Source organism: Pseudomonas sp. 09C 129 (assembly GCF_002843625.1).
Classification (GTDB): domain Bacteria; phylum Pseudomonadota; class Gammaproteobacteria; order Pseudomonadales; family Pseudomonadaceae; genus Aquipseudomonas; species Aquipseudomonas chlororaphis.
The window spans coordinates 1,249,758-1,306,643 of record NZ_CP025261.1 but is presented as its reverse complement, the minus strand read 5'-3'; the positions used below and the strand labels follow the sequence as shown (position 1 = coordinate 1,306,643).

50 protein-coding genes (2 of these 50 running past the window's edge) are annotated in these 56,886 nt (G+C 65.2%); 29 read left to right on the top strand and 21 right to left on the bottom strand.

What is annotated here, in order from left to right:
• The 3 genes in view from CXQ81_RS06025 to CXQ81_RS06015 are tightly spaced (at most 15 nt apart) and all read left to right on the top strand, a layout consistent with a single transcriptional unit that may run on beyond the window.
• On the top strand, positions 1–1,234 hold the 3' portion of the coding sequence (locus tag CXQ81_RS06025; RefSeq protein WP_101336753.1) for an ABC transporter ATP-binding protein. Its footprint begins 332 nt before the window's first position; 1,234 of the gene's 1,566 nt are visible here — the last part of the coding sequence; its start codon lies beyond the left edge, outside the window; it ends in the stop codon at positions 1,232–1,234.
• A 15-nt stretch (positions 1,235–1,249) separates the two neighbouring features.
• Positions 1,250–2,356 carry an ABC transporter permease gene (locus tag CXQ81_RS06020; RefSeq protein ID WP_101336752.1) on the top strand — a complete coding sequence of 369 codons (1,107 nt, stop codon included), beginning with the start codon at positions 1,250–1,252 and terminating at the stop codon, positions 2,354–2,356.
• A complete protein-coding gene (locus CXQ81_RS06015; protein ID WP_007930689.1) occupies positions 2,356–3,282 on the top strand; it encodes an ABC transporter permease in 927 nt (308 codons plus the stop codon). The genes CXQ81_RS06020 and CXQ81_RS06015 overlap by 1 nt, the downstream gene beginning before the upstream one ends.
• A gap of 40 nt (positions 3,283–3,322) precedes the next feature.
• On the opposite strand, the gene CXQ81_RS06010 is transcribed toward CXQ81_RS06015, so the two are convergent.
• Positions 3,323–3,754 carry a hypothetical protein gene (locus CXQ81_RS06010; RefSeq protein WP_101336751.1) on the bottom strand — a complete coding sequence of 144 codons (432 nt, stop codon included), beginning with the start codon at positions 3,752–3,754 and terminating at the stop codon, positions 3,323–3,325.
• Between the two features lie 83 nt (positions 3,755–3,837).
• On the opposite strand from CXQ81_RS06010, the gene CXQ81_RS06005 reads away from it, so the two are divergent.
• From CXQ81_RS06005 to CXQ81_RS05995, 3 genes are all read left to right on the top strand, one after another.
• The gene (locus tag CXQ81_RS06005; protein WP_053259523.1) at positions 3,838–4,188 is read left to right on the top strand and encodes a MerR family transcriptional regulator; all 351 of its coding nucleotides are present in this window, start codon (positions 3,838–3,840) and stop codon (positions 4,186–4,188) included.
• Between the two features lie 25 nt (positions 4,189–4,213).
• Positions 4,214–4,897: an SDR family oxidoreductase gene (locus CXQ81_RS06000; RefSeq protein ID WP_101336750.1), complete on the top strand. Its 684-nt coding sequence runs from the start codon at positions 4,214–4,216 to the stop codon at positions 4,895–4,897.
• A gap of 285 nt (positions 4,898–5,182) precedes the next feature.
• The gene (locus CXQ81_RS05995) at positions 5,183–6,541 is read left to right on the top strand and encodes an 8-oxoguanine deaminase (protein WP_101336749.1); all 1,359 of its coding nucleotides are present in this window, start codon (positions 5,183–5,185) and stop codon (positions 6,539–6,541) included.
• 68 nt (positions 6,542–6,609) lie between these two features.
• On the opposite strand, the gene CXQ81_RS05990 is transcribed toward CXQ81_RS05995, so the two are convergent.
• On the bottom strand, positions 6,610–7,701 hold the full coding sequence (locus CXQ81_RS05990; protein ID WP_007930681.1) for a calcium:proton antiporter: 1,092 nt from the start codon (positions 7,699–7,701) through the stop codon (positions 6,610–6,612).
• A 327-nt stretch (positions 7,702–8,028) separates the two neighbouring features.
• Between CXQ81_RS05990 and CXQ81_RS05985 the strand changes: the two genes are divergently transcribed.
• From CXQ81_RS05985 to CXQ81_RS05975, 3 genes are all read left to right on the top strand, one after another.
• A complete protein-coding gene (locus CXQ81_RS05985; RefSeq protein ID WP_101336748.1) occupies positions 8,029–9,111 on the top strand; it encodes a BMP family ABC transporter substrate-binding protein in 1,083 nt (360 codons plus the stop codon).
• A gap of 150 nt (positions 9,112–9,261) precedes the next feature.
• Positions 9,262–10,227, top strand: coding sequence for a 2-oxoglutarate and iron-dependent oxygenase domain-containing protein (locus CXQ81_RS05980; RefSeq protein ID WP_101336747.1), 966 nt, complete (start codon positions 9,262–9,264; stop codon positions 10,225–10,227).
• 213 nt (positions 10,228–10,440) lie between these two features.
• Complete coding sequence (locus CXQ81_RS05975) at positions 10,441–11,394, top strand: adenosine deaminase (RefSeq protein ID WP_007923280.1); 954 nt, start codon at positions 10,441–10,443, stop codon at positions 11,392–11,394.
• 196 nt (positions 11,395–11,590) lie between these two features.
• Here CXQ81_RS05975 and CXQ81_RS05970 read toward each other — a convergent pair whose 3' ends face one another.
• On the bottom strand, positions 11,591–12,967 hold the full coding sequence (locus CXQ81_RS05970; RefSeq protein WP_092422453.1) for an MFS transporter: 1,377 nt from the start codon (positions 12,965–12,967) through the stop codon (positions 11,591–11,593).
• 109 nt (positions 12,968–13,076) lie between these two features.
• Positions 13,077–14,006, bottom strand: coding sequence for a LysR substrate-binding domain-containing protein (locus tag CXQ81_RS05965; RefSeq protein ID WP_101339384.1), 930 nt, complete (start codon positions 14,004–14,006; stop codon positions 13,077–13,079).
• 134 nt (positions 14,007–14,140) lie between these two features.
• Here CXQ81_RS05965 and CXQ81_RS05960 point away from each other — a divergent pair, with 134 nt between their 5' ends.
• The 3 genes from CXQ81_RS05960 (at position 14,141) to CXQ81_RS05950 (ending at position 15,801) form a co-directional block, all read left to right on the top strand.
• A complete protein-coding gene (locus CXQ81_RS05960; protein WP_101336746.1) occupies positions 14,141–14,431 on the top strand; it encodes a putative quinol monooxygenase in 291 nt (96 codons plus the stop codon).
• Positions 14,432–14,463: 32 nt separating this feature from the next.
• On the top strand, positions 14,464–15,477 hold the full coding sequence (locus tag CXQ81_RS05955; RefSeq protein ID WP_009042016.1) for a zinc-binding alcohol dehydrogenase family protein: 1,014 nt from the start codon (positions 14,464–14,466) through the stop codon (positions 15,475–15,477).
• 144 nt (positions 15,478–15,621) lie between these two features.
• The gene (locus tag CXQ81_RS05950) at positions 15,622–15,801 is read left to right on the top strand and encodes a hypothetical protein (protein WP_007923286.1); all 180 of its coding nucleotides are present in this window, start codon (positions 15,622–15,624) and stop codon (positions 15,799–15,801) included.
• On the opposite strand, the gene CXQ81_RS05945 is transcribed toward CXQ81_RS05950, so the two are convergent.
• Entirely contained in the window at positions 15,802–16,998 is a 1,197-nt protein-coding gene (locus CXQ81_RS05945; protein ID WP_009042015.1) for a multidrug effflux MFS transporter, read from the bottom strand.
• A gap of 107 nt (positions 16,999–17,105) precedes the next feature.
• Positions 17,106–17,303, bottom strand: a complete 198-nt coding sequence (locus CXQ81_RS05940; RefSeq protein ID WP_007923288.1) for a heavy-metal-associated domain-containing protein — start codon at positions 17,301–17,303, stop codon at positions 17,106–17,108.
• A gap of 148 nt (positions 17,304–17,451) precedes the next feature.
• Between CXQ81_RS05940 and CXQ81_RS05935 the strand changes: the two genes are divergently transcribed.
• From CXQ81_RS05935 to cueR, 3 genes are all read left to right on the top strand, one after another.
• A complete protein-coding gene (locus tag CXQ81_RS05935) occupies positions 17,452–17,835 on the top strand; it encodes a hypothetical protein (protein WP_007923289.1) in 384 nt (127 codons plus the stop codon).
• Between the two features lie 164 nt (positions 17,836–17,999).
• On the top strand, positions 18,000–20,396 hold the full coding sequence (locus tag CXQ81_RS05930) for a heavy metal translocating P-type ATPase (protein ID WP_101336745.1): 2,397 nt from the start codon (positions 18,000–18,002) through the stop codon (positions 20,394–20,396).
• Positions 20,393–20,800, top strand: coding sequence for a Cu(I)-responsive transcriptional regulator (cueR, locus tag CXQ81_RS05925; protein WP_101336744.1), 408 nt, complete (start codon positions 20,393–20,395; stop codon positions 20,798–20,800). Before CXQ81_RS05930 ends, cueR begins: the two co-directional genes overlap by 4 nt.
• A 159-nt stretch (positions 20,801–20,959) precedes the next feature.
• Here the strand turns inward: cueR and CXQ81_RS05920 are convergent, their stop codons facing one another.
• Positions 20,960–21,856, bottom strand: a complete 897-nt coding sequence (locus CXQ81_RS05920) for a PA4780 family RIO1-like protein kinase (RefSeq protein ID WP_101336743.1) — start codon at positions 21,854–21,856, stop codon at positions 20,960–20,962.
• Positions 21,857–22,149: 293 nt separating this feature from the next.
• Positions 22,150–23,427 carry an acetyl-CoA C-acetyltransferase gene (locus CXQ81_RS05915; RefSeq protein ID WP_101336742.1) on the bottom strand — a complete coding sequence of 426 codons (1,278 nt, stop codon included), beginning with the start codon at positions 23,425–23,427 and terminating at the stop codon, positions 22,150–22,152.
• A 174-nt stretch (positions 23,428–23,601) separates the two neighbouring features.
• Here CXQ81_RS05915 and CXQ81_RS05910 point away from each other — a divergent pair, with 174 nt between their 5' ends.
• Complete coding sequence (locus tag CXQ81_RS05910) at positions 23,602–24,954, top strand: 3-oxoacyl-ACP reductase (RefSeq protein ID WP_101336741.1); 1,353 nt, start codon at positions 23,602–23,604, stop codon at positions 24,952–24,954.
• Between the two features lie 2 nt (positions 24,955–24,956).
• A complete protein-coding gene (locus CXQ81_RS05905) occupies positions 24,957–25,811 on the top strand; it encodes a MaoC/PaaZ C-terminal domain-containing protein (RefSeq protein WP_101336740.1) in 855 nt (284 codons plus the stop codon).
• Between the two features lie 7 nt (positions 25,812–25,818).
• On the opposite strand, the gene CXQ81_RS05900 is transcribed toward CXQ81_RS05905, so the two are convergent.
• On the bottom strand, positions 25,819–26,268 hold the full coding sequence (locus tag CXQ81_RS05900) for a DMT family transporter (RefSeq protein WP_007928728.1): 450 nt from the start codon (positions 26,266–26,268) through the stop codon (positions 25,819–25,821).
• Positions 26,269–26,643: 375 nt separating this feature from the next.
• Between CXQ81_RS05900 and CXQ81_RS05895 the strand changes: the two genes are divergently transcribed.
• Together CXQ81_RS05895 and CXQ81_RS05890 are read left to right on the top strand one after the other, a co-directional pair.
• The gene (locus CXQ81_RS05895) at positions 26,644–28,290 is read left to right on the top strand and encodes a collagen-like triple helix repeat-containing protein (RefSeq protein ID WP_101336739.1); all 1,647 of its coding nucleotides are present in this window, start codon (positions 26,644–26,646) and stop codon (positions 28,288–28,290) included.
• Positions 28,291–28,488: 198 nt separating this feature from the next.
• Positions 28,489–30,159, top strand: coding sequence for a ShlB/FhaC/HecB family hemolysin secretion/activation protein (locus CXQ81_RS05890; protein ID WP_101336738.1), 1,671 nt, complete (start codon positions 28,489–28,491; stop codon positions 30,157–30,159).
• 63 nt (positions 30,160–30,222) lie between these two features.
• Here the strand turns inward: CXQ81_RS05890 and CXQ81_RS05885 are convergent, their stop codons facing one another.
• From CXQ81_RS05885 to CXQ81_RS05875, 3 genes are all read right to left on the bottom strand, one after another.
• The gene (locus CXQ81_RS05885; protein WP_101336737.1) at positions 30,223–32,628 is read right to left on the bottom strand and encodes an autotransporter outer membrane beta-barrel domain-containing protein; all 2,406 of its coding nucleotides are present in this window, start codon (positions 32,626–32,628) and stop codon (positions 30,223–30,225) included.
• Positions 32,629–32,819: 191 nt separating this feature from the next.
• Complete coding sequence (locus CXQ81_RS05880) at positions 32,820–33,233, bottom strand: response regulator (RefSeq protein WP_007928714.1); 414 nt, start codon at positions 33,231–33,233, stop codon at positions 32,820–32,822.
• 68 nt (positions 33,234–33,301) lie between these two features.
• On the bottom strand, positions 33,302–33,535 hold the full coding sequence (locus CXQ81_RS05875) for a Flp family type IVb pilin (protein WP_101336736.1): 234 nt from the start codon (positions 33,533–33,535) through the stop codon (positions 33,302–33,304).
• 322 nt (positions 33,536–33,857) lie between these two features.
• On the opposite strand from CXQ81_RS05875, the gene cpaB reads away from it, so the two are divergent.
• The 6 genes from cpaB to CXQ81_RS05850 are packed head-to-tail and all read left to right on the top strand — an operon-like array spanning position 33,858 to position 39,228.
• Positions 33,858–34,796, top strand: coding sequence for a Flp pilus assembly protein CpaB (gene cpaB / locus CXQ81_RS05870; RefSeq protein WP_101336735.1), 939 nt, complete (start codon positions 33,858–33,860; stop codon positions 34,794–34,796).
• 20 nt (positions 34,797–34,816) lie between these two features.
• A complete protein-coding gene (locus tag CXQ81_RS31180; RefSeq protein ID WP_178081045.1) occupies positions 34,817–34,975 on the top strand; it encodes a hypothetical protein in 159 nt (52 codons plus the stop codon).
• Positions 34,972–36,162 carry a pilus assembly protein gene (locus CXQ81_RS05865; RefSeq protein ID WP_101336734.1) on the top strand — a complete coding sequence of 397 codons (1,191 nt, stop codon included), beginning with the start codon at positions 34,972–34,974 and terminating at the stop codon, positions 36,160–36,162. The genes CXQ81_RS31180 and CXQ81_RS05865 overlap by 4 nt, the downstream gene beginning before the upstream one ends.
• Positions 36,159–37,433 carry a CpaF family protein gene (locus CXQ81_RS05860; RefSeq protein ID WP_101336733.1) on the top strand — a complete coding sequence of 425 codons (1,275 nt, stop codon included), beginning with the start codon at positions 36,159–36,161 and terminating at the stop codon, positions 37,431–37,433. Before CXQ81_RS05865 ends, CXQ81_RS05860 begins: the two co-directional genes overlap by 4 nt.
• An 18-nt stretch (positions 37,434–37,451) precedes the next feature.
• A complete protein-coding gene (locus CXQ81_RS05855) occupies positions 37,452–38,336 on the top strand; it encodes a type II secretion system F family protein (protein WP_101336732.1) in 885 nt (294 codons plus the stop codon).
• Between the two features lies 1 nt (position 38,337).
• Positions 38,338–39,228 carry a type II secretion system F family protein gene (locus tag CXQ81_RS05850; protein WP_101336731.1) on the top strand — a complete coding sequence of 297 codons (891 nt, stop codon included), beginning with the start codon at positions 38,338–38,340 and terminating at the stop codon, positions 39,226–39,228.
• A gap of 69 nt (positions 39,229–39,297) precedes the next feature.
• Here CXQ81_RS05850 and CXQ81_RS05845 read toward each other — a convergent pair whose 3' ends face one another.
• Positions 39,298–40,089, bottom strand: a complete 792-nt coding sequence (locus CXQ81_RS05845; protein WP_101339383.1) for a response regulator transcription factor — start codon at positions 40,087–40,089, stop codon at positions 39,298–39,300.
• 121 nt (positions 40,090–40,210) lie between these two features.
• On the bottom strand, positions 40,211–40,681 hold the full coding sequence (locus CXQ81_RS05840) for a prepilin peptidase (protein WP_101336730.1): 471 nt from the start codon (positions 40,679–40,681) through the stop codon (positions 40,211–40,213).
• Between the two features lie 75 nt (positions 40,682–40,756).
• Here CXQ81_RS05840 and CXQ81_RS05835 point away from each other — a divergent pair, with 75 nt between their 5' ends.
• The gene (locus CXQ81_RS05835; RefSeq protein ID WP_007928690.1) at positions 40,757–41,203 is read left to right on the top strand and encodes a TadE/TadG family type IV pilus assembly protein; all 447 of its coding nucleotides are present in this window, start codon (positions 40,757–40,759) and stop codon (positions 41,201–41,203) included.
• Positions 41,200–43,968: an ATP-binding protein gene (locus CXQ81_RS05830; protein ID WP_101336729.1), complete on the top strand. Its 2,769-nt coding sequence runs from the start codon at positions 41,200–41,202 to the stop codon at positions 43,966–43,968. The genes CXQ81_RS05835 and CXQ81_RS05830 overlap by 4 nt, the downstream gene beginning before the upstream one ends.
• Here CXQ81_RS05830 and CXQ81_RS05825 read toward each other — a convergent pair.
• From CXQ81_RS05825 to pbpC, 6 genes are all read right to left on the bottom strand, one after another.
• Complete coding sequence (locus tag CXQ81_RS05825; protein WP_101336728.1) at positions 43,953–45,893, bottom strand: TadG family pilus assembly protein; 1,941 nt, start codon at positions 45,891–45,893, stop codon at positions 43,953–43,955. The genes CXQ81_RS05830 and CXQ81_RS05825 overlap by 16 nt on opposite strands.
• Before the next feature lie 157 nt (positions 45,894–46,050).
• Positions 46,051–46,608 (bottom strand): DUF4136 domain-containing protein, encoded by a 558-nt coding sequence (locus CXQ81_RS05820; protein WP_007928685.1) that lies wholly within the window; start codon positions 46,606–46,608, stop codon positions 46,051–46,053.
• Between the two features lie 41 nt (positions 46,609–46,649).
• Positions 46,650–47,261, bottom strand: coding sequence for a DUF4136 domain-containing protein (locus CXQ81_RS05815; protein ID WP_101336727.1), 612 nt, complete (start codon positions 47,259–47,261; stop codon positions 46,650–46,652).
• Positions 47,262–47,273: 12 nt separating this feature from the next.
• A complete protein-coding gene (locus CXQ81_RS05810) occupies positions 47,274–48,023 on the bottom strand; it encodes a methyltransferase (RefSeq protein ID WP_007928683.1) in 750 nt (249 codons plus the stop codon).
• Positions 48,023–48,325, bottom strand: a complete 303-nt coding sequence (locus CXQ81_RS05805) for a MazG-like family protein (RefSeq protein WP_016703781.1) — start codon at positions 48,323–48,325, stop codon at positions 48,023–48,025. Before CXQ81_RS05805 ends, CXQ81_RS05810 begins: the two co-directional genes overlap by 1 nt.
• A gap of 66 nt (positions 48,326–48,391) precedes the next feature.
• A complete protein-coding gene (gene pbpC / locus CXQ81_RS05800) occupies positions 48,392–50,704 on the bottom strand; it encodes a peptidoglycan glycosyltransferase PbpC (protein ID WP_256593480.1) in 2,313 nt (770 codons plus the stop codon).
• Positions 50,705–50,921: 217 nt separating this feature from the next.
• Here pbpC and CXQ81_RS05795 point away from each other — a divergent pair, with 217 nt between their 5' ends.
• The gene (locus CXQ81_RS05795; protein ID WP_007921634.1) at positions 50,922–51,215 is read left to right on the top strand and encodes a hypothetical protein; all 294 of its coding nucleotides are present in this window, start codon (positions 50,922–50,924) and stop codon (positions 51,213–51,215) included.
• A gap of 80 nt (positions 51,216–51,295) precedes the next feature.
• Here CXQ81_RS05795 and CXQ81_RS05790 read toward each other — a convergent pair whose 3' ends face one another.
• A complete protein-coding gene (locus tag CXQ81_RS05790; protein WP_101336726.1) occupies positions 51,296–56,200 on the bottom strand; it encodes an alpha-2-macroglobulin in 4,905 nt (1,634 codons plus the stop codon).
• Positions 56,201–56,389: 189 nt separating this feature from the next.
• Between CXQ81_RS05790 and CXQ81_RS05785 the strand changes: the two genes are divergently transcribed.
• Positions 56,390–56,886: the start of an MATE family efflux transporter gene (locus CXQ81_RS05785; RefSeq protein ID WP_101336725.1), read on the top strand. Its footprint extends 850 nt past the window's final position; only the first 497 of its 1,347 coding nucleotides appear in the window; the start codon lies at positions 56,390–56,392; its stop codon lies beyond the right edge, outside the window.

Genomic DNA, 56,886 nt, shown 5'->3' with positions numbered 1-56,886 from the left:
GGCCATGGGCACCGCGGCCGGCACACCGAAGCAGCTGGAACCGAAGATCCGCCAGGTCTCGCAGCGCTACGGCATGGCCCTGGAGCCGGAACGCCTGGTGCACAGCCTGTCCATCGGCGAACGCCAGCGGGTGGAGATCATTCGCTGCCTGATGCAGGACATCCGCCTGCTGATCCTCGACGAGCCGACCTCGGTGCTGACGCCCCAGGAGGCCGACGAACTGTTCGTCACCCTGCGCCGCCTGGCCAGCGAGGGCTGCAGCATTCTGTTCATCAGCCACAAGCTCGGCGAAGTCCGCGCCCTGTGCCACAGCGCCACGGTGCTGCGCGGTGGACGGGTTGCCGGGCACTGCATACCCGCCGAGTGCTCGGACCAGGAACTGGCGCGGCTGATGGTCGGCGAAGCCGCGGGCCTGATCACCGATTACCCGAAGGCCAAGGGCGGCGAGGCCTTCCTGCAGGTACAGAAACTCTCCTGGCCCAATCCGGACCCGTTCGGCTGCTCGCTCCAGGACATCGACCTGGACGTGCGCAGCGGTGAAATCGTCGGCATCGCCGGGGTCGCCGGCAATGGCCAGGACGAACTGCTGGCCCTGCTCAGCGGCGAACAGCGTCTTGGCCGTGCCGCGGCTTCCACCCTGCGCTTCGCCGGCCAGTACGTTGCCCATTTGCATCCCGATGCCCGCCGCCGACTGGGCCTGGCGTTCGTCCCGGCCGAGCGCCTGGGCCACGGCGCCGTGCCGGAACTGAGCCTGGCGGACAACGCCCTGCTGACCGCCTTCCAGCAAGGGCTGGTGAGCAAAGGCCTGATTCAGCGCGACAAGGTGCTGGCCCTGGCCGAGGACATCATTCGCCGCTTCGCGGTGAAAACGCCGGACAGCCAGACCGCCGCCCGCAGCCTGTCCGGCGGCAATCTGCAGAAATTCATCCTCGGCCGGGAAGTCCTCCAGCGCCCCAGGCTGCTGATTGCCGCGCACCCGACCTGGGGCGTCGACGTCGGCGCCGCCGCGACTATCCACCGGGCCCTGGTGGCCCTGCGCGATGCGGGCGCGGCGATCCTGGTGATTTCCGAAGACCTCGATGAACTGTTCCAGATCAGCGATCGCCTGGCAGCCCTGTGCAGCGGTCGCCTGTCGGCGCTCAAGGCCACCGCGGACACCAGCCTGGTCGAAGTCGGCGGCTGGATGGCCGGTCAGTTCGATACCCCCGTCCACTTATCCGCTCAGCCAGCGTAACGGAGCTGTTTATTTATGCTGCTTTCTCTCGAACCCCGCGGCCAGCAATCGCGCCTGATGCTCTGGTGCTCGCCGCTGTTGGCCGCGGCCCTGACCCTGGGCTGTGGCTCGTTGCTGTTCGTCGCCCTGGGCCACGACCCGCTGGAAACCTTGCACACCTTGCTGATCGCCCCGATCAGCGACCTGTATGGCGTCTCCGAACTGCTGGTCAAGGCCCTGCCGATCCTGCTCTGTGCCCTCGGCCTGGCCGTGGCGTATCAGGCGCGGATCTGGAACATCGGCGCCGAAGGCCAACTTCTACTCGGCGCCCTGACCGGCAGCGCCCTGGCGGTGAACATCATCGACCTGCAAAGCCGCTGGGCGCTGGTGCTGATCCTGCTCACCGGCACCCTGGCCGGCGCCGCCTGGGCCGGCCTCACCGCCTGGTTGCGCACGCACTTCAACGCCAATGAAATCCTCACCAGCATCATGCTCAACTACATCGCCCTGAACCTGCTGCTGTACTGCGTGCACGGGCCGCTGAAAGACCCGGCCGGGTTCAACTTCCCCGAGTCGGCGATGTTCGGCGATGCCAGCCGCCTGCCGCTGCTCCTGGAAGACGGCCGGGTGCATGCCGGGGTGTATTTCGCCCTGCTGGCCCTGGTGGCGGTGTGGGTGCTGCTGCAAAAAAGCTTCGTCGGGTTCCAGATCAAGGTGCTGGGGCTGGACAAGCGCGCCGCCGGCTTCGTCGGTTTTCGCGAGAAGCGCCTGATCTGGCTGGCGCTGCTGATCAGCGGTGGGCTGGCCGGCCTGGCCGGGGTGTGCGAAGTCACCGGCCCCATCGGCCAGCTGGTGCCCCAGGTATCGCCTGGCTATGGCTATGCGGCGATCACCGTGGCCTTTCTCGGCCGCCTGCACCCGATCGGCATTCTGTTCTCCAGCCTGCTGATGGCGCTGCTGTACATCGGCGGCGAGAACGCGCAGATGAGCCTCAACCTGCCGCAAGCCATCACCCAGTTGTTCCAGGGCATGATGCTGTTCTTCCTGCTGGCCAGTGACGTGCTGATTCTCTATCGGCCGCGCCTGAACCTGCGCTGGGCACGTCGCGCCGCCAACCCTTGCGTGCAGGCAGGAGCGCTGTGATGGATATCGATCTGTTGAGCAATATTTTCTACGCCATGATCCGCTGCGGTACGCCGCTGCTGCTGGTGGCCCTGGGCGAACTGATCTGCGAGAAGAGCGGCGTCCTCAACCTCGGCCAGGAAGGCATGATGCTGTTTGGCGCGGTGATCGGTTTTATCGTCGCCCTGAACAGCGGCAACCTGTGGCTCGGCGTACTGCTGGCGATGCTCGCCGGCATGCTGCTGTCATCGCTGTTCGCCCTGGTGGCACTGGTGTTCAACGCCAATCAGGTGGCCACCGGCCTGGCCCTGACCATCTTTGGGGTCGGGCTGTCGAGCTTCGTCGGCGCCAGTTGGGTCGGCAAACCGCTGGCCGGATTCGAGCCCATGGCGATTCCGCTGCTGAGCGAAATCCCCTTGATCGGGCGCATGCTGTTTGCCCAGGACCTGCTGGTCTACCTGTCCTTCGCCCTGTTCGCCCTGGTGGCCTGGGTGATCCTGAAAAGCCGGGTCGGCCTGATCATCCAGGCGGTCGGCGAAAACCCCGACGCGGCCAGCGCCATGGGCCTGCCGGTGCTGCGGGTACGCACCCTGGCGGTACTGTTCGGCGGCGCCATGGCTGGCCTGGCCGGGGCTTACCTGTCCCTGGCCTATACACCGATGTGGGCGGAAAACATGAGCGCCGGGCGCGGCTGGATCGCCCTGGCGCTGGTGGTGTTCGCCAGCTGGCGGGTGTGGCGCCTGCTGCTCGGCGCCTACCTGTTCGGCCTCGCCAGCATCCTGCACCTGGTGGCGCAAGGCCTGGGCCTGGCGGTCCCCTCGAACCTGCTGGCGATGCTGCCGTATGCCGCGACCATCCTGGTGCTGGTGCTGCTGTCCCGGGATGCGCTGCGCACCCGCCTGTATGCGCCGGTGTCGCTGGGGCAGCCGTGGCAGGCGGGGCGATAGGTAGCGTTCGGGCGGGCGTTATCGCGGGCAAGCCTCGCTCCTACGGAATCCCTGGCAAGGGCTCGAGGCGTCTGTCCTGCTCGCGAACCGGCCACAACTGCGCCACCGCCCAGGCCAGCTCGAAAAGCAGGATCACGCCGATCAAGGCCGTGCCACCCTGGGCCAGGGCGTAGATCTGCCAGGTGGCGAACAGCAGCCGGCCGGCGGCGTCGTAGCGTCCGAAGGCCCGCTGCGGATCGCGGATGCGCAGCACCGACCACACGCAGACGATCGAGCCCATCAGGTTGACCATCAGCATGTGCATGGGCTCGAACGGCGGCAGTGCGCCGGGCAGGTCGAGGGCCTGGCTCCACTGCTGCATCAGGCCGTGCAGGGCGAGAAAGCTCCAGGGGGTGACAAAGGCGGCGGTGACGATCAGGTCGTACCAACCGCTGGCCCGCACCAATTGACGGTATTGCGCTGTGCTCCACATAAAGGATCGCTCCGGATATTCAAGGAGCACACAAGCTAAAGCCTGAAGTATGCTCCAGGGTCAAGCCCTTCCGAGACTCCAGCATGCGCATCGGTGAACTTGCCCAGGCCTGCGCCGTCAGCCGCGATACCCTGCGCTTCTACGAGCAGCGCGGATTGATCGCGGCGCAACGCAGCGCCAACGGCTATCGTGAATACCCCAGCGACATGGTGCAGCTGGTGCTCTACATCAAGACCGCGCAGCGCCTGGGCTTCAGCCTCGGCGAGATCGGCAGCAGCGTTGCCGCGATCTGGCATGCCAGCGATCCGGACAGCGCCGTGACGCAGCTGCTGCAAGACAAACTGACCCTGATCGAGACCCGCATCAGCGAACTGGGCGAGTTGCGCCAGGAGCTGCGACAACGGCTCGGCCAGCGTTGCCCATTAAACCCATGATCTTCACTCATCAAGGAATCCCCGCATGCCTACGCCAAAAACCGCACTGATCATCGGCGCCTCCAGAGGCCTGGGCCTGGGCCTGGTGCAACGTCTGCTGGAGGCTGGCTGGCAGGTCACCGCCACCGTGCGCAACCCGCAAAAAACCGAGGCGCTCAAGGCCCTGGGCCCGGTCCGTATCGAGCAACTGGACATGGACGACCAGCAGGCGGTGATCGCCCTGAACCAGAAGCTCAAAGGCGAAGTGTTCGACCTGCTGTTCGTCAACGCCGGGGTCAAGGGGCCGGACGACCAGACGCCAGGCAAGGCGACCCTGGCGGAAGTCGGCCAGCTGTTCTTCACCAACGCCGTGGCGCCGATCAACCTGGCCCAGCGTTTCCTCCCGCAGATCCGTCCGGATAGCGGCGTGCTGGCGTTCATGAGTTCGGTGCTGGGCAGCGTGACCATGCCCGACGCGCCGGAGCTGGCACTGTACAAGGCCAGCAAGGCGGCGCTGAATTCCATGACCAACAGCTTCGTCACCCAGCTCGAGCAGAAGCTCACCGTGCTGTCGCTGCACCCGGGCTGGGTGAAGACCGACATGGGCGGCGAGGGCGCGGACATCGACGTCGAGACCAGCACCCGTGGCCTGATCGAGCAGATCAATGCCTATACCGGCAAGGGCGGGCACCATTTCGTCAACTACAAGGGCGAAACCATTCCCTGGTAAGCCTGCACCTGTAGCCGCTGCCGGAGGCTGCGATAAGGCGCGAAGAGCCTTCCCGCGGCTGACAGCGCAGCGCCCACTGCGTGGTCGGGCGCAGCCTTCGGCAGCGGCTACAGGACGTCATCGCGGGCAAGCCTTGCGCCTACGGAGGACGAGCTGGCCGGCGATAGACCGCAACGCGGTCTCGCCGTAAACTGCACCCCGCGTCGATCCTGACGCCCCTGGATCAGCAGACAGGGCAACACTGAGCTGGCTAACCTGAACCCACTTTCAGAGGAGCCGGCCACCATGCCTGCGACCCGTACCTGGTTAAAGAATCCCCTCGCCATTTTCACTGGCAATGCCCTCGACGCCCGTGGCGGCCTGGTGCTGCAAGACGGCCTGATCGTCGAAGTGCTCGGCGCTGGCCAGCAACCCGCCCAGCCCTGCGGGCAGGTCTTCGATGCCCGCGAGCATGTGCTGCTGCCGGGGCTGATCAACACCCATCACCACTTCTATCAGACCCTGACCCGCGCCTGGGCGCCGGTGGTCAACCAGCCGCTGTTCCCCTGGCTGAAAACCCTGTACCCGGTCTGGGCCCGGCTGACCCCGGAGCAACTCGCCCTGGCCAGTAAAGTGGCGCTGGCCGAACTGCTGCTGTCGGGCTGCACCACCGCCGCCGACCACCACTACCTGTTCCCCGAAGGCCTGGAAAACGCCATCGACGTGCAGGTGGCCAGCGTGCGCGAACTGGGCATGCGCGCCATGCTCACCCGCGGCTCCATGAGCCTCGGCGAAGCGGATGGCGGCCTGCCGCCGCAACAGACCGTGCAACAGGGCGAGGTGATTCTCGCCGACAGCCAGCGGCTGATCGCCGAGTACCACGAACGCGGCGCCGGCGCGCAGATCCAGATCGCCCTGGCGCCCTGCTCGCCGTTCTCGGTGACCCCAGAGATCATGGCGGCCAGCGCCGAGCTGGCGGCAAAACTCGACGTGCGCCTGCACACCCACCTGGCGGAAACCCTCAATGAGGAAGACTTCTGCCTGCAACGTTTCGGCCTGCGCACCGTGGACTACCTGGACAGCGTCGGCTGGCTCGGCCCGCGGACCTGGCTGGCCCACGGTATCCATTTCAACCCCGATGAAATCGCCCGCCTCGGCGCCGCCGGGACCGGCATCTGCCATTGCCCGAGCTCCAACATGCGCCTGGCCTCGGGCATCTGCCCGACCCTGGAACTGACCGACGCCGGCGCGCCCGTCGGCCTGGGCGTGGATGGCTCGGCCTCGAACGACGCCTCGAACATGATTCTCGAAACCCGTCAGGCCCTGTACCTGCAGCGCCTGCGCTACGGCGCCGAAAAGATCACCCCGGAGTTGGTGCTGGGCTGGGCCACCCAGGGTTCGGCCCGGCTGCTGGGGCGCAGCGATATCGGCGAGCTGGCCGTGGGCAAGCAGGCCGACCTGGCGCTGTTCAAGCTCGATGAGCTGCGCTTCTCCGGCAGCCATGATCCGTTGTCGGCGTTGCTGCTGTGCGGCGCGGACCGGGCGGACCGGGTGATGGTCGGCGGCCAGTGGCGGGTGATTGACGGGCAGGTCGAGGGCCTGGATCTGAAGGGCTTGATTGCCGATCACAGCCATGCGGCCCGGCAGCTGATCGCCGGCGCCTGACACCGGACGCGTTCGTGGGCAAGCCACGCTCCATGCATCTGTAGGAGCGAGGCTTGCCCGCGAAGCTTTTACAGCCCCAACAGCGACAACATGATGAAGGTCGCGAACAGCACGAAGTGAGTCATGCCTTCGATGGCATTGGTCTCACCGTCATTGAGGTTGATCGCGCTGACGATCAGGGTGATGAAGATCATCACCGTCTGCACCGGGGTCATCGCCATCTGGAACGGCTGGCCGGTGTAAAGCGCCATCGCCTCCATCACCGGCACCGTCAGGATCACCGTCGACAACGACGCGCCCAACGCAATGTTGACCACCGACTGCATGCGATTGGCTAACGCCGCGCGCAGGGCCGTGAGGATTTCCGGCGCCGCGGAAATCGCCGCCACCAGGATCGCCGTGATCACCGGCGGCGCGCCCGTGCCTTCCAGCCCCAGGTCGAGGGTCTTGGACATCACCTCCGCCAAGGCGCCGATCAGTACCACGCCGAACACCAGGGTGGCGATGGAAAACGCTAGGCTGACAGGCGCCGGCTGATCTTCTGTCGGTTCTTTCTTGCGGCGTTTTTCCGGGTAGCTGTAGCTGAAGAAGTAGCTGTGGGCGCCGACCTGCATGCGCAGGAACAGGGTGTACAACAGCACCATGGCGCCAATGGTGAAGGCCGAGTAGAGCTTCCACTTCGACTCGGGAATGAACTCCGGCACCACCATCGACACGCCCATGGCGGTGAGGATCATCACACTGTAGGAGCGGGCCGAGTCGTCGTTGTAGGCCTGCTCGCCATGCTTGATCCCGCCCATCAGCGCGGCCAGGCCGAGGATGCCGTTGATGTCGAGCATCACCGCCGAATAGATGGTGTCACGCACCAGGGTCGGCGAGGCCTCGTTGCTCATCATGATCGCCAGGATCACCACCTCCACCAGGACCGCGGCCAGGGTCAGGATCATGGTGCCGTAGGGGTCGCCGACCTTCTCCGCCAGCAGCTCGGCGTGATGGGCGACGCGCATAGAGGCTGCGACGATAAAACCGATCAGCACCAACCCGGAGATCAGCGCCACGCCCTGGCCGCTGTTGAGCAACGCATGCTCCAGCGGATAGGCAACCAACGCCGCGAGCAGCGCCAGCAACAGAAAACTTTCTTGCTTGAGTGAAGTGAACATTGCAGTCCTTTGACCGGATAAATCGAGCAGAAAGAGATGAGCTAAAGACTGCATGGAGTCACTAACGTTTCGTTACACCTTAGTGCACCAGTCAATGGCGTTGATGGGCGAGGGTGCACCGGGATGAGCCTTTGGTGATCCGGCGGGCCTCTTCGCGGGCAAGCCTCGCGCCTACAGGATCATGCAGCCCCTGCAGGCACGAGGCTTGCCCGCGCAGGCTTCACCCTGGTCCAGAAGATTTTGTTGTCCTGTTGGTCAGCTATTTGCATTGAGCCATTCAAGCCTTAGAGCCCAGCCATGCCCCACAACAAAATGGAGTCCGGATTCATGCATAAACGTGCGTTGCAAAAACTGCTGTGCGCCCTCACCGCGGCCATCGGCCTGAGCGTCTCGCTGGGCGCCAGCGCCGCCGATCCGTTGAAGGTCGGCTTCGTCTATATCGGCCCGATCGGCGACCACGGCTGGACCTATCAGCATGAACAGGGGCGCCTGGCGCTGGTGGAGAAGTTCGGCGAGCAGATCAAGACCAACTACGTGGAGAACGTTGCCGAAGGCGCCGACGCCGAACGGGTGATCCGCAACATGGCCAAGGATAAGTACGACCTGATTTTCACCACCTCCTTCGGCTACATGAACCCGACCCTGAAAGTCGCCAGGCAGTTTCCCAAGACCACCTTCGAACACGCCACCGGCTACAAGCAGGACAAGAACCTTGGCACCTACCTGGCCCGCACCTATGAAGGTCGCTACGTCGGCGGTTTCCTCGCGGCGAAGATGACCAAGAGCAAGAAGGTCGGCTACATCGCCTCCTTCCCGATCCCGGAAGTGATCCGCGACATCAACGCCATCCAACTGGCCCTGAACAAATACAACCCGGGCACCGAGATCAAGGTGGTGTGGGTCAACTCCTGGTTCGACCCGGGCAAGGAAGCCGACGCCGCCAACGCCCTGATCGACCAGGGCGCCGACGTGATCTTCCAGCACACCGACAGCCCGGCGCCGATCCAGGCCGCCGAACGCCGTGGCGTGTACGCCGTGGGCTACGCCTCGGACATGGCCCACTTCGGACCGAAAGCGGTGCTGACCTCCATCGTCAACAACTGGGGCCCGCACTACATCCAGGCCACCCAGGGCGTGCTCGACCACAGCTGGAAATCCCAGGACTACTGGGGCGGCCTGAAGGAAGGCACGGTCCAATTGCCGATCAGCGACCTGGTACCGGCCGACGTCAAGCGTGAGGCCGAGCAGATCATCGCCGACATCAAGAGCGGCGCCTTCCACCCGTTCACCGGGCCGATCAAGGACCAGGCCGGCGTGGAAAAACTCGCCGCCGGGGTCAGCGCCAGCAATGCAGAGCTCGCGTCGATGAACTATTACGTGGAAGGCATGAAGGCCGACATTCCGAAATGACTCGCCTGTAGCCGCTGCCGCGGGTTGCACCAAGTTCCGAAGGTCCTTTGCTCGATACCCAGAGCACGCCCCCTTCGTCGGAGTGCCGCCCAGATCGATCGCAGCCTGCGGCAGCGGCTACAGGGCAGTGAGTACCTTGAGAGCATTTATATGAACCAGCTGCCAATCATCGACATCAGCCCGCTCTACGGCGACGACGCCCAAGGCTGGAACAGCGTCGCCCAGCAGATCGACCGTGCCGGCCGCGAGTGGGGGTTCTTCTATATCAAGGGCCACCCGATCACCTCCGGGCGCATCGGCCAGTTGCTCGACGCCGCCCGGTATTTCTTCGCCCTGCCGGCCGCCGAGAAACTCAAGATCGATATCACCCAGACCCGCCACCATCGCGGCTATGGCGCGATCGCCACCGAGCAACTGGACCCGGACAAGCCAAGCGACCTCAAGGAAACCTTCGACATGGGCCTGCACCTGCCGGCCGACCATCCCGAGGTGCTCGCGGAAAAACCGTTGCGCGGCAGCAACCGGCACCCGGATATCGCCGGCTGGGAAACCCTGATGGAGCAGCACTACCTGGACATGCAGGCCCTGGCCCAGACCCTGCTGCGGGCCATGACCCTGGCCCTGGGCATCGAGCGCGATTTTTTCGACAGCCGCTTCAAGGAGCCAGTCAGCGTCTTGCGCCTGATCCATTACCCGCCGCGCCATACCGCCAGCAGCGACGAACAGCAAGGCGCCGGCGCCCACACCGACTACGGCTGCATCACCCTGCTCTACCAGGACAGCGCCGGCGGCCTGCAGGTGCGCAATGTCCAGGGCCAGTGGATCGACGCCCCACCCATCGAGGGCACCTTCGTGGTCAACCTCGGCGACATGATGGCGCACTGGAGCAACGACCGTTACCGGTCGACGCCGCACCGGGTGATCAGCCCGCAGGGGGTGGACCGCTACTCGATGCCGTTCTTCGCCGAACCCCATCCGGATACCCGCATCGAATGCCTGCCCGGCTGCCAGGATGCCGGGCATCCGCCGAAGTACCCGGTCACCACCTGCGCCGAATTCCTCTTGTCGCGGTTCGCCGATACCTATGCCTATCGCCGGGAACCGCAAGCGTCCTGATCGCCCGGCGGGTCAGGTTTTGCCGAATAGTCCGCGTGCGCCTGTAGAATGCCTGCCCTTATGGGCGCAATTGGAACCTGACGCGCCCGCGCAGCCCTGGGAAAACCCGGGGCCGGCGCCTGTCATCGAACCTTGCGGTGGGCTTTTCGCCGCAGGATGATGGAGCGCAATACGTTCACGCAGCGCTCGACTGCACCTGATGAGATCACACCCATGTACGACTGGCTGAACGCCTTGCCCAAGGCCGAACTGCACCTGCACCTCGAAGGATCCCTGGAGCCCGAGCTGCTGTTCGCCCTGGCCGAACGCAACAAGATCGCCCTGCCCTGGAGCGATGTGGAAACCCTGCGCAAGGCTTATGCCTTCAACAACCTGCAAGAGTTCCTCGACCTGTACTACCAGGGCGCGGACGTACTGCGCACCTCCCAGGATTTCTATGACCTGACCTGGGCCTACCTGCTGCGCTGCAAAGAGCAGAACGTCATCCACACCGAACCCTTCTTCGATCCGCAGACCCACACCGATCGCGGCATTCCTTTCGAAGTGGTGCTCAACGGCATCGCCAGCGCGCTCAAGGATGGCGAGCAGCAACTGGGCATCACCAGCGGCCTGATCCTCAGTTTCCTGCGCCATCTGAGCGAAGATGAAGCGCAGAAAACCCTCGACCAGGCGCTGCCGTTCCGCGAAGCCTTTGTCGCGGTCGGCCTGGACAGTTCGGAAATGGGTCACCCGCCGAGCAAGTTCCAGCGGGTGTTCGACCGGGCCCGCAGCGAAGGTTTCCTCACCGTCGCCCACGCCGGTGAAGAAGGCCCGCCCGAGTACATCTGGGAAGCCCTCGACCTGCTGAAGATCCAGCGCATCGACCATGGCGTGCGCGCCTTCGAGGACGAGCGACTGATGCAGCGCATCATCGACGAGCAGATCCCGCTGACCGTCTGCCCGCTGTCGAACACCAAGCTCTGCGTGTTCGATCACATGTCGCAGCACAACATCCTCGAGATGCTCGAGCGTGGGGTGAAGGTCACCGTGAACTCCGATGACCCGGCCTACTTCGGCGGCTACGTCACCGAGAACTTCCACGCCCTGTACACCCATCTGGGCATGACCCAGGACCAGGCCAAACGCCTGGCGCAGAACAGCCTGGATGCGCGCCTGGTCAAGCCGTAAACCAGCATCGCGGGCAACCTGCCCGCGATCCCCCTGTAGCCGCTGTCGAACCACCCGACCACGCCGCGACCGCACTATGTAGCCGCTGCCGAAGGCTGCGATCGATCTGGGCGGCACTCCGACGAAGCGGGCGCCGCTCTTGAGGGCCTCGGAAGGTTCTTCGAACCTTATCGCAGCCTGCGGCAGCGGCTACAGATCAAACGCCGACTTCGCTCAACTCCTCCAGCGTCTTGCCCCGGGTCTCCATCCCGAACAGCCAGACCACCGCCGCGGCGACCGCGAAACACAGCGCGCCCAGGGCGAACACCCCACCCTGCCCGGTCATCGGGAACACCACGCCGGTCACCAAAGGCCCGAGCAGCGACCCGATGCGCCCCACCGCCGAGGCGAACCCGGAGCCGGTAGCCCGCGCCGAGGTGGGATATAACTCGGGCGTGTAGGTGTAGAGCACCGCCCACATGCCGAACAGGAAGAACTGCATCAACAGGCCGGAGCTGATCAGCAGCGCCACGTTGCCGCCGAACACCGCGCTCTGCCCGTAGAAGAACGCCATGACTCCACCGCCCAGCAAGGTGATCACGCACACCGGCTTGCGCCCCCAGCGCTCCACCAGCCAGGCGGCCATGAGGAAGCCGGGAATCCCGCCGAGGGAAATCAGCACCGTGTAGTACACCGACTGAGTCACGGCGAAACCCGATTGCTGCAACAAGGCACTGAGCCACGAGGTCAGGCCATAAAAACCCAGCAGGGCAAAGAACCACACACTCCAGATCATCATCGTGCGCTGGCGATAGAGCGGCGACCAGATCTCGCGCAAGGCCGAGAAGAAGTGCCCCGGCACGCTCTCCACCCGCGGCAGGCGCACCGGCTCGGGCAGGTCCGCGTGCTGCAGCGAGGCGCGGACCTTATCCTCGATCCGCCGCAGCACCTGGTCGGCATCAGCGTGCCGCCCGGCCTGCTCCAGCCAACGCGGCGACTCGGGGATGAAGAAACGGATCGCCAGCACGAACACCGCCGGGATCGCCAGGACCAGGAAGATGTCGCGCCAGCCGATCAGCGGCAGCAGGAAGTACGAGAGCACGCCCGCCGCGACAAAACCCAGCGGCCAGAAGCCGTCCATCAAGGCGATATAGCGCCCGCGCCGCTTGGCCGGGATCATCTCCGAGAGCATCGACTGGGCGATGGGAAACTCCATGCCCATGCCGATCCCCAGCAGCACCCGGAACAGGGTCAGGCTGTCCACCGTCTGCGCCGTGGAGCACAGGTAACTGGCGATGCCCCAGAGCACGATGCTCCACTGGAACACCGGCTTGCGCCCGAAGCGGTCGGCGAGCATGCCCGACAGCGACGCGCCGACCACCATGCCGAAGAAACTCGAACTGGCCAGCAAGCCGGCCTGGGCCGTGCTCAGGCCGAACTCGGCTTTGATCGAGCCGAGCAGGAAGGTCATCATCGCCAGGTCCATGGAGTCGAAGAAAAACGCCAGGGCGATGATGATGAAAATGACCCGGTGATAACCGCTGATGGGCAAACGTTCCAGACGCTCTGCCGCACTGTATCCCTGACTTGCCATGCCCCGTCCCCCCGATTGAATGGTCTGCAATCGAGTGTGCAAGATCGACGCCGCCGCTCAGTGCTGGATGCGACCTGCCCGCACCCGGCAACGACGCCGCCGGTCAGGGTCAGTGATCGGCGTGGGTGGGCTTGGGGTAATGCGCGGAAACTTCAGCGCAGCGCGCCTGCAACATGTCCCGCAGCAGCTTCACCGGTTTGCTCAGTTGCGCCCGATGGGCGCACAACAGGTTCAACGGTGCCCATTCGCAGCGCAGCTCCGGCAGCAGCACCTTGAGCCGCCCGGCCAGCACATCGGCCGCCACGTCGAGCCAGGATTTGTAGGCGATACCCCGCCCCGCCACCGCCCACAGGCGCACCACATCGGCGTCGTCGCTGAAACGATCGCCGCTGACCGTCAGGCCGACCTCGCGCTTGCCGTCATGGAAACTCCAATGGTCATGCACCCGGCTGCCGAGCATGTAGAGCAGGCAATTGTGCTGGGCCAGTTGCTCCAGCTGACGCGGCTCGCCGTGGCGGGCCAGGTACTCGGGGGCGGCCACCAGCACCCGGCGGTTCTGCGGCGCGACAGGCAAGGCCACCAGGCTGGAATCTTCCGGTTCGCCGTAACGCAGGGCGATGTCCACCGGCTGGCGAAACAGGTCGGCGATACGGTCGCCCAGCAGCAGGCGCAGCGTGAGCTTGGGGTGCTCCAGCTGGAACTGGTCGAGCCAGGGCAGCAACAGATTGCGGCCGAAATCCGAGGGCGCGGACAGCTGGAGAACGCCGCTGACCTGATCCTGCCCGCTGGCCAGCAGGCGCCGGCCTTCCTCCAGGTTGCTCAGGGACGCGCGGGCATATTCGAGAAACCCTTCGCCCTCGGCGGTCAGGCGCAGGCTGCGGGTCGAACGCGCCAGCAGCCGGGCGCCGAGCTGCTGCTCGATACGCTTGAGCGCAGCGCTGGCCACCGCCGCCGACAGGTCCATGACCCGCGCCGCGGCGGACAGGCTGCCGAGGTCGGCGGCGCGCACGAACAATTGCAGGTCATCGAATCGCAGCATCTGGCTCACCGGGCATTATCAAAAAAATGTTGAAAGAGACTGCTGTTTTAGCCGGTTTTATCTTCAGGGGAAATGGCCAATGATCGGCCTACCGTCATATCAGCTCGTCACACCAGCCTTTGAAGGAACTCCCTATGTCGCAAGCTTTTACCGCCATCGCCACCCTTGTCGCCAAGAGCGGCCAGCAGGCCGTGCTCAAGCGCGAACTCAGCGCCCTGGTGCAACCGAGCCGTGAAGAAGCCGGCTGCCAGTTTTACAACCTGCATCAGGACGCCGAAGCCCCAGGCACCTTTTATGTACTGGAGCGCTGGAACGACGAGGCGGCCCTGGAATTTCACAACGCCACGGCGCACTTCCAGCATTTTCTCAGCCAGACCCGCGAGACGATCGAGCATTTCGAGCTCAAGCGCCTGCTGCTCCTCTGACCCAACCTTCATCTTCATCAGGAAAACCCACCATGAAAGCCATCGCCTACTACGCCTCCCTGCCGATCGACGATCCGCTATCCCTGCAAGACATCGAACTGCCGGAGCCGCTCGCCGGCCCGCGCGACCTGCTGGTGGAAGTCAAAGCCATCTCGGTCAACCCGGTGGACACCAAGGTCCGCCAGAACGTCCAGCCTGAAGGTGGTGCCGCCAAGGTGCTGGGCTGGGACGTGGCCGGGGTGGTCAAGGCGGTGGGCAGCGACGTCAGCCTGTTCAAGGCCGGTGACAAGGTGTTCTACGCCGGCTCGATCGCCCGCGCCGGTGGCAACAGCGAATTGCACGTGGTCGACGAACGCATCGTCGGCCATATGCCCAAGAGCCTGGGCTTCGCCGAAGCCGCCGCCTTGCCGCTGACCGCGATCACCGCCTGGGAACTATTGTTCGAACGCCTGCAGATCGCCGAAGGCCAGGCCGATCGGCAGCAGAGCCTGTTGATCGTCGGCGCGGCCGGCGGCGTCGGTTCGATCCTCACCCAACTGGCCAGCCAGCTCACCGGGCTCAAGGTCATCGGCAGCGCCTCGCGCGCCGAAACCCAGGGTTGGGTACGCGAGCTGGGCGCCGACCTGGTGATCGACCATAGCCAGCCGTTGAGCCAGGAACTGAAAAAAGCCGGCCAGGCCAGCGTCACCCATGTCGCCAGCCTGACCCAGACCGATACGCACCTGGACGAGTTGGTCGAGGCCCTCGCGCCCCAGGGCCGGCTGGCGCTGATCGACGATCCGAAAACCCTCGACGTGACCAAGCTCAAGCGCAAGAGCCTGTCGCTGCACTGGGAGTTCATGTACACCCGCTCGCTGTTCGAAACCGCGGACATGCAGGAGCAGCACAAGCTGCTCAATCGCGTCGCCGAGCTGATCGACGCCGGCACCTTGAAGACCACCCTGGGCGAGCACTTCGGCACGATCAACGCGGCCAACCTGCGGCGCGCTCACGCGTTGCTGGAAAGCGGCAAGGCCAAGGGCAAGATCGTGCTCGAAGGCTTCTGAGGCCGGAGCGGACGGCGTCCTGCCTGCGCTAAAAAGGGGCAGGATGCCGTCAGTCCGACAGTTGATCCTTGTCATACTTGTGACCGTATTCGGGTCTACACTGGGGGCCTTTGCAATGCAGTCTTTTACGCTAGGAGGTCAGCAATGAAGATCCTGATAAAAGAATTGGCAAAATCCAAAGGCACCCAATGGCAGGTTCAACTCGACCAGCATGCGGTGACTTTCCGCAGCGAGGCCGAAGCCCGAGCCTTCGCCAATACGCTGGAAACGCGTCTGCAAGCCCCCCACCGATTCCCCGAAAGCCAACAGCGCGCCGCCGGCTGATTACAGCTGGGCGGCTTGCAGCGCCCTGGCGTTCTGCAATTTGCGGGTGACCATCGCCAGCGTCACCACCAGAATCCCACACAGGCTGATGACCGTTGCCATCGGCACGGCGCTGCCATCGTGCAGCACGCCCACCAACGCCGCGGCGCCGGCCGCCACACTGAACTGCAGGCAGCCGAGCATCGCCGAGGCACTGCCGGCCCGCGCGCCCTGACCGTTCATGGCGCAGGCCGAGGCATTGGGAAGGATGCAGCCCAGGCTGGCGATACAAATGAACAGCGGCGCCAGCAGCGGCCAGAGTTGTGCCGGGTGCAGCGAACTGACGGCGAGCAAGGCCAGGCCACCCAACAGGTAGATCCACACCGTGCGTGCCAGCAGGAACGCCGGGCCACGCTTGGCCAGCAACCGCGCATTGATCTGCGCCACCAGGATGAAGCCGCCGGCGTTGATCCCGAAGAACCAGCCGAAATGCTCGGCCGGCACGCCATAGAGCTTGATGAAGACAAAAGGCGAACCGGCGATGTAGGCGAACATCCCGGCAATGGCGATGCCCCCGGTCAGGGCATGGCCGAGGAACACCCGGTCAGCCAGCAACCGACCGTACTGGCGCAAGGCCCCGGACAACGGCTGGCGCGGCACATGGGCCGGCAGGCTTTCCGGCAAGCCCAGGGCTACCGCCAGGCCGGCCAGGGCGCTGAACAGGGTCAGCATGATGAAGATCGACTGCCAGCCGTAGAGATTCACCAGCAGGCCGCCGAGCATCGGCGCCAGGATCGGCGCCAGGCCCATGACCAGCATCAGTTGGGAAAACACCTTGGCCGAACCCACCGCATCGCACTTGTCGCTGACCACCGCCCGGGAAATCACCATGCCCGCGCAGCCGCCCAGGGCCTGGACGAACCGCGCGCCGATCAGCCATTCCAGGTTCGGCGCGTAGGCACAGGCCAGGGACGCCAGGGTGAACAGCCCCACCCCCGCCAGCAACGGGATGCGCCGGCCGAAGCGGTCGGCCACCGGGCCGTAGGCCAGCTGGCCGATGGACAGGCCGAGGAAGTAGGCCGCCAGGGTCAGCTGAACGTGTTTTTCATCGGTGCCAAAGGCCAGCGCCATCGCCGGGAACGCCGGCAGATAGAAGTCGATGGCCAGAGGACCGAAGGCGCTCAGGGCGCCGAGAATCAGGATTGTGCGAAGGTTCATCAGGCATCCAGGTGCGGGTCGGTCGGCAGCCCGACAGTTTATCCGCGCTTGGAGGCCTTGAACATTCCGATAGGTCGCTAACTATTAAAAAGACCGGCTAAATCCGCTCAGGCCAGCTTGACCGCATAGCCTTCTTCGCTGATCAGGCTGATCACCTCGTCGGCGGACAAGCGGCTTTCCACACCCACTTCCCTGGCCCCGAGATCGACCTTGACGCTGGCCGCCGGATCCTTGCTCTGCACCGCCTGGGTGATGGCCCGGACGCAGTGACCGCAGGACATTCCTTCGACATTGAACACTTGCATGACGCTTCTCCTGTAGTGAGGGTTGTCGCCAGTCTCGACCTTGCCATCATGGCAAGGTCAAGTTCCGGATGCATCTGCCGGGCTGGCAATCGGCGACGCGCTCGGCCAAGCTTCACCCCTCAACGACACGACACTAGGAGATTCAGCCATGCGCTGGTCGGTTATCAGCCTGTTCAGCCTCCTCGGCCTGATCGCGGCATCCCCTTCGGTCAACGCCGCCGGTGAGGACTACGGCGTCCTGATCATTTCCCGGGAACGCCTGGAAGTCGCCACGTCCTGCGAAATCGGCCTGTACATCGAGGACCAGTTGGCGGGCCGGCTGTTCCAGGAACAAGCCACGTCCTTCAACCTGCCGCCGGGCAAAGTCTCGCTGCGCCTGAAACTGCTGCCGGGGCAGATGCCGGGCTGCAACCCGGGCATGCTCGCGCCAGGCTCCCAGGACATCAGCCTCAAGGCCGGCGACGTACTGAAGTTCCGCATCGCCATGAGCCCGTCGGGCCTGCTCCTCCAGCGCACCGGCCTGGGATACTGAGGCCCCGGGTCGTCGCCTGCGCCCTGTCCCTCCCCGGAACCGGCACGGGCGACGATCCGGGCGCTACCCCCGAGACAGATTGAAGCACCCCGCACCATGGCGCTTGACCTTGCCAGCATGGCAAGGTTGATCCTGTAGACCACCGTTTACAGGGAGTGTCAGTGATGTCCGAATCAACCACTTTTGACCTGCCGATTGCCGGCATGACCTGCGCCAGCTGCGCCGGGCGCGTGGAGCGCGCCTTGAGCAAGGTCGCGGGCGCTGCGGCCGTCAGCGTCAACCTCGCCACCGAACAGGCCCGTGTCCAGGCGCCCAGCGACAGCCTGCCGGCGCTGATGGCCGCGGTGCAGGATGCCGGCTACAGCGTGCCGGCCCACAGCCTGGAGCTGAATATCGGCGGCATGACCTGCGCCTCCTGCGTCGGCCGTGTGGAACGCGCGCTGAGCAAGGTGGCAGGGGTCACCCGGGTCAGCGTCAACCTGGCCAACGAACGCGCGCACATCGATCTGCTGGGCCAGGTCGATAGCGCCGACTTGATCGCCGCCGTCAGCAAGGCCGGCTACTCCGCCACCCTGTGGCAAGCCGAACACCCCGAGCGCGACGATCAGGAACAACGCCTGCGGCGCGAACGCTGGTCCCTGGTGCTGGCGATCCTGCTGGCCCTGCCGCTGGTACTGCCCATGGTGGTGCAACCCTTTGGCCTGCACTGGATGCTGCCGGCCTGGGCGCAGTTCGTCCTGGCCACGCCGGTGCAATTCATCTTCGGTGCGCGTTTTTATGTCGCCGCCTGGAAAGCCGTGCGCGCCGGCGCCGGCAACATGGACCTGCTGGTGGCCCTGGGCACCAGCGCCGGTTACGGCTTGAGCCTCTACCAATGGGCCATCACCCCCGCCGGCGGCATGCCGCACCTGTACTTCGAGGCCTCGGCCGTGGTCATCGCCCTGGTGCTGCTGGGCAAGTACCTGGAAAGCCGCGCCAAACGCCAGACCGCCAGCGCCATCCGCGCCCTCGAAGCCTTGCGCCCGGAACGGGCGATCCAGGTCGTCGATGGCCGTGAGCAGGAAGTGGCGATCAGCGCCCTGTGCCTGAACGACCTGGTGCTGGTCAAGCCCGGCGAGCGCTTCCCGGTGGACGGCGAAGTGGTCGAAGGCCAGAGCCATGCCGACGAAGCCCTGATCAGCGGTGAAAGCCTGCCGGTGCCGAAACAGCCCGGCGACCCGGTCACCGGCGGCGCCATCAACGGCGAAGGCCGGCTGCTGGTGCGGACCCTGGCCCTCGGCGCGGAAACCGTACTGGCGCGCATCATCCGCCTGGTGGAGGACGCCCAGGCCGGCAAGGCACCGATCCAGAAACTGGTGGACCGGGTCAGCCAGGTGTTCGTGCCGGCGGTGCTGGTGCTGGCCCTGGCGACGCTGATCGGTTGGTGGCTGTATGGCGCGCCGCTGGAAACCGCGCTGATCAATGCGGTCGCGGTGCTGGTCATCGCCTGTCCCTGCGCGCTGGGGCTGGCCACGCCAACCGCGATCATGGCCGGCACCGGCGTCGCCGCCCGCCACGGAATCCTGATCAAGGACGCCGAAGCCCTGGAGCGTGCCCATGAAGTCAGCATGGTGGTCTTCGACAAGACCGGCACCCTGACCTCCGGCACGCCACGCATCGCTCACCTGGATGCGGTCGACGGCGACGAAGACCGCCTGCTGCAACTGGCCGGCGCCCTGCAACGCGGCAGCGAACACCCGCTGGCCAAGGCGGTTCTCGACCTGTGCGCCGAACGCCAGCTGGCGGTGGCCGACGTCAGCGCCAGCCAGTCCCTGACCGGCCGCGGCATCGCCGGCACCCTGGACGGCCGCCAACTGGCCCTGGGCAACCGGCGCCTGCTGGAGGAAAGCGGCCTGCAAGCCGGCGACCTCGCGGCCTCGGCCCAGGCCTGGGAAACCGAAGGCCGCACCCTGTCCTGGCTGATCGAACAACAGCCGCAATCGCGGGTGCTGGGCCTGTTCGCCTTTGGCGACACCCTCAAGCCAGGCGCCCTGCAAGCGGTGCAGCAACTGAGTGCGCGCCATATCGGCAGCCACCTGCTGACCGGCGACAACCGCGGCAGCGCCAAGGTGGTCGCCGAGGCCCTGGGCATTGCCGACGTACACGCCGAAGTGCTACCCGCCGACAAGGCCGCCACGGTCACCGAACTGAAAAAGACCGGTGTGGTGGCGATGGTCGGCGACGGCATCAACGACGCCCCGGCCCTGGCCGCCGCCGATATCGGCATCGCCATGGGCGGAGGGACCGATGTGGCGATGCACGCGGCGGGGATCACCCTGATGCGCGGCGACCCGCGCCTGGTGCCGGCGGCCCTGGAGATCAGCCGCAAGACCTACGCGAAGATCCGCCAGAACCTGTTCTGGGCCTTCGTCTACAACCTGATCGGCATTCCGTTGGCGGCGTTCGGCCTGCTCAACCCGGTGCTGGCCGGGGCGGCCATGGCGCTGTCCAGCGTCAGCGTGGTGAGCAATGCGCTACTGTTGAAAACCTGGAAACCCAACGACCCGGAGGACGCCCGATGAACATCGGCCAAGCAGCCCGCAAGAGCGGCCTGAGCGCCAAGATGATCCGCTACTACGAGTCCATCGGCCTGCTCCGGCCGGCCCATCGCAGCGACAGCGGCTACCGCCTGTACGGTGACGACGACCTGCACAGCCTGGCCTTTATCAAGCGCTCGCGGGACCTGGGGTTTTCCCTGGAGGAAGTGGGCAAGCTGCTGACCCTGTGGCAGGACCGCCAGCGCGCCAGCGCCGATGTCAAAGCCCTGGCCCGCCAGCATATCGACGAGCTCAACCGGAAAATCGCCGAGCTGGCCGGGCTGCGCGACACCCTGCAGGACCTGGTGCAGCACTGCCACGGCGACCATCGCCCGGATTGCCCGATTCTCAAGGACCTGGCCTCCGGCGGATGCTGCGCGCCCCCATGACCTGTAGCCGCTGCCGCAGGCTGCGACAAGGGCCGAAGGCCCTTCTGGCGGTTTCAAGAGCAGCGCCTGCTTCGCAGTCGATCGCAGCCTATCGGCAGCGGCTACGTGATTCACGGGCACAAAAAATCCGGCCGAGGCCGGATTTTTTGTGCCCGTGAATCACTGCATCCAGGGCGGAGGCGGTGGTTCCTCGGACTTGGCCGGTGGCGCGTCGTCGGCCATGCGTATGGCCTGGCGCCGTTCCTCGTCCAGGCGCGCCGCCTCGATCTCCCGCAGCACGCCGCCGACATCCGCCAGTTCTTGCGGATCGTCGAACTCGCCGGTCAGGACGCTGGCCGGGTGCAGGGTGCCCGCTTCGTACAGGGCCCACATCTCCTTGGCGTAGCGGGTGCGTTTGAGCTCCGGGGCGAAACGCCCGAAGTAGGACGCCATGTTGCCGACATCCCGCTCCAGCATGCTGAAGGCGTGGTTGTTGCCCGCCGCATCCACCGCCTGGGGCAGGTCGATGATCACCGGGCCGTCGGGGGTCAGCAGCACGTTGAACTCGGACAGGTCACCGTGCACCAGGCCGGTACACAGCATCAGCACGATCTGGGAAATCAGGAAGGCGTGATATTCGCGGGCCTGATCCGGCTCCAGCACCACGTCATTCAGGCGCGGCGCGGCATCGCCGTATTCATCCGCCACCAGTTCCATCAGCAGCACGCCTTCGAGGAAGTCGAACGGCTTGGGCACCCGCACCCCGGCGTTGGCCAGGCGGAACAGGGCCGCCACTTCGGCGTTCTGCCAGGCGTCCTCGGTCTCCTTGCGCCCGAACTTGGACCCCTTGGCCATCGCGCGAGCCTGACGGCTGTTGCGCACCTTGCGGCCTTCCTGATACTCGGCCGCCTGACGAAAACTTCGTTTGTTCGCCTCCTTGTAAACCTTGGCGCAACGTAATTCGTTGCCGCAGCGCACCACATAAACAGCTGCTTCTTTACCACTCATGAGTGGGCGCAGCACCTCGTCGACCAGACCGTCCTCGATCAGGGGTTCAATGCGTTTTGGAGTCTTCATCAGCTTTTATCAGGGGTCCTTTATTACCAAACACGCGAATGTCACTCGTTATACGGCAATCCTCGCACCACGGGGAGAGGTTACCGACCTACGACAGTGCCGATGCACTCAATGTGCCAGGTCAACCCGTCATGTCGACAGGCTCGACCGACCAGGATCATAGCCCAGTGCTCGGCGGCTGCCCGTTACTAAAGGCCGGGGTAAATGTGACAGCAGCTGGCGAGCGCTTCGCGCTCGATCGCGAGCAAGCTTGCTCCTACAGAGGGGCCGCCACTGCGCAAACACCTGGCCCCTCAGCGCTCGACAATCGCCGTCACGCCCTGGCCACCGGCGGCGCAGATCGAAATCAGGCCACGCCCCTGCCCCGCCACCTCCAGCAACTTCGCCAGGTTGGCGACAATGCGCCCGCCGGTGGCGGCGAACGGATGCCCGGCGGCCAGCGAGCTGCCTTTGACATTCAGCCGGCTGCGGTCGATGGAACCCAAGGGCGCGTCCAGCCCCAGGCGGGTCTTGCAGTAATCTGCGTCCTCCCAGGCCTTGAGCGTGCACAGCACCTGCGCGGCGAAGGCCTCATGGATTTCGTAGTAATCGAAGTCCTGCAGCCTCAGGCCATTGCGGGCCAGCAAGCGCGGCACCGCGTAGACCGGCGCCATCAACAGCCCTTCCGCGCCGTGGACGAAATCCACCGCCGCCGCTTCGCCGTCGCGCAGATAGGCGAGGATCGGCAAGCCACGTTCCTTCGCCCATTCCTCACTGCCCAGCAGCACCAGGGACGCGCCATCGGTCAACGGCGTGGAGTTGCCCGCGGTCAGGGTGGCTTTGTCGCTGCGTTCGAACACTGGTTTCAACGACGCCAGCTTTTCCAGGGTCAGGTCCGGGCGCAGGTTGTTGTCGCGGGTCAGGCCGAGGAAGGGGGTCATCAGGTCGTCGTGCCAACCCTCGGCATAGGCGGCGGCCATTTTCTGATGGCTCTCCAGCGCCAACTGGTCCTGCTCGTCGCGGGGAATGTTCCAGGTTTGCGCCATCCGCTCGCAGTGCTGGCCCATGGACAAGCCGGTCCGCGGTTCGCCATTGCGCGGCAGTTCCGGCTTGAGGTGCCAGGGGCGCAGTTGCAGGAAAGTCATGAGCTTGTCGCCCAGGGTCTTGCCGCGGTTGGCTTGCAGCAGGATCTTGCGCAGCCCCTCGTTGACCCCGATCGGCGCGTCCGAGGTGGTATCGACGCCGCCGGCGATGCCGCATTCGATCTGCCCCAGGGCGATCTTGTTGGCCACCAGCAACGCCGCTTCCAGACCGGTGCCGCAGGCTTGCTGGATATCGTAGGCCGGGGTGGCCGGCGACAGCCGCGAGCCGAGCACGCATTCGCGGGTCAGGTTGAAATCCCGGGAATGCTTGAGCACCGCGCCAGCGGCCACTTCGCCCAGGCGCAGGCCGTGCAGGCGGTAGCGCTCGATCAGGCCTTCCAGGGCCGCGGTAAGCATGGCCTGGCTGCTCGCGGTGGCGTAAGGCCCGTTGGAACGGGCAAAGGGGATACGGTTGCCGCCGATAATCGCAACACGACGCAGCTGAGTCATGGAAAGCTCCCTATTCTGTGAGTGGCACAACCGACAAGCGTAGGTTCTGTAAGAAAAGTCGCCGAGCGGCGATCAGGCCGTTCATATGCAGAACCCAGCTTGTATCTCATGGACCGAACGACCAAAGGCCCCTCGTGGTCCACACTTTGAACCTCAGTTCCTGGAGCGTGTTCCATGTCAGATCGTTACATCGACTTCGCCAACTCGTCCATCGGCCACCGCCTGGTCGGGGCCCTTGGCCTGCCGTCGCCGGTACGTCTGGAGCGCTGGCAGGCCGGCCGCATGCGCCCGGTCGAGGGGGCGCTGCTGATCGGCGGCGGCCCGCTGACCCAGCAGGTCGGCGCCATCGCCCCGCGGCTGACCGAGAGCATCTACAGCTACGGCACCGATCCGACCCTCGCCACCGCCTGGATTCCCGGCCACGGCCCCAAGCTCAAGGCCGCGGTGTTCGACGCCAGCGACCTCCTGCAGACCGACCAGCTCAAGCAGTTGCGCGAATTTTTCCAGCCGCTGATGAAGAACCTCGAGCCCAGCGCGCACCTGGTGATTCTCGGCCGCGCCCCCGAAACCCTCGGCGATCCGTTCGCCGCCAGCGCCCAACGCGCCCTGGAGGGTTTCAGCCGCTCGCTGGCCAAGGAGCTGCGCAGCGGTGCCACCCTGCAATTGCTGTACGTCGGTGAGGGTGCCGAAAGCCAGCTGGAAGGCGCGCTGCGCTTCTTCCTCTCGCCGAAAAGCGCTTACATCTCCGGCCAGGCGATCCGCCTGACCCCCTGCGCCACCCAGGTCCAGGACTGGACCCGGCCCCTGGCCGGCACGCGGGCACTGGTCACTGGCGCGGCGCGCGGCATCGGCGCCTCGATCGCCGAGACCCTGGCCCGGGATGGCGCCCAGGTGGTGCTGCTGGACGTGCCCGCCGCCAAGACCGACCTCGAAGCCCTGGCCGCGCGCCTGGGCGGCCACGCGATCACCCTGGATATCTGCGCCGAAGACGCCGCGACCCGGCTGGTGGAACAGTTGCCGGACGGCATCGACATCGTGGTGCACAACGCCGGCATCACCCGCGACAAGACCCTGGCCAACATGACCCCGGAATTCTGGGACGCGGTGCTGGCGGTCAACCTCAACGCGCCGCAGGTACTGACCAAGGCCCTGCTGGACAGCGGCTGCCTGCACGACAATGGTCGGCTGATCCTGCTGGCGTCCATCAGCGGTATCGCCGGCAATCGCGGGCAGACCAACTATGCGGCGAGCAAGGCCGGGCTGATCGGCCTGGCCCAGTCCTGGGCCCCGCTGTTGCAAGAGCGCGGCATCAGCATCAACGCCGTGGCCCCGGGCTTTATCGAAACCCAGATGACCGCGCACATTCCGTTCGCCCTGCGCGAGGCCGGGCGGCGCATGAGTTCGCTGGGGCAAGGCGGCCTGCCGCAGGACGTCGCCGAAGCCGTGGCCTGGCTCGCCCAGCCGGGCAGCGGCGCGGTCAGCGGGCAAGCGCTGCGAGTCTGTGGGCAAAGCGTATTGGGAGCGTGAACATGAGCCTTCAATGGCATGAGCTGGATACTCCGCCGGACCTGCCCGAGCTGTACTGGAAGGCCGCGATCCGCCGCAAGATCACCGGCACCGAGCTGCCTGAATATGGCCTGCGCCGCCAGGTGAGCGTGCAACCGGCGAAGCTTGCGGCCTATCGCCAGGTCTGCGGCTTTACCGAGAACGGCCTGCTGCCGCCGACCTACCCCCATGTGCTGGCGTTCGCCCTGCAGATGCAATTACTGACCGCCAGGGACTTCCCCTTTCCACTGCTGGGGCTGATCCATCTGGCCAACCGCATTCGCGTGCTACGACCCATGGGTGGGGTCGGCAACTTGAGCATCGGGGTGCGTGCGGACAACGTGCAGCCCCATGCCAAAGGCGCGGTTTTCGATCTGTTGACCTACGTCGACGACGCCCTGGGACCGCTGTGGGAAGCACAAAGCCGGATGCTCTGTCGGGGTGTGCAACTGCCGGGCGAAGCACCGGCCGAAGAGCCGTCGGCCGAGGCCAGCCTCAGCGAGCTGACGCGCTGGCAAGCCCCCGCCGACATCGGCCGGCGTTACGCCCGGGTGTCCGGCGACTACAACCCGATTCACCTGAGCGCCATCAGCGCCCGAATGTTCGGCTTCCCCCAGGCCATCGCCCACGGCCTGTGGAACAAGGCGCGGACTCTGGCTGCGTTGAGCGAGCATTTGCCGGCGGCCCCTATCGAGATTGCCGTGGACTTCCGAAAGCCGGTGCGCCTGCCCAGCGAGGTGTGCCTGCTGGCAAGCGCCGCGGGCTCGAGCGGTGACCTGCGCCTGACCGGCGCGGGCGACCTGGAACATATGAGCGGGCACTGGCAACCGCTGGCCTGAGCCCGCCTCAACCGCGACGAATCAGGAACACGCCCGCCAGGATCAGCACCAGCCCGGCAATCTTGCCGAGGCTGATGGGTGCCTCGCGAAACCCCGCCCAGCCGAAATGGTCCAGCGCCAGGGCCATGCCCAACTGCCCGGCCAGCACCAGGGCCATGAACAGCATGGCGCCGATCCGTGGCCCGGCGAAGGCCGCGGTGGCAATGAAAAACGCCCCCAGCAGACCGCCGCACCAGTGCCACCAGGTCAGGCTTTTCAAGGCCGTCAGGCCGGGCACTTCGCGCTGGGCCATGGCCAGGACCAGCAAGGCCACGGTGCCGACAAAAAACGAGATCAGCGCCGCCGCCAGCACGCTGGAAACCTGCTTGGCCAATTGGCCGTTGATTCCCGCTTGCAGGGGTAAAAAAGCACCGGCAATCACCGGCAGGCAAAGCAGCCACCAGACAGGGGCAGGCATAAAGTTTCTCCAGAAAAAAAGCCAGGCCGCGGATTATAAGGCAAGTTGACGCCAAATTCGTGACGGGGTCGCCAGGCAATTAATTGTATATATATAACTTTCGTTGACGCCCCCTAATAGTTCTCACTTTAAAAAACACAACATACTGATTAACAACACCTTTTAAAAAACATATTCGCTTATCACACCTTTGGTATTAGTCCCTCCGCAGGAGCAAAAACAGTCAATATATAAGTTGTTAATACCAACTTGAGAATGGTGAAAAAAAGTACTTGGACCTTTTATAGCGGCTACGGACGAAAACATCTCCAGCAACAGAACTGGAGAGTTATCGAAGACAACAAAACGTTGTAACAGGTGCAAGGAATCTCACTCATGAAAACTCAAGTCTGGTTGAAAACAAGCACAGCGCTGGCCCTGATCCTGGCCCTCGGCCTGACCGGTTGCAGCAGCGGCGGTGGCGGCCACAAGAGCAGTTCCGGCAGCTCCTCGCCCGACAGCGCGGCAGGTACCGACAGTGGCTCTGGCGGCTCCGGCGATGGTTCGGGCGGTGCCGGCGGCACCGGTGGCGGCACCGCGGGCACAGGCGGGACCGGCGGAATCGATGGCGGAACTGATGGTACAGGCGGGATCGGCGGCGGTACGGGTGGTACAGGTGGAACCGGCGGCGGCACTGCAGGGACGGGTGGCACTGGCGGGACCGGAGGCACGGGTGGCGGTACCGGTGGAGGTGGCGGCACCGACCCGACCAACCCAACGGATCCGACCGACCCGACGACACCCACCACGACCCCGTTGGTCACCTCGACCCTGGTGTCCGACCTCGGCAGCACCATCAGCGGCGTCGGCGACGGTGTCAGCACCCTCAGCAGCGCGCTGGCTCCGCTTCCGGTAGTCGGCGGGGTCCTGCAAAGCGCGGTGAACACTTCCGGCAATGTGGTCGATACCGTAGGCGATGGCCTGACCAATGGCCTCGGTCAACTGGGCAGCGATCCACAGGCCTTGAGCAAGACCACGGCCATAGTCGGCAACGTGGTGTCGGACGTCGGCGATGGCGTCTCGGACATCAGCGGCAAGCTGGCCACCAGCACCAGCAGCATTCCCCTGGTGGGCGGCGTGGTCACCCGGGTGGCGCCGGTACTCGACGGCGTCGGCGACAAGGTCAGCATGCTCGGCGACACCCTCACCACCGTGACCAGTAGCGGCCCCCTGGGGACAGTAACAGACAAGGTCGGCAACAACCTGCTGGTGCCGGTCGTCACCCTGGCAGAAGGCCTGACCGGCAAGGTGGTCAGCGCCACGGGCCTGAGCGCTCCGGTCGGCAGCCTGATCGACAAGGTGGCAACGACCGTCGACGGCCTGGGCGACAAAGTCACCGCCACGGGCAGTGGCAACACGCTGACCAATACCCTGGGCGGCACCCTGAACAATGTCGCCACCACCATCGGCAATACCAGCAGCCTGACGACCGCCCCGAGCACCGGCGGGGGAACCATCGGCGGCACCGGCCTGCTGGAAACCGTCGGCGGTGCGGTGGTCAACCTGGGTACCGGCTTGAATGCCGGCAACACCAACACCCTGGTCAGCGCCACAGGGGTAAGCACAGCCTCGGTCGGCAACGTCGTAGCCTCGGTGGGCGGAGCCCTGGGCGGCACGGGTGTGGCCAATGTCGGCGCCACTGCGCCACTGGCCGGTGTCGGCGCCACGGTCGGCGCAGCGTTGAACCCGGTCACCACCACCGTCACCGGCCTGACCCAGCAAGTGGGCGCCACGACCGGCACCGGCACCCCCATCGCCGGCCTGCTCACCCAGGTAGGCGGCGCCGTCAGCACGGTAGGCACCACCCTCACCGCCAGCGCCCCCAACCCTGTGGTGAGCACCGTCGGCCAGACCGTGAACACCCTGGGGACCACGGTCACCTCGGTCGGGACCCTGGTCGACGGTGGCACCACTGGCGGCACTACGGGCAGCCTCGGTGGTGTGCTCGGCGGGCTGACCGGAACCCTGAGCGGCACCCGATAAGCGTTTTGCACCTGGCCGATTCGACGGCCCTACCTACAGCGCCTACGCTTGGTTGGAGACGAGGGATTCGATTGAGTCTCTCGTCTTTTTCTTGCCTGGAGCATGACGGTTGCAGTCCTTGATCAAGGCCAAGACCCTGACAAGCGCCGCCGACTGAAGTACCTCTCGCGTTGCTGCGACTTGACCATGGAGTGTCCTATGCGCGCTTTGGCTCCCTTGCTGTTAGTCTCGCTTTGCTCATACGTCCACGCCGAAAACCTTCCCAGCTTTCTCAATAGCAACGAAACCATCCGCAACCTGCCGGTACCCAACCTGCCGGCCGACGCCTACCGCCCCACGACCCCGGCGCCCAAACTGGCGCCCCCCAAGGAACCCCAGGCCCAGCCCCTGATGATGGGCACCACAGTCAACGTCAGCACCGTGCAGATCGAGGGCGGCACCCTCTATCCGCTGAGCGAGCTGGCAGAGATCTACAAGCCGCTGATCGGCCATGCAAGCACCCTGGGGCAACTGATCGAAGCCACCCGGGAAATCACCCGCCGCTACCAGCAGGACGGCTATCTGTTGTCCTATGCGTTCCTGCCGCAACAGAGCTTCGACCAGGGCACCGTGCGCGTAGTCCTGGTGGAGGGCTACATCAAGGACTACCAGCTGCAGGGCGATATCGGCCCGGTCTCGGCCTACCTCGACAAACTGGTGGCAAAACTCAAGGCCGAACGGCCGCTGACCCGCAAGACCTTCGAGCACTACACCACCCTGATGAGCCGCATTCCCGGGGTCACCCTGCAAGCCCAGGTGCCGCCACCGGGAACCACCGACGGCGCGGCCTACCTGATTGCCCAGGCCAGCCGCAAACCGTTCACCAGCAGCCTCAGCACCACCGACGACAACCGCAATGGCCTGCAAGCCCTGCTGGCGGTCAGCAGCAACTCGCAGACCTCCATGGGCGAGCAGGTAACCCTCAGCGGTCTGTTCCCGCCGGGGGACGATCACGAGCACTACTACCGCCTGGACTACAACCAGTTTCTCAATGACGAAGGCACCCAGCTGAGCCTGTACGGCACGCGCTACCGCGCCGACCCGGGGACCAATGTGCGGCTCGACAACGGCCTCGAACTCAAGCCCCGCCGGGAGAACGACCGCTACTCCATAGGCTTGAGCCACCCGGTCATCGCCGCCCCCAACGAGCTGCTGATCCTGGGTTCGCGCCTGTATGCGGTCAACGACAAGACCCGCTATCAAGTGGTGGGTTATCCGCAGAGCGTCGAACTGAAAACCGACATTCGCGCCCTGGCCTTCGAGGGCGACTGGCGCAAGGCCAATGCACGCCAACTAAGGATTCTCAGTGCCGGGGTGTACCAGGGGCTGGACGCCCTGGGCGCGAAGACCAACGACAACCTCTACGACCTGGACTTCTTCCGCGTGCGCCTGTCCGGCGTGCAGAGCGACAAGTTCTTCGACAACTGGCAAGGGGTGCTGTCGGCGGCCCTGTACTGGAGCCGCGACAACCTGCCCGACAGCGAGCGCGCGGTGTTCGGCGGGCAGAACTTCGGCCGAGGCTACCCCGACGACCAGGCGTCCGGCGACAAGGGTTGGGGCGCGGCCTACGAGGTGAACTACAGCTTCAATCGCGAAGACCGCTGGCTGCGAATCCTCCAGCCGTACGTGGTGCTGGATCGCTCGCGGACCTGGTTCAACGAACTGCCGGTCCAGGGCAACGACCTGTCGTCGGCCGCCGTCGGCCTGCGCTTTGGCGACGCCAAGTACTACAACATCTCCCTCGAAGCGGCCAAGCCGATGTCCGATGAAGCCCTGGACACCCACAACCGGCGCCCGCGCTACACCCTGAGTTTCAGCTACCAGCTGTAAAAAGCCCCTCAAGCCAAACGAAAGCGACCCGCTCCAAGGCGGGTCGTTGTGTTCAGGCGAGCATCAGAAGTCGTAGCGCACCTTGGCGCTGAAGGTATCGGCAGAGAAGTCGGTCTTGGTCAGGTAGTTGTACGAACCGCCCAGGCTCCAGGCACCGACGCGATAGGTCGCGCCCAGGCTCGTTTCATAACTGTCGCGTTCCGGCGATGCGCCGCTGGTGGTGAATGGCGTGCCCCCCAGGACAAAGGTCGAGGTGGTGTTGGCCTTGTCAGCGATGAAGTCGTGCCAGGCCATGACCCTGGCTTCCGGCTCCAGGCTGCCCCGGCCCAGATCGAACGCGGCGGCCAGGCGCGCGCCAATGCCCAGCTCGCCCACTTCATAACGCTGGCTGGCGACATTCAAGGCCGCCGAGCTGCCTTTTTCGCGGTACGAATCGATCATCACGTTGGCGTAACGGGCACCGACCTGCGGTTCGAGCAGCAGGTGCCGGTCAAGGCGCAGGCTGTAGCCGGCCAGGGCATTGACGCCGAAGATTTCACTGTCGTAATCGCCCTTGGCGCGGGTGCCGGCGACGTAGCGTTTGGACTCGTTGTCGTTCCAGCCGTACATCAACGAAGCGTCGACGAAGAAGTTGTCGTGGGTCCAGTCGCCATACAGGGTCAGGGCATGGCCGGTGACATCGGTCTTGTTGCCAGTGGAGGACTTCACGTCGCTGTCCAGGTAGCTGTAGGCCAGGCCCAGTGTCGTGTCGGCATTGAGCTGGCCGTCGGCACCCACGGCAATCCCGTGGCTGTTGGCGTCATAACCCTCGACACCCTTGCGGCTGTCCTGGTCGGCGTCACTGGACAGCGCCTGGAGCCACACGCCCTTCTCGGCCAACACGTCGCCCGAAGACAAGCCATTGCGAGCGCTGCTGGAGCGGTTGGTGATCACATTGCTGACCAGGTTCTGGCCACTGGTGGCGGCATGAATCACCCCACGGCTGACGTCCGGGCCCAGGGTCTCGGAGAGCCTGGCCAGCTCGGCATCCGAGGAGGCGCTGGCAAAGGCGCGAAACACCGGATCGTTTTCATCGAGCCGTGTCATCAGGCTGTTCGACAACGGCTTGATGGCGTTCGCGGCGTTTTGCGAGCCGTCCGCCTGGATGATGTTCTCCTCGACCACCGCAGGGTTCTTGGTGGTGACCAGCGCCTTCAGGTCATTGCCTTCGATGCCGAAGCTTTTGACTTCCAGCAACGCGGACGACGACACCACATTGGCGTTCTGCGGCTCTTCCCAAGTGCCGGTGTTGATCAGGGTGTAGCGCGTGCCATCGGCACCGGTGCGGAAATCGCTGGAGCGCGCCGCCAGTTCAATGCGGCTGCCTTCGCCGAAAGAAGTAGAGCCCGTGACCTTCAGGATCGGCGTCGTCGGGTGGGTATCGTTGTCCAGCAACAAGCGCAAGATGGCGGTCGAAGAGTCCAGGTCGAGCCCACCATCGAGGGTGGTTTGCGGGCGCAGCAGGGTCAGGCGGCCGTCATCGATGTCCACATAGCCGGCGCGAATGGTCGAGCCGTCGAAGCTCACCTCACCGCTGGCCAACACACCGGAAAGCCCAAGCAGATCACCCTTGACCTGCCCTCCCTGCCAGTAGAAATAAGTGTTTGGCTGATCGGCCCGGATCGCCGCGATGCCCCCTTCGATCAGGCCCTCGGTCTGGCTGATGGAGAACAGCACAGAGGGGTTGGCAAAGCTGACCACGTGTACGCCGATACCATCGGCGGCAATCGTGCCGCTGTTGACGATACCGTTGCTGACCCCGCCGTTGGAAACGGCATTTTCGATTTCGATGCCCTTGGCGCTCCGCCCACGAGCGGTGATGGTGCCGCGATTGTCGATGGTCGTTGCGCTGATGGCGCTGTCGCTGCCGATGCCGGTGGAGGTAGAGAACATCAACACGCCGTAGGCGCCCTCCCCCGTGACCGCAATCGTTCCGGTGTTGAGCACCTGGCCGGCGATGGTCGCCTGGTAGATATCCAGGCCGACGGCCCCCTCGGCCGCCACCGAAATATTGCCTTCGTTGATCAAGTCACCACCGATCTGGCTGCCGGAATGCAAAATGCCGCTCGGCGTGGCAGAAGCATCCAGGCCGTCGATCCGCACCGAACCGCGGTTGATGAAGTCGCCGGTAAAGGTCGAAGCGGTCGACGCCTGAGAAGCGAAGAACAACCCGGCCTGGGTCGAGCCGCTGCTGAAATTGACCGCCCCGTCATTGATAAAACCGCCCTGGACCGTCAACCCCCTGAAATCGGCGCCAGTGTTCTGCGACGTCCCGCTCAACCGCACATTGTCGAAGGTCTGCAGCGTGCTGTTCAAGGCACCGCCACCGAGGTCGTAGTTCAGGTCCGCCGCCATCGACGATGACGCATGGGGCACGGCGGCGGCCACAGACAGCGCCAGCAGCGAGCGGCGCAGGAATGAAGTATTCAATGGGGATATCCCTTCCAGAAACGCGGACGACAGGTTTCAGCAGGCGCGCCGGTGTCTTTCAGGCATCCCTACCGGCTTGTCGGCAAACGCCCGGACAAGCGGCGGCAAATGTACAGGAGCCATCATTATGACACCATCGAAAAATCACACCGACGGCGACGAAAACCGGGCATCGGGAGGAGCGCGAAGGTTCAGGGATTGACCAGATGGATACGTGGCAGCGGGAACAGCGTGTTCAGGGTTTCCAGCAGGCGCACGTGATAGATGGGTTTGCGGAACAGGTCCAGCACTTGCAGGCGCAGCAGGTCGCTGACGTCATCCATGTCGGCATGCCCCGAGGTGACGATCACCGGCAGGTGCTGGCGGGAGGTGTGATCGCGCAGGCGCCTGATCAGCGACAGGCCACTCTCCTCCGGCATGCGCAGGTCGGTGATGACCAGCGCGATGTCCGGGTGTTGAGTGAGATGGGCCAGGGCGAGCTTGACCGAGGTCGCGGTGAAGCAGCAAAAGCCTTCACCCTCCAGCAATTCGGCGAGCTCGAGCAGCGCGTCCTCTTCATCGTCCACGAGAAGAAGCTGCTGGCGTGGAAACGAAGAGGAGCTCATGGGCAATACCTGAAAGTGACTGAATACCGATGGGTATCGACGCCTCGATAAAGCCTTGAGGACCGGTGTTACGGGGTACTAGGAGCAGCAGCGCTAGTGTCGCCCTCCAACGCCCCTTGCAAAGTCGTGAAGGTGGTGGTGATAGCGCTTGAAATGTCAGGTACGAATGCCGCGATGGCCACGGCCACCATACCGGCGATAAGTGCGTACTCAATCCCTGACGCGCCCTCGTTATTCTTGAGGAAACGCAGGAGCCGGGAGGCCAGAAGGGTGATCCATTGGGTGGCGAGAATGAAGAACATCTAGTTTCTCCTCAACGCACTGAGTGTTGCAGCGTTGCAACATGATTCCCCTGTGCCACCACAGCATTGTCAACAAACTTCCAGCCAACAACTGTAAGAACGAATTAATCATTAAGTATTAGCTCGGCCCTTTGGCGTCAAAAAAAACGCGACATCGGACAGGGCACGGATGAGCCAAGTTATTTTCTCGACAGTAATGGCGTTTTGTTGCAGCTGTTCTACCTTCAAATAGCGAAATAGTTGCTTGTTCATAGCTGCCTGATTGCGAAATTGACTCATTGGATGTGCGAGTCGGTAATGCAGCGGGAAAGGGAGAGCCGTCATGAACAGTCGTATCACTATGGGGTTGGCTGGGGTGTTTCTGGTGGGGGCTCTCATTGCCGGTTACTGGGGCCTGGCATTGAGTCGCCGGCCCGCAGCGCAACCTGTAGCGCAGCCTTCCCCCGACGCCGTGCAAACCGTCGCTGCTTCCGCCGAAGATGCGACTCGCCAGCCCGTCGCGGTGCTGGTACGCGACATACCTCCGTTCGTTCCCATCAAGGCCGGCGATGTCACGCTGGAGCGGCTGCGCACCGCCCCCGCCGGCAGCCTCAAAAGCCTCGATCAAGTCATCGGACGCACGCCATGGCGGGCGCTGCCGGCAGGGACCTGGCTGAGCGAGGAAAGCTTCGAAGCCGGGGGCAGCGTGGCCCGCATGATCCGTGCCGACGAGCGCGCCCTGGCCGTCGCGGTAGACGAAGTCATCGGCGCCAGCGGGCAACTGAGCCCTGGCGACTACGTCGATGTGCTGCTGTTCCTGCGCCAGGACAGCAACAACCTGCTGCCCTCGGCCCAGGTCGTGGTGCCGGCCCTGCGGGTGCTGGGCATCGGCGAGCAACTGGGCCTGACCAACGATGGCAAGCCGGGCTCGCCGCCCGCCAGTGCCGAGGAAAAACTCAAACAGGATCAGCGTCGCCTGAACGCGCGCAGCGTGTTGCTGGCCGTCCCGGAACCCTTGCTGAGCCGCTTGATGCTCGCGGCTCAAGCCGGCGTGCTGCGCCTGGCGGTACGCAGCGCCGACGAGAAACGCCTGGCACATTACTGGGCCGGCGAAAAAAGCGCGTCGAAGCATCTGCAAAACGCCGACAGATCCTTGATCCAGTTCAACCAGTTGGCCCTGTCCACCCCCTCTCCCTCCACCACCAGAACGTTCGACGCCACATCGCGTCGCGCCCAGATAGAAGTCATACGCGGCATCGAAGCGAGTCAACAAACACCCTGATCATGCAAGGACACTTCTTCATGTCCAATGATTCCCGGCCCCTGCTCAAAGGCCTGATCCGACCCCTGATGTCGAGCGGTGTACCTGCCGAGGGCGACGCCCCGCTGTGTAAGCACGACCCGAACGGGTACTCCCTGGAAAACCGCAACTTCAATCAACGCAGTGGGCTATCGCAATGAGTCAGAACCTGAGCCAGACCTTCCTTGCGATCACCCGCAACGGCACCGACCTGGAATGGCTGCAAGGCGCCCTGGCGCCACTCGGGCAGGTGGTCAGCGCTGGCAGCGGCAGCCTCGACGAATTGCTGGCGCTGGTGGATGTGACATTCGCCAGCCTGGTCTTCGTCGGTCTCGATCGCGAGCATGTGGTCACCCAGTCGGCGTTGATCGAGGGCGCGCTGGAGGCCAAGCCGATGCTGGCCATCGTCGCCCTGGGCGACGGCATGGACAACCAACTGGTACTCAACGCCATGCGCGCCGGAGCCCGCGACTTCGTGGCCTACGGCTCGCGCTCCAGCGAAGTGGCCGGCCTGGTACGACGCCTGAGCAAACGCCTGCCCCAGGTCACACCGAGCACCCAGCTCGGCGGCCTGACCGTGCTCTACGGCACCCAGAGCGATGCCGATGGCGCCCTGCTCGCCAGCCATCTGGCGCTGGTGGTGCAGAAGAGCGGCCAGCAGACGCTGTTGCTCGACCTCGGCCTGCCGCGCGGCGACAGCCTGGCGCTGCTGGGACTGGAAAGCTCGTTCCACTTCGGCGATGCCTTGCGCCATCTGCGGCGCCTGGATGCGACCCTGATCGACAGTGCCTTCACCAGCACCGAAGCCGGGCTGCGGATCCTGGCCTATGCCGGCCATGACGAGCCGCTGGAACGCACCAGCGCCGCCGAGTTGTATATGCTGCTCAGCGCCCTGCGCCAGCACTTCCAGCACATCGTGGTGAACCTCACCGGACAACCGGACAGCGAAGCCCTGCGCACTTTCGTCGGCCATTGCGACAAGTTGCTCTGGTACACCGACCAGAGCGTGCTCGACTGCCGCCGCAACCTGGCGGTGCTCAATATCTGGCGTGAAAAAGGCATGAAGCTGGAACACGCCCGCCTGCTGGTCGACCGCTACCTGCGCGGGGTCGCTCCGGATGCGGAAACCCTGGGCAAGACCTTTGCCCTGGAAGTGATCGCGGTCCTGGCCTATAGCCCCGAGGTACGCCTCAACGCGAAAAACCAGGGCGTCACGCTGTTCGAGCTGGCCCCCCGCGAAGGCCTGACCCAAGCCCTGAAGACCCTCGGCGAGCGCCTGGCCAGACGCTCCCAAGGGCTGCCCACGGCGAAGCCCGGCTGGTTCGAGCGCCTCAGGGGAAGTCGATGAGCAGAGAAAAACTTTTCGGCGCCCAGTCCCACAGCCCGGTCGGCAACACCGATCACGAGGGCCTGAAACTGGTGCTGCATCGCTACGTCATCGACGCCATCGAAGAGTCGGGGAAAAACCTGCTGGAAGGTTCGCGCCAGGCTCTGGCGCATTTCATTACCGACAAGGTGGCCGAGTACATCTCGCGCCTGCACCTGGCGATCTCCCGCTATGAAATGGAGCGCCTGGCCGAAGAACTGGTGGACGAGCTCACCGGTTTCGGCCCACTGGAAGTCTTGCTGCGCGATCCGGCGGTGACCGAGATCCTGGTCAACGGCCCGCACCGGGTGTTCGTCGAGCGCGATGGCGTGCTGCACCAGAGCGACCTGCGTTTCATCGACGCGCACCATGTGGAGCGGGTCATGCAACGCATCCTCGCGCCCCTGGGCCGACGCCTCGACGAGTCCTCGCCCATGGTCGATGCACGGATGCCCGACGGCAGCCGGGTCAACGCGATCATCCCGCCGATCGCCCTCGACGGCCCTTGCCTGTCGATCCGCAAATTCCGCAAGGACATGCTCAAGAGCAGCGACCTGATGGCCATGCAGACCATCGACCAGGCGATCTTCGAATTCGTCCAGGAGGCCGTGGGCAAGCGTTGCAACATCCTGATCAGCGGCGGCACCGGCACCGGCAAGACCACCCTGCTGAATATCCTCAGCCAGTTGATCAACCCTCACGAACGATTGGTGACCATCGAGGACGTGGCCGAACTGCAACTGGGCCATCCCCATGTGGTGCGCCTGGAAACCCGTCCGCCGAACGCCGAAGGCCATGGCGAGGTCAAGGCCAGCGACCTGATCCGCAACGCCCTGCGCATGCGCCCGGACCGGATCATCCTCGGCGAGATCCGTGGCGTCGAAGTGCTCGATGTACTGACGGCGATGAACACCGGCCACGACGGTTCCATGAGCACCGTGCACGCCAACAATGCCCAGGATGCCCTGCTGCGCCTGGAAACCCTGGTGGGCCTGACCGGGCGCCAGGTGGCCGAACGCACCCTGCGGCAGATGATCTGCGCGGCCCTGGACGTGGTGATTCAACTGACGCGCCTGCCCGATGGCCGGCGCTGCGTCAGCGAAGTGGTGGAAGTGGTCGGCGTACGCGAAAACATCTACGTCACCAACACCCTGTTCCGTCTGAACCGACGTAGCGGTTTCGGCTTTCTGCGCGAAGCGGCCAACCCCGCTGGCGACAAGCTGCGACGCGACGCCGACCTGCCCGTCAACTGAGCCAGGGAGCGCCACCGCATGTTAGGTCCCGTGCTGCTTGCCCTCCTGTGCCTGACCCTGCTGGGGCTGTCGGGCTGGATGTTCTACAGCGGCCTGCGCCAGGCCCGCACCGCCCGGGTGCTCGACCGCCTGGCCCAGGGGCAACCGCAACCGAGCGTGGAAAAGACCTCGTGGAACCGGCTCGAAAGGGCCTTTCTGCGCGCGGGCCTCGGTCGTCCCACCGAACGCCTGGGGCTATGGCTGATGGTCTGGGCCCTGGGTTGCATGCTCGGGTATGGGCTGGGCATGGGGCCGGGGCTGCTCGCCCTGCTCGTCGCACCGCCTGTGCTGCTGCGCCTGTGCATCAGTTGGCTGTACCGACGGCGCCTCAAGCGCATGATCGAGCAGCTACCGCCATTGCTCGACCATGCCGTGCGCAGCCTCAAGTCGGGACGCACCCTGGCCGATGCGGTGCTGGGCGGCATCGAGGCCGCCGACAATCCGTTGCAGCACGCCATGGGCCGGGTCCAGCGCAACGTGCAGCTGGGGGTCAACCTGCCGGATGCGGTGGCGGACTTCGCCGAACTGTACGAGCGCGATGAACTGCGCCTGTTCGCCCTGGGGCTCAAGGTCAACCACCGCTATGGCGGCAATGCCAGCGAGCTGCTGGAAAACCTGATCAAGCTGATCCGCGAACGCGACCAGGCCGCCCGGCAACTGCGCGCGATGACCGGCGAAACCCGTATCACGGCGATGGTCCTCGCGGCCCTGCCGGTGTCATTGGCCGGCTATTTCCTGATAGCCAACCCGACCTACCTGATGAGCATGTGGAACCAGAGCGGCGGCCGGATGATGCTGCTGGCCGCCTTCGGTTTGCAGGTCATCGGCTGCGCGCTGCTGTGGCGCATGCTGCGGAGTGTTTGACATGACGGCCTTGCTGATCAGTGCACTGCTGTTTCTCGCGGCCATGCTGCTGGTGCTGGGCAGCTTGCTGGAACAGCGTCGGCGAACGCGTCAGGTGACCGAACGTCTGCAGGGGCACCTCGCGCGCGACAACACACTCGGCAACTGGCTGCACGTGCTGGGCGACAGCAAGGTCGGCCAGCACGCGGTCAGGCTCGACAATGAAACCCAGTTGCTGCTCAACCGCCTGGGCTGGCGCAGCGCGCGGCAACGCTCGCTGTTCGCCGCCTGCCAGATCGGCGCACCGATTCTCGCCCTGGGCCTGACCCTGGTGATCCAGGCAGTGTTTTTCCCGGCGGCGAAAAACCACTGGGTCGCCCCGCTGTTCGCCCTGAGCCTCGGTTACCTGTTGCCCAAGCGTCTGTTGGCCATGGCCGCCAGCAGGCGGCAGAAACAACTGGCGGTCGATATCTCCACCTTCATTCCCCTGGTGCGCATCCTGTTCGAGTCAGGCATGGCGGTGGAACAGGCCCTGCGGGTGTTGAGCAAGGACGCGCAGAAATTGCTGCCGGCCCTGACCCAGGAATTGCGCATGGTGCTGGCCCGGGTGGATTCCGGCCTGGAACTGGGGGACGAACTGAACAAGTCCGCGCGGCTGCTGGCCGTCGATGAGTTCACCGACACCTGCGTGATCCTGCAACAGCTGATTTACCAGGGCGGCGGGGCAATGAAGTCGTTGCAGTCGCTCAAGCTGCTGCTCGATGACCGGCGCCTGACGCGCCTGCAGGAATACATCTCGAAGATGTCGGCGAAAATGTCCGTCGTGATGATGCTGTTTCTCTTCCCGGCGTTACTGATCGTCCTGGCCGGCCCTGGCGTCAGCGCCATTGCCCGGGCTTTCGCCCACCAATAGAAGGATGCAGCGGCCTGCATGCGCAGCACACCCTCGCGACCGTCGGGGGGTGCTGCACATGGGGAGTAATCAGTGGGCGGTCACGCGCTGGCGCAACCCCGAGTTGCTGGGTGCCAGCGCCAATGCCAGTTGGGTACGGTTGTGCATATGGGTCAGGCGCAGCACCTGGGACACGTAGAGCTTCACGGTGTTTTCCGTGATCCCCAGTTCACAGGCGATCTGGTAGTTGGTCTGCCCCTTGCCTACCAGGCGGGCCACATCCAGTTGCCGGGGCGACAGCTGATTGAAGATCGCCGGGATTTCGATCTGCTCCGCCTCGCCGCCGCCCTGGTCCGACGCCTGCGTCGTCGGTGGCGCGAGTGGCGCGCGACGTACTTTGTCCAGATCCTGGTAAAGATCGTCAATGGATTCGGAAAGGAACTGCAGCTTCTGGTTCAGGTGCCCCAGCTGCAGGTTTTTCTGCCGCTCCTGCAACGTTTCCTCCTGGCGTTGCAGACCGGCCAGCAGCTCATCGAGGTCGATCGGTTTCTGGTAGTAATCGGCGATGCCGGCGCGCAAGGCCTTGATCACATCCTGCTTGTCGGCCTGGCCGGTGAGCATGATGGCCTCGAAGACCCGATGCTTGCCGGCGATACGCTGCAGCTCCTGCACCAACTGGATGCCATCGAGATCGGGCATGTGCAGGTCGCACAGTACCAGGCCGATTTCGGCATCTTCATTGAACTGCTGGATCGCCTGGCGGCTGGACTCACAAGGGACGCAGCGATAACCGCTGCCTTCAAGAAACTCGCAAAGCTCTTCGACTATCAACGGCTGGTCGTCGACCACGAGTACTTTGATGCGGGATACAAGCTTGTTCACGCGCAACTCCATGCCTGGCAAGCCCAAGACGAATGTTCCTGCCCTGCCGCGTCCACTTCGGGCAGGTACAGAATAAACGTAGACTACTTTCCGACTATGTACATAGAGATAGGCGGCACGACTAGCGGGCCCACAGCAGGGTCAGGGCCATGCCGACCAGGACGAAAGGGGCAAAGGCGTACTTTTGCCCCTGCCGCGGATCGAGGTATCGCAAGGACCTTGCCAGCGGTTGGTCGGCCGCGGGCAACAGCCTGGGCGCGAGCAACCACCACAGGCCGCTGGCCAACGCGGCACCGATGAAGGTACCCAGCAGGTGCGGGGGGTCGGACGCCAGCCCCAGGGCCGCCAGGAGCTTCACGTCGCCGCCGCCCATCCGGCCCAGCACATAGCCCGGCACGGTCAGCAGCAACGCCAGCAACAGCGCCTTGCCCCCCTGCACCGCGTCGGCGCCCAGCCAGGTGTTGCCGGCCCACAGCAAGTATCCCAGCGCCAGCAACGCGACACCCAGGGTCAAGCCGTTGGCGAGATGACGCTGGCGGATATCCTGCACCGCGCACAGCCCCAGCCAAGCCAATAGAATCCAATGCTGCATCGGTTAAAAAACATCCCTTCTGGCTGAATGATTCTATGCTGACTTGACCTACTAGCAGTCAGGGTAGACGCCGCCGTGAAAGTCGACCTGCCAGAAAAACAAAAAGGTGCCGTGGCCATCGAGTTCGCCATGGTCTTCATCATTTTTTTCGCCGTGTTTTATGCCCTGGTCAGCTACAGCGTGCCGCTGCTGATGGTGCAGTCCTTCAATAAGGCCACTGCCGAAGCGGTGCGGCGCAGCGTCGCCCTGGACCCCGCCACGCCCGGCTATGACGCCGCCCTGATAGCGCGCGCGAAGAACACCTTGCGCGAGCAACTGACCTGGATTCCACAGGCCTTCAACTTCAATGCCAACAACGCCAGCGATGCCACCGTAACTTACGCGGGTGGCCTGCTCACGGTCCGTGTCCACTACTCCACCGACAAGCTCAGACAGGTCATCCCCTTCCTGGTGCTGCCGGGCCTGGGCAGCGTGCCCGCCCTGCCCGCGAACCTCAGCGCCCAGTCGAGTCTGCAATTTTGAGCTCGGGCGACAAACTCCTCGGGCGTTTTCTCGGCCGGACGACGCCCCAGGCGCTTCCTCCCGCGCCGCCCCTGGCCACGCCCGGGGTCGGCCTGCTGGTGCACCTGGACCACAACACCCAGGTACTGCAAATGACCGGCCCGCTACGCCACGCCCTGGCCCAGCCGCCGGCCGCCGAAGGGCCGGCGCCGTTGCTGGACTACCTGCTGGCGCACAGCGCGCTGAGTGTCGAAGGCAGCCCTGGCGACTGGCAGGGGCACATGCTCGACCTGGACTTCCATGGTGCCGGCGGGCAAACCCTGCACCTGCGCGGCTGGGTGCAACCGTCTACCCAAGGCTGGCTCCTGCACCTGCTGGACATCGGCGACCTGTTGCTGGAACGCCAGCAGGCGCAGCAACGCCAGGACTGCCAGCAGTTCGCCGTGCAGATCAGCGAACAGCTGCGCCTGTGCAGCCTCTTTCGCCTGCCCGAGGTGCTGCATGAGCAACTCCATGCCCTGGCCCAGCACTGGCATATCCCCTGCCTCGCCCTGGCGCTGCTCGACGACCTGGAACAGGGCTGGTACATCCATGGCCTGTATCAGGCCGCCGATGCACCGCAGCTGTGGCACAAGGGCCAGGTCCTGGGCACCGGGCTGGACAGCCTGAACGGCAATGCCCCGCAGTCGCTGATCTTCACTCAAGGCCTTGGCGAGCATCCGCGCCTGCAACGTGCGTTCGGCAGCAGCGAGGGCTTTGTCGTGCCCTTTCGCGACGATCACGGTGTCGCGGCCTGGCTGCTCTGCGGCTTCTACCCGGTACGCCAGCAGGCACCGCAGTTGAGCGAACGGGACTGGCTGCAATTGAGTGCCGCCCTGGCCGGGCCCTTGCTCGGACGCTTGCGCGAACAGCAGCACCATCACCAGCTGGAGCGCCTGGAGGCCTTGCAAGGTTTGCTCGGCACCGGTTGGTGGGAGTTGTTCGCGCAGGACAACGAGATCCAGCTGGCGCCGCAGCTGGCCCTCAACCTGCTGCTGGAACCCCAGACCCGACGCTTGTCGCTGCAGGCCTGGCTGGCCCTGATCCACCCCGCCGATCGCCAGGAACTGAGCAGCCGCTTGCAAGAGTTGCGACAGGGCAAACCGCTGCTGCTCTGCGTACGGTTGCAGCGGGCCGACCCGCAGTTGCCGGCCATCTGGTACCGCCTGCAGGGGCAAGCCCTGGGCATTGGCCAGAACCAGCGCTTCGTCGGTTTCATGCTGGACATCAGCGACATCAAGAACCAGGAGCAGCAGGCGGCCGCGGCCCACGCCCGGCTGGACAACCTGATCGCCCATTCGCCGGCGGTGATCTATGTCCAGCGCTATGTCGAGGGTGCGCTGCAGCCGACGTTTTTCAGCGACAGCCTGCAGCCGTTGCTCGGCTGGACCCTGAACGACTGCAACGACGACACACTGGCGGAGCGGGTGCATGCCGACGACCGCGACCGCTACTTCGAGCGCAACCGGCAACTGCTGCGCGAAGGCGCGGTGCGCAGCCGCTATCGCCTGCTCGACAGCCGTGGCGAATACCACTGGGTGCTCGACGAGGCCAGGCTGCTGCGCGACGACCTGGGCATGCCGGTCGAAGCCGTCGGCCTGTGGCTGGACGTCACCGACGCCACCCTGGCCGCCGAGCAGATACGACTCAGCGAGGAGCGTTACCGGATCCTGGTGGAAGACTCCCCGGCGATGATCTGCCGCTACCTGCCCGACCTGACCCTGACCTTCGGCAACCGCCCCCTGGCGACCTACCTGGAATGCCCGCCCGAACAACTGGCCGGAGCCAACCTCGGTGACTGGCTGTCCGCCGAACAACACGCCGCCTTCGTGCAACGAATCCGCCAGCTGACCCCGGAATTTCCGGTCAGCACCGCGGAAATCAACCTGCAACTGCCGGGGCGCGAACATGCCTGGTGGGTCTGGTCCGACCGCGGGGTGTTCGACGAGCAAGGACGCCTGCGGGAGATCCAGGCCGTCGGCCGCGACAACACCGAAGTCCGCCGCTCCCAGTTGCAACTCATGCAAAGCGCGAAGATGGCCACCCTGGGCGAAATGGCCACCGGGCTGGCCCATGAAATCAACCAGCCGCTGAATGTGATGCGCATGGCCATCGTCAACGTGCTCAAGCGCCTGAACAACGGCGACGTGCAACTCGACTACCTGCAGGACAAGCTCAAGCGCATCGATGCCCAGGTCCAGCGGGCCGGCCGGGTGGTGGACCATATGCGGGTGTTTGGCCGCAGCTCGGAGATCGAGCAACAACCTTTCGATCCGGCCCAGGCCGTGGAAGGCTGCCTGTCGCTGCTGGCCGACGGCATGCGCGGCAAAGGCGTTGAATTGCGTGTCGCGCCAATCGACTTCAACGTGCAGGTGCGGGGCCATGTCGATCAGCTTGAGCAAGTCTTGATCAACCTGCTGGTCAATGCCCGGGATGCGCTGCTCGGCCGGCGCGAGCAGGATCCGGACTTGCGGCCCTGGATCGCCATACGCGCCGAGCATGACGCGCAGCGGGTGCGGCTGCTGGTCGAAGACAATGCCGGCGGCATCGACCCGCGTCTGCTGGGGCGCATCTTCGAACCGTTCTTTACCACCAAGCCGGTCGGCGTGGGCACCGGCCTGGGGCTCTCGGTGAGCTACGGCATAGTCGAGAACATGGGCGGGCGCCTGAGCGTGAGCAACACCGGCGAAGGCGCCTGCTTCTGCATCGACCTACCGCTGGTACAGAGCGATCAGATCACCAGATAGGCCCGGCCGGTTTGGCCGCAGGTGATGTTGGCGCCCACCTCGACCTTGCCCAGATCGATGCCCAACACCGCCAGGACATTGTTCAGCAATGGGTCCAGCAACGGGCCGAGCAAGGCGCCGATAGCCGTGGCCAGCAGGCCGACCACGGTGTTCAACGCCGACAGCAAGGTATTGAGCACCACCCCGAGCAGGCTGCCGATACTGGGCGGATGCGTAATCAGAGTGATGCCGGTCAACGACGCACGCAGGCTGCTGACCACATTGGAGGCGGTCACGCTGTGCCAATCGTCGTCCGCCAGTTCCTGCTTCATTTTCGGCGGATTGACGAAGGTGAAATTCGGCTCGTGGGTGCCGGCGATCCACGTGTCAGCACCCGGCACGTCGATCATCAACTCGCTGCCGCCGCCGGCAAATGGGGTACGCGGCCCACAGAGGCCAGACAGCCGCTGGCAGGTCCTCGCGCCGATATCCACCAGCGGTAATGGGCTCACGCTGACCTGAGCGGTCGAAGACGCCCAGTTGCTGGCGTCCACCCGACCGACCTTGAGCTTGACCGCGGAGGTGGTGGTGTCGACGGAAAGGCTGTTGTCGCTGTCGCTGACGCAGGTATAGCCGGTGACATGACTGTCGCCGGCCGCCACTTCAAGGCTGACATCCAGGTTCGCACCGTTCGGCAGGATCAGCAGGTCAGTCTCTACGCAGGAGCCGCTGAACACACAACTGAAATTGAGGCTGAGAACTGTATTGAGCGTACCCACCAACGGCATCAGCAGAGCATTCACCGCCTGCAGCACGCTATTGATCAGTGTGAGATCCACGCTCAGCAACACCCGCACCTGAGCGGTACGTACATAGATGCGATTGGGTCCCAGCGGGTCGACAGCGGCCAGTTCCGGGTTGCCGATGGCGAACTCGGGAGGTGAAACGATCTTGACCCGGGTGGTGACGCCCGCCAACCCCAACACACTCACCGGCAGCTCGACGGCCGCGGCGCTCTGGCTGCTGGCCAGTTGCAGGAACGCCTCGACCAGGCTCAGCAATTGGACGTTGGCATCCAGCCCGGAGTCCGCAGTGCCGGTCTGCAACTTCAACAGGTCACCCAGTTTCACCGGAGCCGTATTGATGGCTGCAGCCTTGATGCTGCCCAGGGCCGTCAGGACCTCGGCGGTGGCGCCGTTCTTCTGGGCCACGCTGATGCTGGTCTGGAGCAGTTGGGTGACGTCGGTATCGACGTCGAGCAGTTCGCTGTAGTTTCCGGCGCTCACATTCAGGTCGACGGCCAACTGCTTCAGGTAACCGAGCAGGCTGATGTCGGTATCGACCAGACCCTGCCAACCGAGCAGGCTGACATTGATCGCGCTACCTGCGAGACCGCTGAGGGCGCCGTTCAACAGATTGAGGTCGACCAGCGTGCTGCGAATCGTCAATTGCGCCAGCGGTGGCTTGGGTTGAGCTGCTACCGCCGTGGCACTCAACGAGGTCGTGGTGCTGACGGGATTGTCGGAAAACAGATTGGTTACGCCGAGGGCGATGCTGGTGGGCACCGCTTCACTGACCACCACTCGGATGGCGCTGGCCTGGCTGGCGTTGGGGCTGAAGGTGCGCAGGTTGTCGGCACCGGTCTGCAGCGAGCCACAGGTGGCTGTCAGCGGTCTGTCGTCTCCCACCACAAAGCCGTTGCGCGCCGCGCTTTCTCTTGCAAATACCGTCGCGCTGAGCCCCGCCTGGCAATTGCCGCCCCGCGCCACCGCCTCCAATGCAGCGTTATCGGCCACCCGCTGCAACTCACGCTGATCCAGGTACAGGCGCCCGCTGTCGACCACCACCAGGGTGCACAACACCGCCGTGCTCAGCGCCAGCGCCCCTATCAGACCAATAGCGCCACGCTGCCGAGCCGGTCCGGAAAACTGCGTGCGGGAAAACATGAAGCACTCCTTTGCCGGCGCACCGCCGGGCGCAACCTCCGCTGGGTGAAAGGAGTGTAGTCAAGGCTGGAATACAACGCTGGCGACTTGCCAGCGCTGTGTTTGGGCATGGGGCAAGGGCCCGTGCAGCCCTCGCCCCGTGGTGGAATGCAGCAACTTACCTGGGCGGATAGTTCGCCAGGATCCGGCCGACGGTCTCCCTGATCGCCGTGCTGCGATCGGCGGGGTTCGGCGTGCTGCTGAGTATCTGCTCGTCGCTGCCGCGCCACACCAGCTTGCCGTCCTTGCCATCGAGCAGGTCGATCTGGATGGTGGCGACCTTGTAGGTGATGTTGCGGGTTTCGTTGTACATCGGCGCGCCCCAGTAGCCATTCCACGGGCCACCCCAGCCGCCGCCGTAATTGGTAGTGACCTGTTGCTGGCGGTTCTCGACGATCAGGTAGGTCTGGACGTTGAGATCGGCCTTTTTGCCCGCCGCGGCTGGACGCAGGCCGCGCTGGTCGAGCTGATCGCTGACGGCCTGGCGGATGCGCTGCTCGGTGAGGTCGCTCTTGATCCGCGGATCGTCGGGGCGGTATTGCAGGGCGGGTTCCTTGAAGCTCCAGCTGCGATAGGCCGCGAAGTCGCGGCTGGCATCGAAGTCATGGTTGACCTGGTTGGCGGCGCAGGCGCTGAGCAGCGCGGCCAGGGCCAGTAAAGCAAGAGGGCGGAACATGATGTTTCTCCAGAAGAGCAAATGCACCTGAAGGGATGTCGCTAACTAGGAGGATACGCCGCCATAGCCTTTTCCACAGCCTCGCGCAGCGCATCGGCGCGCTCGCTCAGGCTGCCCTGGCTCGAGGTTTCCGCACTGGCGCTCCACACCGGCTGGCCATTGCGGCCGTCGAACAGGTTGACCCGTACCACCACGACTTCCACCTCGTAGGTACGCACCACCGGCACTGTGTTGTACATGCCATAACCAGGGCCGTAGCGGTTGTAGCCATAACCGCCGTAACCGTAGCCGTAGTCGTCCTGGACCTGACGCAGGCGCTTTTCCAGGTGCAGGTCGGCGCTGACCCACAGGTCCGCCGGACGGTTGTCGTGCAACGGACGCAGGCCGCGCTGGTCGAGGGCGTTGCTGACCGCCTCGGCGACCTGCGCCGAATCGGCCCAGGCCGAGCCATTGGGCAGGCGCCCGTTGCGCCAGGCCCAACTGCGATAGCGCCCATAGTCGCGCTGGGGCGCGGGGTAGGCGCTGCGGTCGAAGGTCCCGGCCGCCTGTGGCGGCGCCGGCGGCAGTGGATTGGAACTGGCGACATAGGGGTTGGGGCTCTGGCAGGCCGCCAGCCCCAGGCACAGCACAAGCAAACCAGCGTGGCGTTTCATTTCGAGCTCCGCTCAGACCGGACGACAAATCCAGTGCAGGTAACGCCCAAGCCCGGCAAAGCTTGGGTGACGACGATGGGCCAATTCCATTTCCAACAGATCCAGCAACTCGGCGCGGGCCTGGAATTCCACCGGCATGTAGTCATGGAAAACCCGCACCCCGCTCTGGGTTTCGACCCGCCACAAGCCGTCGAGTTGCGCCGCCAGTTCCCGCGGATCGAGGGGCTGTTGCGGGGTCAGGCTCTGCTTCTCGCCGGCCATGTCGTTCTTGCGCATCTTGCGAAAGTGGCCCTTGAGCAGGTTGCGATAGATCAGCGCATCGCGGTTGTAGAAGGCCAGCGACAGCCAGCCGTCCTGGGTGGTCAGTTGATGCAGCACCGGCAGGATCGCGTGGGGCTCGGCCAGCCACTCCAGCACCGCATGGCACAGCACCAGGTCATAGGGTTCAGTGAGCTGGCCCAACAGGTCCTGCCAGGGCGCCTGGATAAAGGTCGCCTGTTGGCCGGCCTCGGCGAAGCGCTGGCGAGCGCCCTCGAGCATCGGTTCGGCCGGCTCGGCCAGGGTCACCTGATGGCCACGCTGGGCCAGCCACAGCGACATATGCCCCAGCCCGGCGCCGATATCCAGCACCCGCAGCGGGCGGTCCGGCAAGGCTTCGGCCAGGTCGGCCTGGAGCACCGCCAGGCGGATCGCGCCCTTGGCGCCGCCGTAGATCTTTTCGGCAAAACGGGTCGCCAGCTGGTCGAAATGACGGTCGCTCATCAGCTGAACCGCCGTTCGCTGTCGGCCAGCTTGCTGCGCACCACCTGCTCCAGGTCCAGGCCCAGTTCGCTGCACAGCAGCAACAGGTAGAGCACGATGTCACCGACTTCCTGGCCGGCGTGGGCCAGCTTGTCGGCCGGCAGTTGCCGCGACTGGTCTTCGCTCAGCCACTGGAATATTTCCACCAGCTCGGCCATCTCCACACTGGCGGCCATGGCGAGGTTCTTCGGGCTGTGAAATGGCCGCCAGTCATTGCGGTCGCGAATGGCGTGCAGGCGTTGGGTCAGTTCGTCTAGGTTCATCGGGGTCTCCTGAAGGCGTATAGCTTCGGGGGGATGGCGAATGAAGGCAAGGCCCGCACCACCCCCTCAATCGATAACGCTGAACTCGACCCGCGCCGTCTGCCCGCCTTCGTCCAGCACGCTGAGTTGATATGGCCCCAACCGTTCGAAGCTGGCGTTGATGCTGTCCTGGTTGGCACTCTCGCCCAGCGGCTCGCCGTTGACGAACCACCAGCGCCGGCCGCTGCCGCCCAGGGCCGACAGCTTGAGCCGCAGCAGTTCCTGGCTGGCCGCCGGGCGGCGCAAGCGATCGCCCTCGCGCACGCCGACGATGGACAACGGCGCCGCTGCCGCCAGGGCCGGCCCCGGGCACCCCGGGTCGTTGGCCGGCAGGCGCGCTTCACGCCGTTCGATGCGCGGCAGCCAGGGCTCCAGCGGCGCCGGCCACAGCGCGATATCCCGCACCTCGGCCCCCGGGCACTTGGCGTCGACCCGCAGGCCCTTGGCATTGACCCAGACTTTTTCCAGCAGGCCGACGCCCAAGGGTTGATCCGCCGCCTGCAAGGTCGGCGGCGTGGTGCCGTCCAGGGTCCAGGCGAAACGCTGGCGGCGGCAGTTCGGATCGCTGCGGCTCATGGGCTGGCCCAGCGGCCAACAGATCGCCGCCACCCCGACATTCATCGGCACCGGCTGCACCGGCGCGCTGATGCCGCGCTGGCTGTCGCGGTTGATCAGCACATCGTGCACTTGCAGCATCAACGGCGCTGCCGAAGCCAGGCCGAACTGGCCCGGCACCGGGGTGCCGTCCGGGCGGCCGATCCAGATGCCGATCAGGTAGCGCGGCCCGACGCCAATCGCCCAGGCGTCGCGAAAGCCGTAACTGGTGCCGGTCTTCCAGGCCAGCACCGGACGCTGCACCAATGCAGCCCTCGGGTCGCGGTCCGGGCGCGCCTGACCGCTGAGAATGCGCCGCACGATCCACGCCGAACCGGGTGACAGCAGCGGCCGCTCGCGCAACACATCGTCCGGTTGCAGGCGCAGGCTGGCGCTCTTGCCACCACGGGCGAAGGCGCTGTAGCCGCTGACCAGATCCTCCAGGCGGCTGCCGGCGCCGCCGAGAATCAGCGCCAGGTTCGGTTCCGCCAGCGCCGGCAGGGTCAGCGGCATGCCGCCGATGCGCATCTCGGCGGCAAACCGTTTCGGCCCGTAGGCTTCCAGCAGTTGCACCGCTGGCAGGTTCAGCGAGGTGGCCAGGGCGGTGCTGGCCGACACCGCGCCGCTGAAGCCCATGGAGAAGTTGCCCGGCCGGTAGTCGCCATACCGCCGTGGCACGTCCTGCAGCAGCGATTCGGAATGGATCAGCCCGGCATCCAGCGCCATGCCATAGAGGAAGGGCTTGAGGGTCGAACCCGGCGAACGCATGGCGCTGATCATGTCCACATGGCCGAAGCGCCGGGCGTCGTTGATATCCACCGAGCCCAGATAGGCGCGCACGGCCATGGTCTGCGCCTCGACCACCAGGATCGCCGCCGAGGTGTGTTCCGGCAGGCGCGCGCGCCAGCCCAAAAGCAGGTCTTCCAGGCGCCGTTGCAGGTTGGCGTCCAGGGTGGTGCGGATCAGCGGCGGGCTGTCCGGGCGATTCAGCCGGCGCGCCAGCAGGGGCGCCAGGCTCGGCTCCAGCCGCGGCGCCAGCAACAGGGGTTCCTGCAAGGCTTCGTCCACCGCCGATTGCGGCCAGACCTGGAACTGCGCCAGGCGCTGCAGCACCTTGTCCCGGGCCACCTGTGCCCGCGCGGCATGCCGGTCCGGGCGCAGCCGGCTCGGCGCCTGGGGCAGTACCGCCAGCAGCGCCGCTTCGGCGTGGGTCAGGTGCTGCGGCGACTTGCCCAGGTAAGCCCAACTGGCCGCGGCCACCCCTTGCAAGGTGCCGCCGAACGGAGCGCGGTTGAGGTAGAGCGTGAGGATCTGCTGCTTGCTCAGGTGCCATTCCAGCTGCGCGGTGCGCCACAGCTGGCGCAGCTTGCCGTGCCAGGTTCGCGAGTGAGGATCGAGCAGGCGCGCCACCTGCATCGACAGGGTGCTGCCGCCGGACAACACCCGCCCGCCCGTGAGGTTCTGCCAGGCGGCACGCGCCAGCGCCATCGGGTTGACCCCGGGATGGCTGTAGAACCAGCGGTCTTCGTAGGTCAGCAGCGCGTCCAGGTAATAGGGCGAGACTTCGTCGGTGCGCACCGGATAGCGCCAGACGCCATTGGCATCGGCAAAGCGCCACAGTGGCGTGCCATCCTCGGCCAGCACCACCCGCGCCAGGTCATCCTTGGGCAGCGGCAGCGGCCAGATGCGGTCGGCCAGCCAAAGCCCGGCCCACAGCAGCAACAGGCCGCCCAGCACGGTCCGCAGGATGCGCCAGCCTCGGCGACCGCTCGGTTGCGGCGATGGCAAGCCGGGCGACTGTGCCTGGCCAAATATTCGCCACCAAAAACTGCGCAGGCGCGATGCAACTAATCGAAAAATCAAACCCGCGAACCTCTATGCTTGGAACGGAACTCGCCAGCGCGATTGATGGCCAAAGGCTCAGGTCTGGCAAGCACGCCAACTTTTTCATCAGGATGCACGCATGCAGGTAGAAAGCTTCTTTGAATGGCTCGGCCAGGCGCTGGGCTCGGTCATACGGTTTATCGTCGATGGCCTCAGCGGTCTGTTCAACGCCCTGACCAACGCCGGCGGCAACTTTATCGACGGCTTGTCGCGGGCGCTGGGCATGGACACCTCGATCATCAGCATCATCACCCTGATCGTCGGGCTGATGCTGCTGTACTCGGCGGTCCGCGCCTTCATGCGCGCCTCGATCGTCATGGGCATCATCTGGCTGCTGCTGGGGTTGTGGCTGCTGAGCTGGGTGGTGCACTGACCGATAGACGACCGCTGCGCGGTCGTATCGCGAGCAAGCTCGCTCCTATATAAGGAACGCGCTTGCCGCGATCGCCCTTCTCAACGCCCCTTGATCACCATCTCCGGCAGGGTTTCACCCACGGCCTGCCAGTTCGGCCGGTACATCGACTCCACTTGCGGCGGCGGCACACGGTAAGTGCCGGGCGTGACTGCGCGTGCCAGGTACAGCAGGTGCGTGACGCTGTCGTAGCCGTCCAGGTTCAGCGCCGCCACGTAGCGGTCATCGCGGAATTCCTGGTGCTTGAGGCTGGCGTTCTGCATCGACTCGCGCCATTCCTTGACCTGGCTGCTGGCGTTTTCCAGGCTGGCGGCGCTCTGCGCCAGGTTCTGGTTTTCCAGTTCCAGGCCGGCCGGCAGCAGGTCCACCACCAGCGCATCCGGCACCCGTTGCTTGGCGCTGACCGCCAGGTGCACCAGCACCAGGTCGCCGCTGCCCAGGGCCCGCAGATTCAGTGGCTGGCCGTTCATCCCCAGGTATTCGCGCCGAATGCTCAGGTTCTCGCCACCGGCCAGCGGCGCCTGCTGTGGATAACCGGAAATGGTCAGTTGCTGGTACACCGGCTCGCTGCCCCGATTGCTGATCGACAACGGCGACGCCAGCAACGCGCCTTGCAGCTTCAGGCCGGGCTGGCTGTTGTTCAGCTCGCGGCTTTCGGCGCCACTGCTCAGTTGTGCGGTCCAGTTGGCTTCCGGCTTGCCCAGCAGGCCGCGACCGGCGAGGAACAGCGAGTTGCGCTCCTGGGTCGACAGGTACGGGCTGGCCGCCAGTTGGTCGGACAGCTCGAACAGCCGCTCCTCGCGCTTGCCCTTGGCTAGGTCGTGCTCTTCCAGCAGCGCCAGGATCAGCGCCTGATCCCGTAGCGGGCTGCCGTAGTCGGCCAGCCAGTCCTTGCTGTTGCGCGAAGCCGCCAGGCCCGCGGTCAAGGCCTGCTCGGCCCGTGGCTGGTCGCCCATTTTCTGCAGGGCGATGGCCAGCTGTACCAATGGCAGGCCGGAGCGCGCATCGGTACGCCGTTCGAACAGGCTGCGCAGCGCGCCCAGCGGCGCCTGCTGACTGCGCGCCAGCACCAACCCGGCGTAGGCCTGCACGGCAAAGCGCGTGTGCTCGGCATTTTCGCTGTAGTTGACCTCGATCAGGTTGCGCTCCTGCAGGTAACGCAGCAGGCGTTCGTTGGCCTTCTTCAGCGCCTCGGCCGGCACCGCGAAGCCCTGGTCGCGTGCCCGCAGCAGGAAGTCGGTGACGTAGGCGGTCAGCCAGTATTCCTCCTCGCCGTCCGCGCCCCACAGGCCGAAGCTGCCGTTGTAGCGCTGCATGCCCAGCAGGCGTTCGATGCCCAGCTCGATCTTGCGCTTGCGCTCGGCATCCGGCTCGCCTTCCAGGCCCAGGCGTTTCAGGCTGACGGCATCGGCGTACAGCGCCGGGTACAGGCCGCTGGTGGTCTGTTCCAGGCAGCCGTAGGGGTAGGCCTTGAGTGCGCGGATCTGCTCGCCGAGGTTCAGCGGCGGCCGGCTCGACAGGCTCAACAGTGCTTCACGCCCGGCCGGCTCGAATGCCGCCAGCTCGCCTTCCGGCAGGCTCCACGGCTGATCCTTGAGTACCGCGCGGTAATGCCTGAGCAACGCCGGGTAAGCCGGTCGCACCCCCAGGGTCCATTCGCGGCTGAACGGTGGCAGGCTCTCGCCCGGAAGGTCCAGGCCATTGACCAGCACCTTGACCTTGCCCTGGCCGAAGCCGCCCAGCGCCCGCACCGGAATCCGCAACGTGGTGCGCTGGCCCTGGGTCAGTTGCACGCTCTGACGGGTTTCGTTGACCAGCGCCAGCTGGCCTTCGGCGCTCAGTTGCACATCGAGTTTCTGCGCCTTGCCCGACAGGTTGGACAGGTCCAGCGCCAGGGTGGTCTGGTCGCCGCCGGCGAGGAAACGCGGCGCCGACAGTTCGGCGATCAGCGGCGCGGCGATCACCGTCTTGCCTTCGGCCATGCCGTAGCGTTCGTCGGTCCAGGCCTGGGCCATCAGGCGCAGTTCGCCGTTGAAGTCGGGGATGTCGACGCTGACTTCGCCTTCACCCTGCTCGTTCAGGGTCACCGGCGCGCTTTGCAGGGCGACTATGGTGACGCTGGTGTCCGGACGCTTGCCGCCCTTGGCCAGCGCCGCGTCGCCACCGAAGGCCAGGCTGGCCAGGCGGCCCTGGCCGGCTTCGATCAACTGGCCGTAGATATCCAGCTGGTCGGCGCCATAGGCCTTGCGCCCGAACAGGCTGGAGTACGGGTCCGGGGTCGGGTATTCGGTGATGTTGAGGATGCCCACGTCCACCGCCGCCAGCAGCACATGGGCCTGTTTCGGCACTCTGCCATCGGCGTTCCTGGCCTGGATCTTCACCTTGAGCGGCTGTTTGGGGCGCATTTTTTCCGGCGCCGTCAGGGTCAGGCCGAGCTTGCGCTGGGTACGATCCAGGGGCAGGTGCAACACGCCCACCGCGCGTTTCGGGGTGATGTTGGCCTTGCGCTCGCCGGGGCGGATCACCAGCGCACTGACGTACAGGTCGTGGCGCGCCCATTTCGGATCGAGCTTGATCGCATAGCTCTTGCCTTCGGCCGGTACGTCGATTTCCTGCCACCACAACGGACCGTCGCTGGACTCCACCAGCAGGTAGCCCTTGCCGGCGGCCGGCGGGGTCACCGTGACATTGGCGGTGTCGTCGTCGCCATACAGCGGTTTGTCCAGCGCCAGCTTGACCTGGTCGGGGCGCACCGCACCGCCTTCGGCGTTGTCCTGGGAACGGTAGCCGGCCCAGAAACGCAGGCTGCTGACCAGCCCGGTCTGCGGGTCTTCGACCTCGACGCGATAAGGGCCCCACTCCACCGGGAAGCTGACCTTCGCGCTAGCGCCGGCCTTGATACTCAGGACCTGTTCGTCCTGGGTGAGGAATTTCTCGTTGAAGTGATAACTCCAGCCGTCGCTTTCCGAGTAATTCCAGTAGTAGTCGCGGCGCTCGCGCACCAGGCGCACCTTGAGGTTGTCCGCCGCCAGCTTCTGGCCTTCATTGTTGGCCACCAACAGTTCGAACTCGGCCGGGCCGTCGCCGTCGGTTTCCGCACCGTCGAACAGCGCGCGCAGCCCCGGCAACCTGTCCGCTGGCCATACCGGCAGCACCACCCGCCGGGTGATCGGACGACCGCCCGACTCCTGCAGGCTGCCCTGGACGATCAGTTGCAGCGGCGAACGGGCCTCGGCCCATTTGCTTTCCAGGGCGATCAGCTCTTCGCCGTTTTCATCCAGCGTCGACTCCTCTATCTCCAGGTCCTGGCTCAGCTCTTCTTCGGTGACCGAGCCGAACTGGTAGCCCGGCAAGGCCTTGACCGCCTCGCGCAGCGGCCGCACATAGATCTGGCCGCTCAGGCGATTACCGGCGGCCGGGGCGCCATACAGGTAACGGCCGTTGACGCTGATCTCGACGGTCTCGTCCGGTTTGAGCGGTGTGTCGCTGCCCTTGAGTTCCAGCGCCAGGCGCTCGGGCAGGAAGTCTTCCACGAGGAATTCGTACAGTTGCGGCTTGCCGTCGCCGAGGTCGAACACCAGTTGCCAGCGCCCGGTCGGCGCTTCGCCGGCCAGTTGCAACTGGTACTGATAGAGCCCCGAGGCATCGGCGTCCCAGACGAACTTGCGGCTGACCTGCTCATCCGGCCGGCGCACTTCGACACTCACCGGCTGCGGCTTGACCGCATTGCCGTCCTTGTCCCGCAGCAGCGCGTTGAGCAGCACGGTTTCGCCCGGGCGATACAGGTCGCGGGGGCCGAACACGAAGAACTGCAACGGATGGGGCTGGGGGCCGCCGATATTGAATTCGGCCAGGTCCAGGGCGGCGCCGTTCAAGCGCAGCAGGCTGGTCTGCTCGCCCTGGTGGGCCAGCAGCACTTCAGCTTTCTTCGGCAGCGGCAACTCAGCATGGCCGCCCTTCTCGGTCTTGCCCTGGCCAAGCACGCGGCCATCGCCATCCAAGAGCTCCAGGCTGACGCCGTCCAGCGCCTTGCCGCCTTCCAGAGCCTGGGTGAAGACATCCAGGCGGTTCTGGTAACGGTGCACCGACAGGCCGATGTCGCTGAGGGTGAACAGGGTTGCCGGTTGCGAATAGTTGTAGGTGCCCGAGGCACGCATCACCGCCAGGTACACGCCCGGCTGTTGCAGCGGCTTGAGCCCGGCGATCGGCAGCAGCAGGGTTTCCCGGGTATTGCGCGCCGGATTGAGGTCGAAGCGGCCGCCATACACCAGGTCGGCCATCGGCAGCAGTTCCCGGGACTCGTAACTGTGCAGGCTGTTATTGCGCCCCCATTGGGCGAGGAACATCGGCAGCGATTCGGGCTTGATACGGAAGAACTCGACGTCGACCTTGTCGACGTTCAGCGCAATCACCGGCAGGCCTTCGGCGAGGCGGGTCGGCAACAGGGTGCCGCGGCTGGCGAACCCGACTGTGGCCTGCAGGTCGCGGGTTTCCAGGCGGCTGACGTATTCGGCAGCCAGGGTCGCGTCGTTCACCCCGCGCAGCCCGGCGTCGACGGTCAGCACCAGTTTGCGCTGCGGCTCGAGGTGGCGCAGGCGCAGCTCCATGAAGTTGTCCGACAGCTCCCAGGCGCCGTCGACCTTGCCGCTCTTGCTGTCCACCAGATGCAGCTTGTCGGCGAACTTCTGCTGCGGGTCCAGGGGCACCGAGAAACTCACCGACAGGGTGCTGGCCCCGTCGAGCTGCACCTCGGACACGTCCACCACGTTCAACTCGCGACCGGCGTAGCGTTGCTTGAGCACAGCGACATCCTGCACGGGCCGGGCCTTGGCCGCGGGCACTGCCGCTGTCGGAGCCGAAGGGGTCGCCGCCTTGTCGGAGGTCGAGGAATCGCAAGCGCTCAGCAAGGCCAGCGCACAGGCCAGGAACAATCCTTTGTTAAACATGGGGCACTCATTGGCAGGAGTATCGAAGGGTTGAACTATATCTCACCGCCGTCCGGCTGGCTGTGGCGCAGCGCACATTGATCGACAGAGGGCCTATCACCCGCAGCGTCTTTGTAGGATTCGGGCCGTGATCGGGATGGCATGGCCGGGCGGGCAAGCGGCTACAATGCCCGCTCTCAAGGAGCCTGCATGTCCAGCCTGATTTCTGCCTGGCGCCACCGTCCGACCCATGCTCGGGTGTGGGCGCTGGCCGCGCCGATGATTCTTTCCAATATTTCCGTGCCGCTGGTGGCGCTGGTCGACAGCACCGTCATCGGCCATTTGCCCCATGCCCACCAACTTGGCGCGGTGGCGGTCGGCGCCAGCCTCTATACCTTCCTGGCCTGGGCCATGGGCTTTCTGCGCATGGGCGCCACCGGCTTTGCCGCCCAGGCCGCCGGGCGCGCCGACGGTGCGGCGCTGCGGCAGATCCTGGTGCAAGGCCTGCTGCTGGCCATGGGTCTGGCCCTGCTGCTGGGCGCCATAGGCGTGCCGCTGAGCGGCGCGGCCTTGCAGCTGATGCAGCCTTCGGCCGAGCTGGACGAAATGACCCGCACCTTCTTCCATACCCGCTTGCTCGGGCTGCCAGCGGCGCTGGCCAGCATGGCCCTGGTCGGCTGGTTCCTCGGCACCCAGAACGCCCGGGC

Bases quoted from the DNA above. Each gene is read 5' to 3' on its own strand.
- CXQ81_RS05960 (WP_101336746.1), top strand. From the start codon at position 14,141: ATGTCGCAAGCTTTTACCGCCATCGCCACCCTTGTCGCCAAGAGCGGC.
- CXQ81_RS05790 (WP_101336726.1), bottom strand. From the start codon at position 56,200: ATGTTTAACAAAGGATTGTTCCTGGCCTGTGCGCTGGCCTTGCTGAGC.
- CXQ81_RS05840 (WP_101336730.1), bottom strand. From the start codon at position 40,681: ATGCAGCATTGGATTCTATTGGCTTGGCTGGGGCTGTGCGCGGTGCAG.
- CXQ81_RS05900 (WP_007928728.1), bottom strand. From the start codon at position 26,268: ATGCCTGCCCCTGTCTGGTGGCTGCTTTGCCTGCCGGTGATTGCCGGT.
- CXQ81_RS05860 (WP_101336733.1), top strand. From the start codon at position 36,159: ATGAGCAGAGAAAAACTTTTCGGCGCCCAGTCCCACAGCCCGGTCGGC.
- CXQ81_RS05985 (WP_101336748.1), top strand. From the start codon at position 8,029: ATGCATAAACGTGCGTTGCAAAAACTGCTGTGCGCCCTCACCGCGGCC.
- CXQ81_RS06005 (WP_053259523.1), top strand. From the start codon at position 3,838: ATGCGCATCGGTGAACTTGCCCAGGCCTGCGCCGTCAGCCGCGATACC.
- CXQ81_RS05945 (WP_009042015.1), bottom strand. From the start codon at position 16,998: ATGAACCTTCGCACAATCCTGATTCTCGGCGCCCTGAGCGCCTTCGGT.
- CXQ81_RS05875 (WP_101336736.1), bottom strand. From the start codon at position 33,535: ATGTTCTTCATTCTCGCCACCCAATGGATCACCCTTCTGGCCTCCCGG.
- CXQ81_RS05935 (WP_007923289.1), top strand. From the start codon at position 17,452: ATGCGCTGGTCGGTTATCAGCCTGTTCAGCCTCCTCGGCCTGATCGCG.
- CXQ81_RS05805 (WP_016703781.1), bottom strand. From the start codon at position 48,325: ATGAACCTAGACGAACTGACCCAACGCCTGCACGCCATTCGCGACCGC.
- CXQ81_RS05880 (WP_007928714.1), bottom strand. From the start codon at position 33,233: ATGAGCTCCTCTTCGTTTCCACGCCAGCAGCTTCTTCTCGTGGACGAT.
- CXQ81_RS05995 (WP_101336749.1), top strand. From the start codon at position 5,183: ATGCCTGCGACCCGTACCTGGTTAAAGAATCCCCTCGCCATTTTCACT.
- CXQ81_RS05795 (WP_007921634.1), top strand. From the start codon at position 50,922: ATGCAGGTAGAAAGCTTCTTTGAATGGCTCGGCCAGGCGCTGGGCTCG.
- CXQ81_RS05990 (WP_007930681.1), bottom strand. From the start codon at position 7,701: ATGTTCACTTCACTCAAGCAAGAAAGTTTTCTGTTGCTGGCGCTGCTC.
- CXQ81_RS06010 (WP_101336751.1), bottom strand. From the start codon at position 3,754: ATGTGGAGCACAGCGCAATACCGTCAATTGGTGCGGGCCAGCGGTTGG.
- CXQ81_RS05965 (WP_101339384.1), bottom strand. From the start codon at position 14,006: ATGCTGCGATTCGATGACCTGCAATTGTTCGTGCGCGCCGCCGACCTC.
- CXQ81_RS05920 (WP_101336743.1), bottom strand. From the start codon at position 21,856: ATGAAGACTCCAAAACGCATTGAACCCCTGATCGAGGACGGTCTGGTC.
- CXQ81_RS05910 (WP_101336741.1), top strand. From the start codon at position 23,602: ATGTCAGATCGTTACATCGACTTCGCCAACTCGTCCATCGGCCACCGC.
- CXQ81_RS05940 (WP_007923288.1), bottom strand. From the start codon at position 17,303: ATGCAAGTGTTCAATGTCGAAGGAATGTCCTGCGGTCACTGCGTCCGG.
- CXQ81_RS05975 (WP_007923280.1), top strand. From the start codon at position 10,441: ATGTACGACTGGCTGAACGCCTTGCCCAAGGCCGAACTGCACCTGCAC.
- CXQ81_RS06015 (WP_007930689.1), top strand. From the start codon at position 2,356: ATGGATATCGATCTGTTGAGCAATATTTTCTACGCCATGATCCGCTGC.
- CXQ81_RS05815 (WP_101336727.1), bottom strand. From the start codon at position 47,261: ATGAAACGCCACGCTGGTTTGCTTGTGCTGTGCCTGGGGCTGGCGGCC.
- CXQ81_RS05905 (WP_101336740.1), top strand. From the start codon at position 24,957: ATGAGCCTTCAATGGCATGAGCTGGATACTCCGCCGGACCTGCCCGAG.
- CXQ81_RS05820 (WP_007928685.1), bottom strand. From the start codon at position 46,608: ATGTTCCGCCCTCTTGCTTTACTGGCCCTGGCCGCGCTGCTCAGCGCC.
- CXQ81_RS05980 (WP_101336747.1), top strand. From the start codon at position 9,262: ATGAACCAGCTGCCAATCATCGACATCAGCCCGCTCTACGGCGACGAC.
- CXQ81_RS05850 (WP_101336731.1), top strand. From the start codon at position 38,338: ATGACGGCCTTGCTGATCAGTGCACTGCTGTTTCTCGCGGCCATGCTG.
- CXQ81_RS05950 (WP_007923286.1), top strand. From the start codon at position 15,622: ATGAAGATCCTGATAAAAGAATTGGCAAAATCCAAAGGCACCCAATGG.
- CXQ81_RS05825 (WP_101336728.1), bottom strand. From the start codon at position 45,893: ATGTTTTCCCGCACGCAGTTTTCCGGACCGGCTCGGCAGCGTGGCGCT.
- CXQ81_RS05955 (WP_009042016.1), top strand. From the start codon at position 14,464: ATGAAAGCCATCGCCTACTACGCCTCCCTGCCGATCGACGATCCGCTA.
- CXQ81_RS05855 (WP_101336732.1), top strand. From the start codon at position 37,452: ATGTTAGGTCCCGTGCTGCTTGCCCTCCTGTGCCTGACCCTGCTGGGG.
- CXQ81_RS06000 (WP_101336750.1), top strand. From the start codon at position 4,214: ATGCCTACGCCAAAAACCGCACTGATCATCGGCGCCTCCAGAGGCCTG.
- CXQ81_RS05915 (WP_101336742.1), bottom strand. From the start codon at position 23,427: ATGACTCAGCTGCGTCGTGTTGCGATTATCGGCGGCAACCGTATCCCC.
- cpaB (WP_101336735.1), top strand. From the start codon at position 33,858: ATGAACAGTCGTATCACTATGGGGTTGGCTGGGGTGTTTCTGGTGGGG.
- CXQ81_RS05930 (WP_101336745.1), top strand. From the start codon at position 18,000: ATGTCCGAATCAACCACTTTTGACCTGCCGATTGCCGGCATGACCTGC.
- CXQ81_RS05890 (WP_101336738.1), top strand. From the start codon at position 28,489: ATGCGCGCTTTGGCTCCCTTGCTGTTAGTCTCGCTTTGCTCATACGTC.
- cueR (WP_101336744.1), top strand. From the start codon at position 20,393: ATGAACATCGGCCAAGCAGCCCGCAAGAGCGGCCTGAGCGCCAAGATG.
- CXQ81_RS31180 (WP_178081045.1), top strand. From the start codon at position 34,817: ATGTCCAATGATTCCCGGCCCCTGCTCAAAGGCCTGATCCGACCCCTG.
- CXQ81_RS05865 (WP_101336734.1), top strand. From the start codon at position 34,972: ATGAGTCAGAACCTGAGCCAGACCTTCCTTGCGATCACCCGCAACGGC.
- CXQ81_RS05970 (WP_092422453.1), bottom strand. From the start codon at position 12,967: ATGGCAAGTCAGGGATACAGTGCGGCAGAGCGTCTGGAACGTTTGCCC.
- CXQ81_RS05810 (WP_007928683.1), bottom strand. From the start codon at position 48,023: ATGAGCGACCGTCATTTCGACCAGCTGGCGACCCGTTTTGCCGAAAAG.
- CXQ81_RS05895 (WP_101336739.1), top strand. From the start codon at position 26,644: ATGAAAACTCAAGTCTGGTTGAAAACAAGCACAGCGCTGGCCCTGATC.
- CXQ81_RS06020 (WP_101336752.1), top strand. From the start codon at position 1,250: ATGCTGCTTTCTCTCGAACCCCGCGGCCAGCAATCGCGCCTGATGCTC.